Below are 57671 nucleotides of genomic sequence, written 5' to 3' on the forward strand. Positions count from 1 at the left end.
GATCCGGCATACCGAGGACCTGATCGGTTTCCCGCTTTTCGTTCGCGAGCGGGGCCGCCTGGTGCCGACCCGGGAAGCCCAGCATATCGCGCAGGAAGCGCAATATCTTTTCATGCAGCAGAAGCGGGTCGAAAACATCATAAACGAGCTGCGCGGGGGCACGGTCGGCCGGCTTCATCTGGTTGCCACACCATCGATCGGCCACGGAATCCTGCCGCGGGTGATTGCCGAGTTCGTCCGGAACAAGCCCAAACTGAAACTGTCCATCGAGCTCGGCAGCATCGACGAGATCATCGAGAAGCTGGTCAGCGGACGGGCCGATCTCGGGCTCTCCATCACCCAGCCACGCCACTCCTTGCTGTCCGTCCGCCCGGTCGCGGAAGGGCGGATGATGTGCGTTTGCCCGGCCGACCATGAAATGGCCCTGTCAGAACAGGTGAACGTTACCGACCTCAATCATGTGAAGCACATTTCCTATGCCGCGGACACGCCACTCGGCCAGATGATCGACACGGTTTTCTCGAAACAGGGACTGGAACGGCGTTATTTCTGTGAAGTCCGGCATACCGCGACGGCCCTGGAAATGGCAATTTCCGGCCTGGGAGTTGCCCTGGTCGACAGTTTTGCTCTGGTCGGGCGTGATTTGACAACGCTTGCGGCGCGCCCCACCCGTCCGGTCCTGCCGCTCAGCATTCACTGCATTTCCTGCAATCTCTTCCCGACCTCTAACATGGCACTCCAGTTCCAGGGATTCTTCAGCGACTTTCTGAAAAACCGTGACATTCCAGTGGGCCCGCCTACAGCTATAAACTGAGATTATATAACCTGGGCGATTTATTATTTTTGGGTTTTAGCCTCACATGATCTGCTCTGTCCCGACCTTGGCCGGACCACTTCCGGCCGCCCATACAGACGGGACGCCTGCACTCTATGAGCAATCCGATTCTTTCCATCCGAAACTCGGTCAAGCGCTACGGGCAGGTCCATGCTTTGGATCATGTTGATCTGGACGTTGCGGAGGGCGAGTTTCTGACCCTGCTGGGCCCATCGGGCTCGGGGAAGACAACGCTGCTGACGGCGATTGCCGGTTTCACTGACCTGACCGAAGGCACCGTTTCCCTGCGGGGGCGCGACATTACCAGCGAGCCGCCGGAACATCGCGACTTCGGCATGGTGTTTCAGGGCTATGCCCTGTTCCCGACCATGACCGTGCGGCAGAATGTCGGCTTCCCGCTGAAAGTGCGCAAACGGCCGGCGAGCGAGATCCGCGAGCGGGTCGATGAATGCCTCGAGCTGGTGCAGATGGGTGAGTATGCGGACCGCATGCCAAGCCAGCTCTCCGGCGGCCAGCAACAGCGTATCGCATTGGCCCGCGCCCTGTCCTTCAAGCCGCAGGTCCTGCTGCTGGACGAGCCACTCTCCGCGCTCGACAAGAAGCTGCGCGCGGACCTGCAGTGGGAACTGAAGGCCCTGCATGACCAGCTCGGCGTCACTTTCATCTATGTAACGCACGATCAGGACGAGGCACTTTCCATGTCCGACCGGATCGTCATCCTGAAAGAGGGAAAGATCCAGCAGGCTGGTATTCCGGGGGCGCTTTACAACAAGCCCCGGACCCGTTTCGTCGCGGATTTCCTCGGCAAATCCAATTTCTTCAGCGTCGGGGTGAAAAGCCGCGAGGGCGATCATCTGGAATGCATCGCCGGTGACGAAGCCTTCCCCGTGAACGCAACCGGCCATGCCGGACCGGTCGGCGACACCGCCGAAATCGCCTTGCGGCCAGAACGCATTCGGCTGGCCGAACCGGGCAAGGAATTCCTGACCGGCACGGTGAAACAGGTGAGCTATCTCGGCGAACGCTGCCAGGTGCTCCTGACCCATTCGGGTCTGGGCCAGATCCTCGTCTCCTGCCCGACCTGGAAATCCGGCATCGATCCCACTCCGGGCCATCAACTCAGCTTCGGCTGGGACACGGATGCCTGCGTCATTCTCGAGGCCGACTGAAAGAGCCTCGCAAAAGCAAGAAACAGGGTTTCATCACATGGAGAAAGACATGACCGAGATCAACGAAACAACCGACATCGAAGCCAAGGCCGATATCGTCGATATCGCCGTCGAGCGGTACCAGCAAGGTCTGCTGACCCGCCGTGGCTTCATCGCCGCGATGGGTGCGCTTGGCATCCTGCCGGCGCTCAGCGGCAAGACCATGGCCGCGACGACGGAAATCATCGTCGTGAACTGGGGCGGCAAGCCCAAGGAAATCCTCCAGCAAGTCATGTGCGATACCTACACCAAGGAAACCGGCATCAAGGTTACCGTCGACGGCTCCGGTCCCTCCGCCGGCAAGATCCGCGCGATGGTCGAGAGCGGCGCGGTGGTCTGGGACCTCTGCGACAGCGGTGCCGGCTCGGCGATCATCCTGGAGCAGCAGGGCATCACCCAGCCGATCGATTACAACATCGTCGACAAGTCCAAGGTTCTCGAGGGCGGTGTCTACAACAACGGCGTTGCAAACTACGTCTATTCCTACGTTCTCGCCTCGAACCCGAAACTGCTCGGCGGCAATGTCCCGCAGAGCTGGGAAGATGTCTGGAACGTCAAGGATTTCCCGGGCATGCGGACGTTCCGCAAGTCTGTCCGCGGCATGCTGGAAAGCGCGACGATGTCCATGGGCGTTGCCCCGAAAGACGTTTATGAAGCCCTCGGCACAGACGACGGCATCAAGGCTTCCGTCGACCGTTTCCGCCAGCTCCGCGAGCATATCATTGTCTGGGGTTCGGGCAGCGACAGTCAGAACCTGTTCCTGCAGGAAGAGGTCGCGATCGGCAATATCTGGTCGACCCGTGCTCATCTTCTGAAAGACCAGATGGACGAAGGCAGCTTCACCGTCACCTTCAATGGCGGCGTCGTCGCTCCGGGCATCTGGGTCGTCCCGAAGAACAACCCGGCCGGTTCGGAAGAAGTGATGAAATTCATCGCCCACGCCCAGAACCCGGAACTGCAAGCCGAATGGCTTCAGCTGGTCGGGTGCGGCCCGGCCAATCCGGCGGCAGCGGCCCTGGTGCCTGACGATTTCCAGAAATGGAACCCGTCAAGCCCGGCAAACCTGGCCACCCAGATCATGTACAACGACACCTGGTACGCAAAGAACCAGATCTCGGCCGAAGAACTCTACGTGGACGCGCTCATCAACTAGGCCGTCCGAGCGGGCGGGGCGGCTCCTCCCTCCAGGAGCCGCCCCGTTCCTTTTATTTCCTTATCCGCGACCGGAGCCGACATGCCGCGTCTGACCGACCAGACCCGCTATTGGATGCTAGTGCTGCCCGCCCTGGCCATCATGGTGATCTTCTACATCCTGCCCGTTCTCGGCATCTGGGAGATTTCCTTCACCGAGCCGGAAACCGGTTTCGGCAACTACGTCAAGATGACGGAGTCGAACGCGGTCAAGACCAGCTTCATCCTGACCTTCCGCGTCGCCGCCGTGACCACGGTCGGCTGCCTGCTGCTCGGTTATATCGTCGCCTACACGATCACGAATTTCGTCGGCCGCCTGACGCCCCTGATGATGGCCCTGGTGCTGCTGCCCTTCTGGGTCTCGGTGCTGATCCGGTCCTTCAGCTGGATCATACTGCTCGGCCGCTCCGGTCTGGTGAACGACACCCTGCGCGATCTCGACCTGATCACCAGCCCCCTGCGCCTGATGCACAATGAACTCGGCGTTGTGATCGCCATGATCCACGTCATGCTGCCCTTCGCGGTGCTGCCGATGCTGGCCAACATGCGCGGCATTTCCCGTTCCTACACGGACGCGGCCCGCGGCCTCGGCGCCAGCGAATGGACGGCTTTCCGTTCCGTCTATTTCCCGCAGACGCTGCCCGGCGTGTTTTCCGGCGCGCTGCTTGTCTTCGTGCTCTCGCTCGGCTTCTTCGTCACTCCGGCGCTGCTCGGCGGCGGCCGCGTGCTGATGATCTCCGAATACATCACCTACCAGATCCAGGAATTCCTGGCCTGGGGCCTCGGCTCGGCGCTTTCGGTGGCCCTGCTGGTCGCGACCGCGCTGGTCCTGCTCATCGCGGCGCGCTTCGTGAACCTGAAATCGGCCCTGCTGGAGCGCAACTGATGAAGACCTCGCCCTTCCGCATCTTCTTCAATACCGGGGCCTGGCTCGTCCTTGCATTCCTGCTGCTGCCGATGCTGGTGGTGATTCCGATCTCGCTGACCGACACCAGCTATATCGGCATGCCGAAGGAGCATCTCTCGCTGCAGCATTACGAGAACTATTTCAGCTCCGCGGAATGGCTCGGGGCGACCTGGACCAGTATCTGGATCGGTCTGGTGGTGGCATTTGCCGCGACCCTGCTCGGTACCGCCTTTTCCATCGGCTGCTGGCTGATTTCCAGCCGGGCCTCGACCATCGCCCGCTGGGTCCTGATCGTGCCGATCCTGGTGCCGCCGGTCGTCCAGTCCCTCGGCTTCTACCGGTTCTGGGTGAAGCTCGACCTGATCGACACCTATTTCGGCGTCATCCTCGCCCACACCCTGCTGGCCCTGCCCTACGTCTCGATTTCCGTCTTTGCCGCGCTCGCCAATCTCGACCACCGCATCACCCAGGCCGCCCGCAGTCTCGGCGCCTCGGTCTGGCAGACAGTGATCTCGGTCATCGTCCCGGCAATCCGTGCCGGCATGCTGACCGGCGGCATCTTCGCCTTCATCGTCAGCTTCGACGAAATCGTCGGCGTCCTGTTCCTCACCGTCCGCGCGGTGAACACCCTGCCGAAGCAGATCTGGGAAGGCATCCAGGAGAGTATCGACCCCACCATCGCGGCGGTCGCCACCTTCCTCGTGATCCTGTCCCTGATTGCCACCGCTGCCGTTTCCCTGCGCAAGAAGACCGCATGACATGACCCGATTGCTGCTGCGTGACGCCCGCTACGTCCATCATGGCGTGGATGGAATGCCGGAGATCCGCCGGGGCCATATCGCCATCGACGGCAGCCGCATCGCCGCCATCACCGAGAGCCTGAACGGCACCGACTTCGCGGATTTCGAACCGGTCGACATGAGCGACAAGCTGGTCTCTCCGGGCCTGATCAACGCCCACACCCATGCGGTGCTGCTGGTGCTCCGCGGCACGGTCGAGGATATCGAGGGCAATCTCGTCTACCAGTACATGGTCCCGGCCTCCTATCTGCTGGAGCCGGAAGAGCGCGCCGCCATCGCCCGCCTCGCCTGCGCCGAGGCGATCCGCTCCGGCACCACCACGATGGTCGACCCGCTGCGTCACGTGGCCGATTACGCGCCGGCAATGATTGATACCGGCCTGCGGCTCTGGCTTGCCGAAAGCTGCGCCGATGCCGTTACCACCGAAGTCGGCAACGGCACCTACCGGTTCGACCGGGAGTTCGGCGCGACCTTCCTCAGCCGCACCCGCGCCCTGATCGAGCGCTTCCACGGCACCGAGGACGACCGCGTCCGGGTGATGATCTCGGCCCATGCGCCGGACAATTGCAGTCCCTGGATGCTGGCGGAGCTGAAGAAGCTCGCCGGGCAGCACGGTCTGCGCCGCACCGTGCATCTCAGCCAGATCATCAGCGAGAAGAAACAGGTCGAGAGCCTGCATGGCTGCACCTCGACGGAATATCTGCAGCGCAACGATTTCCTTGGCGACGATCTGCTGACCGTGCACTGGACCTTCTGCACCGAGCAGGATGTCCGGATCCTGGCCGAGACCGGCACCCATTTCGCCCATTGCCCGGCATCCATGTCCGCCAAGGGCCCGCACAGCCTGCCGATCAAGGCGATCCTCGAATCCGGCGTGAACATCGCGCTCGGCACGGACAACATGACCGAGGACATGTTCCACGCCATGAAGCTCGGCCTCACCATACACCGGGGCGCCTATGGCCGCTCGGTCACCCCGACGCCGAACGACATCTTCAATTACGCCACGGTGAATGCCGCCCGCGCGCTGGACCATCCGGGCATCGGCCATATTGCCCCCGGCATGAAGGCCGATCTCGCCATGATCGACCTGATGACGCCGGCCATGACGCCGCGGCTTTCCGCGATCTCCAATCTGGTGCATTACGGACATCCGGGGCTGGTCACCGACACCATGGTCGACGGCCGCTTCCTGATGCGGGACCGGGAATTGCTGACCATCGACGAACGGGCGGCCGTGACGGACGCGCAAACCGCGACCGAGGCGATGTGGGAACGGTTTGAAACAGAAGACAGGGGCGTGCCGCTTCCGGCGACCGACCCCGCCTGAATAATAATCCTGCCCGGCAGGAACCAAGGGGGACTACATGACCTTTTCGATCATCGGCCGCTGCGAGCGCACGGGGTGCTATGGCGCCGCCATCACCACCTCCGACCTCGCCGTCGGGTCACGTTGCGTGCGCCTCTCCCACGGGCGCGGCGCCATGCTGTCCCAGCACCGCACGGACAGCCGCCTCGGCGATCTCGGTATCTCCCTGCTGGCCAAGGGCGTGGCCGCGAAAGCCGTGGTTTCTGAGGTTTGCGCCTCCACCGCCGATATCGAGTGGCGGCAGATCGGCGCGCTCGATTCCGAGGGCCATGCCGCCGTCTATCACGGCCGCCGGATGTATTCGATCTATGCCCACACGGTCGGCCGCAACTGCCTGGCACTCGGCAATATTCTCGCCAATCCGCAGGTCACCCAGAAGATGGCGGACGCCTTCACCCGCGATCCCTCCCTGCCGCTTGCCGAACGGCTGATGCTGGCCCTGGAGGCCGGGCGCGACAGCGGCGGCGAGATCCTCGGCCCCCTCCGCTCGGCGGCTTTGCGCGTCACCGGGGAGCACGGAATCGACACCTACAATCTCCGGATCGATGTCTCGCATACTGACGCCATTGCCGATCTGCGGGCATTGTACGAAGCCTACCAGGGTCGCGAAAACACCATCCGCCGTGTTGCGCTGGAGCCGGAAACCATGCCCATCATGCGCAACCTGTTCGAGGCAAGCATCGAACGGATCGCGGAACTCGGGCTTGAGGACCGCTTCCCCACCGCCAGACACCGGGACAGCTGGACCGTGAAGGACTAGAGAGCATGGCAAGCGACAGCATCTACTGGAACGAAAGCGCTGCCCCGGCCCATTTATCCGCCGGCAAGGCGCTGCCGGAGCGAATCGACGTCGCCATTGTCGGCGCCGGCTATACCGGGCTCGCCACCGCCATCCATCTGGCACGGGCGGGACGGTCCGTCGCCGTGTTCGACGCCGCCGAGATCGGCCATGGCTGCTCGTCCCGCAATGGCGGCATGGTCGGCCCCAGCTTCCACAAACTCGGCGTGGCCGGCCTTACCTCACAGTTTGGCGAAGAGAAAGCCAACGCCATCATGCAGGAGGGCATGAACGCGCTGGATTATTTCGAGCGCTTCGTCGCGGAGGAAAAGCTCGACTGCGACCTGCGGATGACGGGCCGTTTCCGGGGTGCCCGCAGCATTGCCGACTACGATGCGACGGCGCGGGAATGCGACCGGCTGCACAAGGCCGTCGGCCTGCCGTTCGAGATGATCGTGGAGCAGAACCAGCGCGCCGAGATCGGCACGGACTTTTTCAACGGCGGTGTGGTCTATCACCGCGACGGCGGTATCCATCCGCGCAAGCTGGCCAATGCCCTGGCGGCAAAGGCCGTCGAAGCCGGTGCCACATTGTTTCCGTCGACGCCCGTCAGGGGCCTGCGCCGCAACGGAACCGAGACGGAGCTGTTCTGCGGCGACCGCACCGTCACGGCGCGCGACGTCGTCGTCGCAACCAACGGCTATGCCGACAGCCGCACCGATGCCATGCATCAGCGGGTGGTGCAGATCAGGACCGGTGCCATCGCCACCGAGGAAATTCCGGCGGAGCTGATGGCGGAGCTGACGCCGAAAGGCCGCATGTTCGGCGAGTCAGCCCGCATCTTCATGTGGTTCCGGCCCACTCCGGACGGAAAACGCTTCATCTTCGGCGGCCGCATGGGGGAGCCGGGCTGCAGCCCGGAGGAACGCGCCGCGGCCATCCGGACCGCGGCCCTCAGGATCTTCCCGCAGCTGGACTCCATCGGCGTCGCCCATGTCTGGCACGGAGACGTCGCCTATACACCGGATCATTCCCCGCATCTCGGCTTCGAAGACGGTGTCTGGCTTGCCGGCGGCTATTGCGGATCGGGTGTCACCCGCAGCCTCTATTTCGCCATGAAGCTGTCCCGCCGGATCCTCGGCGAGACGGGAGCGGAGACCGCCTTCGACGACCTGCCCTTCAAGACAGTGCCCTTCAAGCCGTTCTCCCGTAAGCTGGCGGACCTGCTGTCCCGCTGGTGGGCCTGGCAGGACGAACGGGACCTGACAAAACGCGCCTGAGCGACATTCTCGCCGTGATCGTGACGGCGTGGCACAACGCTCTGCGCTTTCCGGCCAATGACCTGCCGCCCCGCCCCATGGTAATTCTTCTCCCATCTCATTCGGCGGAACTCTCCGTCGTGCGCAATCACGTGCATGAAGACCGGCAAGGCTGGAGCAGCCGCACGGTCTCGGCATCTTCTGGGAGGAAGAAAACAAATGAATGTCGGTTTTATCGGACTTGGCCGCATGGGACGCCCGATGGCTTCCAACCTTTGCCGCAAGGGCTTCCGGCTCGTCGTCAACGACATCAATCCGGATGCTGTGAAGGAGCTGGAACTGCTGCAGGCATCAAGCGCGGCAACAGTCGCCGAAGTCGCCAGCAAGTCCGAGGTGATCGTGACCATGCTGCCCGACTCGCCCGTTGTCCGTGAGGTTGTCGCCGGACCGGACGGGATCATCGCGAATGCTCCGAAGGGCGCCCTGATCCTCGACATGAGCACGGTCGATCCGGAGACCACGGACGAACTCGCGGCAGCCGCCAAGGCGCAGGGCCTGAGCTTCGTCGACGCCCCGGTCGGCCGTCTTGCCCAGCATGCGGACCGGGGAGAGTCCCTCTTCATGGTCGGCGCCGAGCCGGAGGATTTCGAGCGGGTGAAGCCGATGCTCGAAGCCATGGGGACCACGGTCTACCATTGCGGCGGTGTCGGCACCGGAACCCGTACGAAGCTCGTGAACAACTTCCTCGCCGTCGCCTCCTGCCAGTTCAATGCCGAGGCACTGGCCCTGTCGCAGGGCTTCGGGCTCGATCTGGAGCGGACGCTGGACGTGATCTACGGCACGACGGCGGTGAACGGCCAGCTCAAGGTGAACTGGCCGGACAAGGTGCTGAAGGGCGATACCGCGCCGGGCTTCACCATCGATCTCGCCCACAAGGACCTGTCGCTGATCATCCAGGCCGCGAACGCCGCGAAAGTGCCGATGCCGATGGCCGCCGCCGCACGGGAAATGTTCACAGCCGCCCGCGCCCGCGGGTTCGGCAAGCAGGATTTCTCCGCCATGGCGGACGCGCATTGCGATCTTGCGAATATCGAGAAGCCGCGCCTGAAAAAATAGACATCAGGACAGCCGCCGGATCGCTCCGGCGGCTGTCCTGATTGACCTTCAAGCCTTCGGATCAGCCCGCCGGCACCGCATAGCGGCCAAGCCGGCGCTGCAGCCTTCGCATCAGGAAGAAACCCGCCTGCAGGGTTAGCCCGAAACAGAGGATACCGATGGCGAAGAGAACCATCTTGTCCGCAAGCGATGTCATCGGGGCGGCGGCACGCAGGATCACCGAAATCCCCTCGGTCACACCGATGGCGGCGCCGGTGCTGGAAGACATCACAAGCACGAAGAAGGCCCGGGTGATGTTCGGCAGGAATAGCAAAGCCCCCAGCATCGAGCCCCGGCGCAGCTGCATCACAGCCTCGATGCCGTTATCCGCGACATAAGATGCTGAATACGGCACCAGCGAGAGGGCAACCGCCATCAGCGGCGACGGCGCCAGTCCGATGCTCAACTCCCCCAGCGTGATCGCGGTACCGCGCGGGATCGCGTTCAGCAGGAAGAACATGACGACGAAGGTCGGGGCAGCCCGCATCACCCCGACGAGCATGGCGACAATCGCCTTGAGAACGCCGCCGGACAGGCTGAGGAAACTGAGCAACCCGCCGAGGGCCAGGCCAAGAACCAACGCAATGAAGGCGATCTCGAAATTCACCACCATGCCGCCGAGCAGCTGCGGCAGGAACTGGGAAAGATCCGGGAATTGAGGCATCACGCGTGCCTCCTTTCGAGAACCACGCGCAACCGGCCGCAGAGCCAGACCACGATCATGACGACGAGGACATAGAACACGAGCAGGATCGTATAGGTCGTTGCCCGCCCGCTGGCGAAGGAGGTGATGTCGGTCAACGCGCTCAGCAGCTCCGGCGCACCGATGAAAGCGGCGACAGGCGTGCCCTTCGCCGCATTGATCAGAAAGGAGACGATCTGGGTCGCCGACCGGCTCACCGCACGGCCGAACAGCTGGGTTTCGGGCACATCCTTGCCTGCGTTTTCGGCATGCAGCGTGTGCATCGCCTCGGCGATGGCCTGCCCCGCGTTGCTGCCGTTCATCAGGCCAAGCGCCACGATGGCGGCACCGATCGCCACCACGGAGGAATAGGTAAAGACCTCCTGCGCCACCGCCGCTGCGATCACCACCGTCAGAACCACCGGTGAGGATTGCAGGATTACGGTCAGGGAATGGAAGACCCAGTACAGAAAACGGCTGCGCCCGCTCTGCAGGGCCCCGAGCAACAGGGCGAAGACCAGTGTTGCCACCAGCGCCCCGACCACCAGATACAGCGAGTTGAAGATCCCGCTCTGGAACAGGGTCCAGGCCGGCATGGTCTTGAACATCGGCAGGGACAAGGCGATGCCGGTCCTATCGGAAAACCACTGCTCGAAAGCCACGATCCTGCCAGCGAACGGCGTCGGCTCGAGCCCGGCATCAAGCGGCGGCAGGATGCAGGCCGGGTTGGTGCTGCCATCGGCCGTGTTGCATTCCGGCCGGTTCCAGACCTCCTGCTGCTGCACGAGAAATCCGGTCGCGATCTTGTTGTGGCGCCCGATTTCAAGGAAGCGTCCGTCGCGATGGAACATCTGGCTCATCAGGTCGAGGGCCCGGGCAAGCCGTTCGCTTCCGGTGCGGGAAACCCCGATCCCCCACGGCACCTGGGCAAAACCGAATTTCGGCTCAAACCGGCGGTCGAAATCCTCGTCGGTAAAATAGGAGGCAAAAAAGCTGTTGTCCTGAGCCGCCAGCTGACAGGTCTCGTCCACCAGCCGGGCCGGCAGCGCAGTTGCATCCTCGAACAGCATCAGGCGGGCATGGTGCGAAATCATCTGTGCGTTCGACCCATTGCCGATCGACACGCAGATACTGCGGCCGGCCACGTCCTTCCAGCCCGACACCGGGAGTTCCTTCGGCCCGACGATGACCGTTTCCGACTGGTAATAGTGTGGCCGGACGAACCTGGCCTGGCTGTCGCGCTGGGTATTGTGCCCCATGGTTGCCAGCACGATGTCGATCTTGTCCTCGTCGAGCAGGGCGATGCGGGTGGATGCCTTTACCCTCACGAATTCGACGCCAAGAGTCAGAAACGCCGCAATTGCACGCGCGCCGTCGACATCGTAGCCAAAACGCTCCGTCCCCGTCCTGGTACCGAACAGCGGGTATTTCTCCCGAATACCGGCCCTGATCGTCCCGGTGCAGAAAATCCGCACCAGACGATCAATGTCTCCCCGGGCGCACATGCCGGGCGCCGCGGCCTCGACCCGCGCCTCGGCAAGCAGCCGGGCCAGCGCCGCATCCGGTGTCTCTGCCGACGCCTGCCCCGTTATCCCGAGAGCGAGCAGCAGGATCAGCACTATCCGCGCGACGCTAGCAGGCACGGGTCCCTCGCGCGTCAGCAGTAACCTCGACAACATGCATATCCGCGAAAGCATAGGGGCCATATCGGTGAATGGATGTTCCCTCTTCCGCGGCCAGAACGGCAGGCGACATCAGGCCCAGTTTTTCCGGCCCGATCGGCACGAATACAGACTTTGTGACGTGAAGCGAAAGTCCGAAACCGGCGAGAATCGTCCGCGACGCTTCCAGGCCGACAAAACCGTTATGGGTCAGGATCGCGCGACCGCCATCTTCCAGATGCCCGTGCAAACCTCTCAGAAAGGGATCAAGCAGCCGCCGCCCGTTCGGCCCGCCGGCGCTCCAGGTCGTGTGGCGTCCGGGAACCTCATGATCTTCCATGGCGAAATGCGGTAAATTGGCGGCGATCAGATCGAAACGCCGGCCTTTGACCGGCTGCCACATGTCGCCCTTGTGGATCTGGCAGCGCGCTTCATGCCCGAGGTCACGCAGCAGCAGGGATCCCGCCAGGACTGCGTCGTCCTCGACATCGATCCCGCAGAGCGAGGCCGCCCCGAGGCCCGCCAGAACGGCCAGGACCACACCGCTGCCCGACCCCATTTCCAGAACATTGGCGCCACGGACACGCTCCGGCTCAAGATGCAGGGCATGAACCAGGGCCGCCGTATATTCACTCGGACGCAAAGCCGACGGGGCCAGGAGGGACTCTCCGCAATCAGTCATCGATCAATCCGGCTCGTGAGACGCTGTCTCGGTTTCCGGTTCCGCGGCCGCGAGCCGGCGCGCCATCACGGTCGCGACCGAATCATCCGGGTAATCGGCAAGGATCGCCCGGTACCGCGCGAGCGCCCCCGGCAGATCCTCCGCCACGAGCAGGTCATAAGCCTCCCGGGTCATTCGGCAAAGCCGTAGGGTTTTCTCGTCGGGCTCGAACTCGGGCGCCAGATCATAGGCGCCGAGCAGCTCATAGATCGGAATCTTGGTGCGCCGGCCCTTCACCGCGACCTCGTCGATCGGCCTGACACACAGACGGTCGCCCGCTTCCTTGAAGACGGTGTGGCTGATACAGATCCGCGTCCCGTAATCCTTGTTGATGCCTTCGAGACGGGCGGCAATATTCACCCCGTCTCCCATGACCGTGTAGTTCATCCGGTCGGTTGAACCGATATTGCCGACCAGGACGGCATCACTGTGAATACCGACGCGGATGTTCAACGGTGGCAGCTGCTGCGCCCGCCAGCCTGCGTTCAGAACATCCATGTCGTGTTTGATCCGGAGGGCGGCAAAGCAGGAATGCATTGCATGGTCGTCCAGCACCGCCGGTGCCCCCCAGAAAGCCATCACTCCGTCACCGATGAATTTGTCGACCGTGCCACGCTCGAGCTTGATAGCCTTGGTCACGGTCTCGAGATAGATCGACACCCGTTCCAGCAACTGCTTTGACGGCTGGGATTCCGAAAGCGTCGAGAAGCCCTCGATGTCGGAGAAGAATATCGTGAGAAACCGGTTGTGGCCGCCGAGCTCCATCTTCTGGTCGGTTTCCAGGAGCTGACGCACGAGACCGATCGGCACGAAGGAAGCGAAGGATTTCACCGTCGTATCGAGCGTATCGATGGCCCGTCCGAGCAGCGCCACCTCGCGGATCGGTGTCTGCAGGGACAGAGGACTTGCCACGTCCAGATCCTTGATCTTCATCACCTTGACCGCAAGTCTCTCGAGCGGCGCCGAGATCACGCCCGACAGGACATAGATAATGATGATCTGCGCCACTATGGCGATCAGGCCGAAAATGAAAAGTTGCCTGTTCTGTTCTTCCAGAGCACCGGTGAAGTCAGAGAGTGGCGTGACGACAAACAGTTGCCACGCCTTGCCGAAGGACGCCGGCAGGGTGGTCAGACTGGCAACATATTCCCTGCCTTCATGTTCGAATGAATACATCCCCTCGCGATCCCGCGGCCGGACGCCGAAGGCGATCGACGCCAGGGTGTTGTCCAGAGACGCGATGTGCTGGAGTTCCGGGCGGCCCGCCCGGCTGCCATAGGTTTTCTGCTGCTGCGAATTGGCAATCACACCGCCCTGGTGATCCAGGATGAAGGAGAGCGTCCCGGGGCTGATAACGCTTTCGGCCAGATAGTCGGACAGCCCGTCCAGGGTGATGTCCGCCGCCGCGACGCCGCGGACCGTGCCGTCACGTCCGTAAAACGGTGCTCCGACCGTGAAGCCGACCAGGTCCAGCACGGCGAAGACATCGACATCGCTTACAGAAAGCTCTCCGGACGCGAGGGCGGTTTCATACCAGAGCCGGCCGCGTGGATCGTAAGACGTTTCCGCTTCCGAGCGGCCGAGTTCACGACGCTCCGGATCGAGAAATTTGTAATGATCGACCGGAACGATCCCTGGTTCCCGCTCGATCCAGCGATCCGCGTAGCGCGTGCCCGCAGGCGGCAGATTGCCCTGAACCTGGACATCCGGATCGATCTGCCGGGCTTGCCGGAAGGTTCCGTTCTCCAGACCGATATAAGCGCTGATGATGACGTCGCTATGTTCCAGAATGCTGGACAGATAGGGAATCGACCGGTTGGAACTGTAGAAATCCGGTTCAACCGTGCCCAAGGCTGCCGCGCTCCGCACCAGTGATTTGATCGGCTCGAACAACTGCTCGATATTGTCGATCGCCTCGTTGTTGAACCTGACCAGCAGCCTCTCGGCATAGGAATGTGCCGCCTCCTGGTTGGAGACATAGTTCACCGCAACAATGGTCAGGAACACCGGCAAGGTCAGAACGACAAAGAGCGTCAGAATGACCGGACGCAAACGCAGATTCTTCGTCGAGAGACTCGTCATTATTCTCACACGGCGCCGAAATGCTGCGCCCTTACGCATGATTGCCGGGTGGTCTTCAGCACGGTCGACTATTCATGAATGGTTTACGAGCGTCAACGCACCTGCGGAAATCGGGCGCCAGCGACGGGATCACACCGGCGGCATGCCGGATCAACAAGACTGCGTCGTTCAGCAACTATGTTCGCCGGTCCGGAATCGCTCGCACGAACGGCTGCGTCTTGGGCTCCATGAACATCAAGGCGATTTCTGTATGCAGAAATTGGAAATGTGAGAAATTACCAATTGAATTTATTGAGTAAAAATTTCCTTTTTTGCCGTCCTGTATACAGGACGCATCAGCAGATATAATATCTGCTGCGAAATGCCACCGGGCGAGGAACAGGCCGCGATGACGAACGAGACTCTGGAGCGGACGCCCAGCCAGTCGGAGCGCGCGCTATCCGGGATCCGGGAATTGCTGTTTTCCGGTGTCTTCACCCCCGGCGCCCGGTTGAGTGAACCGGCGATTGCCGAGCGATTGCAGCTCTCCCGCACTCCGGTCCGCGCCGCCCTTGCCCGGCTGGAGCAGGAAGGGGCGGTGGATGCCATCCCGTCCGGCGGTTTCTCGGTCCGCAAATTCGCAACGGACGACATCCTCGACACGATTGAGCTGCGTGGCGTCCTCGAAGGTACGGCGGCACGCCTCGCCGCCGAACGGGGGATCGCGCCGGCCCACTCCATGGCTTTCCGGAAATTGCTGTCGAAGATCGATATGTTGCTCAAGGAAACGGGCGCAAAGCTTGATCACGACACCTATACCGCCTGCAATGCCGCCTTCCATGACCTCGTGAAGGAGAGCTGCGGCAGTTCGGTGATCGCCCGCGAAATCGACCGGCTGACAGCCTTGCCTTTCGCCAGTCCGAACGCCCTTCTCATGGTGCAGCGGGACCTGCCGGAATTTCACGGCTCTCTGGTTCTTGCCCAATCGCAGCACCGGGCGATCGTGGAGGCCATCGAGTTGCGCGAAGGCAGCCGGGCCGAAGCCCTCGCCCGCGAGCATGCCCGCCTCGCCCGGCGTAATCTCGACGTCGCCATGAACGACGACAGGATCAAGGCCCGCTTTCCCGCCCTCACCCTGGTGACGGCCTGAGCAAAGAAAACCAGAAACCACAAATTCGGGAAGAGACGAAGACATGAGTGAACGCTTTGACAAGGGCATGAAGATCCGCCGTTCGGTGCTGGGCGATGCCCATGTGGACCGGGCCGAAGCAGCGAAGACGGCGTTCGACGAGCCGTTCCAGAGCTTCATCACCGAAGGGGCCTGGGGCACGGTCTGGGCCAGCGACAAGCTGACCAAGCGCGAACGCTCGATGATCACCCTCGCCCTGCTGGCCGCGCTCGGCCAGTGGGACGAAGTTGCCATGCATGTCCGCGCCTCGGCCAATACCGGCGCCAGCCCGGAAGATCTCCGGGAAGCCATGATGCATGTCGCCGTCTATGCCGGTGTTCCGGCGGCGAACCACGCGCTGAAAATAATCAAGAAGACTTATGGAGAGATGGGAGTGGAGATATGAGCCTGACCAATCAGAGGCCGGCCGGCGGGTTCTTCGCCCGGGACCGGGGATGGCAGCCCCCGGGGCTGACACCGCAATACAAGACCTCGGTCGCGCGCGCGCCGAGCAGGGCGCTGCTGTCCATGCCGCAGACCCTCAGCGAAGTGACAGGGCCCGTGTTCGGCCGGAACATCATCGGCCCCTTGGACAACGACCTGATCCTGAATTTCGCAAAGCCGGGCGAGAGCGCCATCGGTCCGCGCATCATCGTCTATGGCCGCGTGCTCGACGAGAGCGGGCGTGGCGTCCCGAATGTGATGGTGGAGTTCTGGCAGGCAAATGCCGGCGGCCGATACCGGCATGCCAAGGAAGGCTATATCGCGCCGCTGGATCCGAATTTCGGCGGTTGCGGACGCACCATCACCGGCGAGGACGGCTCTTACGAGTTCCGCACCGTCCAGCCCGGCCCCTACCCCTGGCCAAACGGGGGCAATGACTGGCGTCCGGCGCATATTCACTTCTCGCTGTTCGGACAGGGTTTCGCCCAGCGGCTGATCACGCAGATGTATTTCGAGGGCGACCCGATGATCTGGAAATGCCCGATTGTCGATACGGTGCCGCACCGCGAGGGCATCGAAAGCCTGATCGCCCTGCTCGATATGGAAAACACGGTGCCGATGGATGCCCGTGCCTACAGGTTCGACATGGTGTTGCGCGGCAAGCGCGCGACCCTGTTCGAGAACAAGCTGGAGGGGAACTGATGCAGTCGCTCAACCGTCTGAAGGAAAGCCCAAGCCAGACCGCAGGGCCGTATGTCCATATCGGCTGCGTACCGAACTTCTGCGGAATCGAGGGCGTCTATAACGAAGATCTCGGCAGCGCCATGGTGAACGCGCAGACCCGGGGTGAGCGGATCACCGTCACCGGCATCGTCTATGACGGCACCGGCACACCGCTGAAGGACGCCATGGTCGAGATCTGGCAGGCCGATGCGGACGGGCTTTATCCCAGCCCGGAAGAGCATCGCGGCACGGCCGATCCGAACTTCACCGGCTGGGGCCGCAAGGCGGGTGACTATGCAACCGGCGAGTGGGTCTTCGAGACCGTGAAGCCCGGCGCCGTTCCCTTCCCGGACGGCCGCATGATGGCGCCGCATATCAGTGTCTGGATCGTCGCACGTGGCATCAATATCGGTCTGCTGACCCGGCTGTATTTCGAGGATGAGGCGGAGGCCAACGCGAAAGACCCCATCCTGACCAGGCTCGAGCACCAGAACCGGGTGCCCACCCTGATCGCCAAAAAGACCGGAGATGGCGCCTACAGGTTCGACATCTATCTGCAGGGCAAAAACGAGACCGTGTTCTTCGACATGTAGCCGGCAACACACCAAGACATGAAGGGGACGGGCTCTGTCTGCCCGTCCCCTTCATGTCGCAAACCGGATCATTCCGGTCAATAATCCATCGAAGACTGTCATTTCAGCGTCAGACTGAAAGCGGATAAATCTCCGGGAGAAACAATGCCAGGCTCGCGCGAAACCATGACCGCAGGCGGCGCCATCTTCACGCGGCTGAAGGCGCTCGGTATCGATTACGTGTTCTGCAATTCCGGTACCGACTTCCCGCCCATCATCGAAGGCCTCGCCGAAGCGAAGGCAAAGGACATCGCCCTGCCGCAGGCGCTGACGATCCCGCACGAGCATGCGGCCATGAGCATGGCGCACGGCTATTACCAGCTCTCCGGCAAATGCCCCGCCGTCATGCTGCACACCAATGTCGGCCTGTCGAACGGCGTGACCGGCGCCATCAACGCGGCCTGCGCCCATGTGCCGATGCTGCTGATGTCCGGCCGCACACCGATCACCGAGCACAGCCGGTTCGGCGCCCGCACCGTTCCCATCGGCTGGGGACAGGAAATGCGGGACCAGGCCGGCATGGTCAGGGAATGCTGCAAGTGGGACTTCGAGTTACGCTACCCGGAGCAGATCACCGAGCTGATGGACCGGGCCTACGCCATCTCGAACTCGACCCCGAAAGGCCCCGCCTATCTCTCCCTGCCCCGGGAGGTCCTGTGCGAGACGATATCCTCCGATGGCCTGACCGCCGACGGCGCGCTGGCGCCCGCCCGGATCATGCCCGAAGCCTCAAGCCTGCAGGCGGCCGCAATGGCTCTGGCCAACGCGGAGAGGCCGCTGATCATTGCGCAACGCGGCGCCGGGGATGCATCAAGCTTTGCGCGTTTCCAGCAGATGGTGTCCGACTGGGCCATCCCGGTCTGTTCCTACTGGGCCGTCGAGCTGGCACTGCCAACCGATCACGACTGCCATGTCGGCGCCAATCCATCACCCTGGATCGAGGACGCGGATGTCATCCTGATCCTGGACAGTCTCGCTCCCTGGCAGCCGGACATCCACAAGCCGCGCAGCGATGCCACCATCATCAATCTCGGCCCGGACCCGCTCTTCTCACGGTTCCCGGTGCGCACTTTCAGATCTGCCATAACCCTTGCCGGTGAGAACGCGGACACCATCCCGGCGCTCGCCGCCGCGCTCGACGCGCAACCGAAAAACCAGGCCCGAATCCGCGACCGCCGGGAGCTGGTCGCGACGGCATCCGCGGCCACGCGGACGGATATGGCGCGGATTGCGGAAGCCGGAAACAGCGGGCCGATGAGCAAGCAATGGGTCAGCCACTGCCTCGGCAAGGCGCTCGAGGGGCACATATCTACCGTCTATTCCGAGCTCGGTACCATGCTCGGCTTCCTCAGCCGCCGCGAGGTGAACTCCTTCTTTCAGGAACCCCATTCGGGCGGTCTCGGCTGGGGACTGCCCGCGGCCCTCGGGGCGCAGCTCGCCGATCCGGACCGGCTTGTGGTCGCCACCATGGGCGACGGCTCCTACATGTTCTCGAATCCGACGGTCTGCCATCAGATCGCCGAAGCACTGGAATTGCCGGTTATCACGCTGATTCTCAACAACCACGAATGGGGTGCGGTCCGGCAATCGGTCGTCGGCCTCTATCCGGACGGCTATGCCGCGAAATCGAACGAGGTCCCTCTGACGGCACTGACCCCGAGTCCGGATTTCCGGCAGACGGCCGGCGCCAGCAACGCCCATGTCGAAAGGGTCGAGAGAGGAAGCGATCTGCCTGCCGCTCTCGAGCGCGCCATTGCCGTCGCCACCAGGGAGCACCGGCAGGTTCTGCTCGATATCCAGGTCGCCGTTGGCTGAGCCGTTCGACGCGTTTTCTGCATCGGTCTTCTGGCAAGGCCAACTCTTGCCAGCCCTGCACAGGTCTTCTCGCGCGCGTCGGGGTTGTTAGAAACCCCTCTCGCCGTGTAGCCTTCGGTCATACGCACATCGGAAGAAAACGCTCCCGGCCAATGTGGTGGCGGATCAGGTGTGTGAAATGGGGAACGACGCTGGGAAAATCCTTATGACAGATATCCAATATGTAGCGCCATCGACACTGGATGATGCGATCGGCGCTTATGCTGCGGCAAGCGGAGCGGCCCGAATCCTGGCTGGCGGCACGGATCTGCTGGTGCAAATGCGCGCCGGCATGGTCAAGCCCGGCCTCATTGTCGACATCAAGAAGGTCGCCGAGTTGAACGCCATCGAGGAAACCGCCGATGGTGGCTTCCGAGTCGGCGCTGCCGTGTCCGGTGCGGTTCTTGCCGAACATCCGAAGTTCGGCAAGGTCTGGCCGGGTGTGCTTGAGGGGCTGAATCTGATCGGCTCCACCCAGGTGCAGGGCCGTGCTTCGGCCGGCGGCAATCTCTGCAACGGCTCGCCGGCTGCCGACGGGGTGCCCGGCCTGATTGCCGCGGAGGCGATCGCCACCATCCAGGGTCCGAACGGCCGCCGGGAGATTCCGGTTGAGCAGGTTCCTGCTGGTCCCGGCAAGACCACGCTGGCACCCGGAGAGATCCTGGTCAGCTTCACCCTGCCGCCCCGCCCCGCCCATTCCAGCGACGCCTATCTGCGGATGATCCCGCGCACGGAAATGGATATTGCCGTGGTCGGATGCGGCGTCAGCCTGACCATGGATGGTGATACCTGCACCGCAGCCCGGGTCGGGCTCGGCGCGGTCGCCCCGACCGTCCTGCTGGTCGAGGATGCCGCGAAGGCGCTGATCGGCTCCAAACTTGACGCCGCCGCGCTGGATGCGGCGGCCGCTGCCTGCAGCGCTGTCTGCCGTCCGATCGACGACAAGCGCGGCACCATCGTCTATCGCACCAAGGTCGCCGGCGTGCTGCTGAAACGCACCACCGCCATCGCCGCCGAACGCGCCAAGGGAGGCTGAGCACATGGCCAAGACGCACGTCACCACCACAATCAACGGCGAGCCGACGGAATTTCTCTGCGCGCCTTACGAAACCATGCTGGATGTTCTCCGGGACAATCTCGGCATGACCGGCTCCAAGGAAGGCTGCGGCTCCGGCGACTGCGGCGCCTGCAGCATCACCCTGGACGACCGGCTGGTCTGCTCCTGCCTGATGCTGGCCGTGGAAGCGGAAGGTCACGAGATCCGCACCATCGAGGGCATGTCCGAGGGCGAGAAACTGCACCCTCTGCAGCAGAAATTCCTCGAAATGGCCGCGCTGCAATGCGGCATCTGCACACCGGGTGTGCTGGTCGCGGCCGATGCCCTGCTGAAGCAGAACCCGAATCCGAGCGAAACCGAAGTGCGCTACTGGCTCGCCGGCAACCTCTGCCGTTGCACCGGCTATGACAAAATCGTTCGCGCGGTCCTGGAAACAGCGGCCGACATGCGCGGTGCCGCCGAGTAACCGCGACGTCACTTTCCGAACCGATCACATCGCCCCCACCGCCTATTTGCATTGCGGTGGGGGCGATGTCGTTTTGCGACGCAGCAATGTCGTTCCTGTGACTCAGCATGCCCCCGTCTCTGTGATCTGATTCGACTGTCCGGGATGTCAGCCTGGCGTCTTCCTCGGGAAGCGCCCGGAGCGCCGTTCCGGCCGCATACCAACAGGCGGATCGCAGATGGACGGTCACGGTGAATGAGCGGAAATTCAACAACCGGCTCGGCGCACCCCGCGATCATCTTTCCTGCCCCATCGGGCAAGATCCGCATCGCGAGGATGAGAGATGAGCGCGCGCAACTACATGCTGGCCTTGCTGAACCAGCGCCGGAGCGGCTACAGCCTGACCCAGCCGTTCTACCGGGATCCGGATATCTTCCGTCTCGACATGGAGACCATCTGGTATCGCGATTGGCTGTTCGCGATCCCGGCCTGCGAGCTGGCAAAGCCCGGCAGTTATGTCACCCACAAGGTTGGCGACTACCGCGTCATCATCGTGCGCGGCGCGGACAATGTGATCCGGGCCTTCCACAATACCTGCCGGCATCGCGGCTCTGTCATCTGCAAGGCCGCCAAGGGCAATGTACCAAAGCTGGTCTGCCCCTATCACCAATGGACCTACGAGCTCGACGGCACGCTGCTCTGGGCCCGCGACATGGGGCCGGATTTCGATGCGTCGCAGCACGGCCTGAAACCGGTGCATTGCCGCGAACTTGCCGGCCTCATCTATATTTGCCTGGCGGATGACGCCCCCGATTTCGATGCCTTCGCGACTCTGGTGCGGCCGTATCTCGAGCCGCACGACCTGGGCAATGCCAAGGTCGCTCACGAGAGCAGCATCGTGGAGAGCGGAAACTGGAAACTGGTCTGGGAAAACAACCGCGAGTGCTATCACTGCAGCGGCAACCATCCGAGCCTGTGCCGCACCTTTCCGGAAGACCCGTCTCTCTTCGGCGCCGACGGTAACTCGCTGCAGTTGCAGGCACATGTCGAGCGCATGGAGGCGCAGGGAATTCCATCCAGCTTCCAGATGTCGGCAGACACGCAATACAGAGTGACCCGCATGCCGCTGATCGAGGGCGCGGAAAGCTACACGATGAACGGCAAGGTCGCCGTCGACAAGTTCCTCGGCCGGATCGCCGACAAATCGGCCGGAACCTTGCTGAAATTTCACTATCCGACGACCTGGAACCATTTCCTCGCCGACCATTCCATCGTTTTCCGGGTCACCCCGATCGGACCGATGGAAACCGAAGTCACCACCAAATGGCTGGTGCACAAGGACGCCACCGAGGGCAAGGATTACGACCTGCAGCGCCTGACCGAGGTCTGGACCGCCACCAACGACGAGGACCGCCGGGTGGTGGAGGATAATCAGCTCGGCATCAATTCGCCGGCCTACGAACCCGGCCCCTATTCCCAGACACAGGAAGGCGGCGTGATCGGTTTCGTCGACTGGTACTGCAACACGCTGGGCAGACGCCTGCGCCCGACCTCGCTCGCCGCGGAGTAAGACATGGCTGCCTCACCGGTTCTCATGGGCGCTGGGATTTGGAACGACAGCGAGCCACTGGAATGTGTCTCCGTGCTGCCGGAAGCCCCGAACACCGCGACCTTTACCTTTCGTGCCCCCTCCGGCGCCCTGTTCGACTTTCAGCCGGGCCAATTCATGACACTGGAGATCCCGATCCCCGGCGGCCCGCTGCACCGGACCTACACGATCTCGTCCTCTCCGTCCCGGCCGCGCTCCCTGTCGATCACGGCAAAGGCCCAGGACAGCAGCATCGGCACCCGCTGGATGCTGGACAATCTGGCACCAGGCACCCGGATCAAGGCGATCGGCCCGGCCGGACTGTTTTCCATGTCCCAGCACCCGGCCGAGAAATATCTCTTTATCTCCGCCGGGTCGGGCATCACCCCGATGATGTCCATGGCGACCTACATGTTCGATCTCGGCACCGGTTCGGATCTGGTGCTGATCAATTGCGCCAGGCGTCCGTCGGAGATCATCTTCCGGGAACGGCTTGAACATATGGCAAGCCGGGATCCGGGCATCGATCTGAAATTCGTCGTCAAAGAGCCGGACAGGTACCGCCCCTGGACCGGTTACCAGGGCATGTTCAACCAGCTCATGCTCGGCCTGATGACTCCGGATTATCTCGAGCGCGAGGTTTTCTGCTGCGGTCCCGAATCCTTCATGCAGTCGGTACGCGACGCCCTCGCCGGCTTCGGCTTCGACATGGACCATTACCACCAGGAAAGCTTCCAGGCCCCGGTCGCCAAGGAAGAGGACATGCCGGAACTGGACGATACGGTTCCCGAGGAAGGCGCCAGGGCGGAGATCCTCTTCGCCACGTCCGGCGTCACCGGGCAGTGCGCCGAGACCGACACGGTGCTCGCCGCCGCCAAGGCTTCGGGGCTGAACATCCCGTCCGGCTGCACCTTCGGCGTCTGCGGCACCTGCAAGATCAGGAAACTCTCCGGCGAGGTACACATGGTGCACAATGGCGGCATCTCGGAAGACGATATCGAGGCCGGCTACATCCTCGCCTGCTGCTCGAACCCGATCGGCCGGATCGAGGTGGCCGTGTAACCCTGCCAGGGGTAACGCGCCGTCCTCCGGACGGTTTTCCAGTAATTGCGCAAATCGGCACATTCCCTTCGCGCTCCCGACCTTGTTCAGGAGCGTGAAGACCGTGTAGGCTTTCCCGAGCGAAGAATGAGTTGTGGCGGATCGCCTGCCGGCTAGCGGCCGGGCGGTCGCCAAAGCCGGTATGAACGGGGCAGCAGAAAGCCCCGGACCGCAGGGAGAGCCAGCATGAACGAGATTTCCAACAAGTGGATCGGCACGAGCACGATCCGTCCGGACGGCGCCGACAAGGTGACCGGCAAGGCTGCCTATGCGGCGGACACCAACATGCCGGGCATGATCTGGGGCAAGGTGCTGCGCAGCCCGCACCCCCATGCCGTGATCCGCTCCATCGATACCTCCAAGGCCGAGGCGCTGCCCGGCGTGAAGGCCGTCGTCACGTCCAAGGACATCGTCGATTTCTCTGTCCATACGCCAGTGCCGCTCGGCATTCAGGACATGCGCTGGATGTGCCGCAACGTCATGGCGCGGGAGAAAGCCCTGTTCCACGGGCATCCGGTCGCGGCCGTCGCCGCAACCTCCGGCGAGATCGCACAACAGGCCTGCGAGCTGATCGAGGTCGATTACGACGTGCTGCCCTGGGCCATCGAGATCGATGACGCCATCGCAGACGACGCCCCGATCCTGCATGACTTCATCGAATTCGACGGCAAGCCGTCGAACATCGCCGGCACGCTTGAGCATACGCTGGGCGATATCGAAGCCGGTTTCGAGGAAGCCGACGTGATCGTCGAGCGGAGCTTCGACACACGGCCGGTGCACCAGGGCTACATCGAGCCCCATGCCTGTCTCGTCAATGTCAGCGCCGATAACAAAACCACGATCTGGAGCTCCAGCCAGGGCCAGTTCATGGTCCGGGCCATGACCGCGTTCCTGACCGGCATCCCTCAGAGCGACATCCGGGCAATCCCGGCCGAGATCGGCGGCGGTTTCGGCGGCAAGACCATCATCTATCTGGAACCCGTCGCAGCCATGCTGTCGAAGAAATCCGGCCGTCCGGTGAAGATGGTGATGAGCCGCGAGGAGGTCATGCGGGCGTCAGGGCCGACTTCGGGCGCCAAGAGCATGGTCAAGATCGGCGCCAGGAAAGACGGCACCATCGTGGCCGGGCAGGCCGTCCACTACCTGCAGGCCGGTGCCTTCCCGGGCTCGCCGATTCGCGGTGCCTGCGGCTGCTGCTTCGCGCCGTACGATATCCCGAACGTGCATTCCTTCGGCTATGACGTGGTTTCCAACCGGTCCAAGGTTGCCGCCTATCGCGCCCCGGGCGCGCCTATCGGTGCCTATGCGGTCGAGAGCGTAATTGACGAGGTTGCCGAGAAACTCGGCATGGACCCGCTGGAGCTGCGTCTGAAGAACGCCGCCAAACAGGGAACCAAGGCCGCGCACGGCCCGGTCTACCCGGTCATGGGCTATGCCGAAACGGTGAAAGCCGCGCTTGCGCATGAGCATTACAAGGCACCCCTCGGCAAGTTCCAGGGCCGTGGCGTTGCCAGCGGTTACTGGTTCAATGCCGGCGGCGAATCCAGTGCCCAGGTGAACATCACCGAGGACGGCAATGTCGTGGTCACCACGGGTCATCCGGATATCGGCGGCTCCCGTGCCTCCATCGCCAACATCACCGCCGAGTTGCTCGGCATCGACTATCGCCGGGTCTCGGTTCTGATCGGCGACACGGCGACCATCGGCTACAGTAACCTGACCGGCGGCAGCCGCGTGCTGTTTGCCTCGGCCATGGTGGTCACACAGTCGACGGAAGAGGTGATCGAAAGGCTCCGGGGTCTTGCCGCGAAGATCTGGGGCATCCCGGCCGACGCGGTGACCTGGTCGGATGGCGCCGCCCGCCCGGCCGGCGACAATGCCGGCAAATTCGAGCCCCTGACGCTCAAGGATCTGGCGGCCCGGTCGAACGAGACCGGCGGGCCGATCGGTGCCGGCAAGCAGCTCAACACCGCCGGTGCCGAAGGCGGCTTCGCCACGCATATCTGCGACGTCGAGGTCGATACCGATCTCGGGATCGTCCGCGTGATCCGCTACACCTCGTTCCAGGATGTCGGGAAAGCGATCCATCCGGACTATGTCGAGGGCCAGATGCAGGGCGGTGCCGCTCAGGGCATCGGCTGGGCGCTGAATGAAGAGTACATCTACAACAAGGACGGCAAGGTCGATAATCCGGGCTTCCTCGACTATCGGATGCCGGTCTGCTCCGACCTGCCGATGCTGGACAATGTGATCATCGAGATCCCGAATCCGAAACACCCGCAGGGTGTCCGCGGGGTCGGCGAGGTCCCGCTGGTGCCGCCGCTGGCAGCCATCAGGAACGCGGTCTACAACGCCCTCGGCATCCGCTTCTACAGCCTGCCGATGTCCCCGCCGAAGGTGCTGGAAAAGCTGGACGCGACGAAACTGGCGGCGGAATAGAAGCACCGCTTTCACGCATGAAAGAAGCCCCGCGCCATTCGGCGCGGGGCTTCTTCTTTGTCCGGCTACCTCGTCTACGACTTTTGCTGCGCGTCCCGCACCAGTGCCGCCAGCCGGTAGAAGCCGTGCACCATCTTCGAATAGGGCGCCAGCAGGAAGAAGGTCAGCACCGCGCCGAGATGCAATGGCAGCAGGTTGGAGACAGCCGCCGTGCCGGTCGCGGCATAGAGGGCGAGACCGCTGCCGCCGGTGAAGCTCAGCAGCAGCACGAAGGCCATCTCGCCGCCCCAGAGCGCCGGCGCGCCAAGATCCTTCTCCCCGCGCGTCTTCAGGACCGCCATGCCGAGGCCGCCGAGGGTGAGCAGCAACCCGCCCGGGATGCCGAGCAGCTTGGGCAGGGAGAACAGGCCGTAAGGCGCCGGCATATCGAGCAGATAGTGCATCAGCGTGGCCGAGCCGGTCGAGGCGAAGCAGAGCAGGAAGCCGTACATCACCGCCTGGTGGTGCCAGCGCCGGACATTGGTGAAACGGTCGCCCTTCTCGAAATTGCAGCCTTCCGCCGCACCACCGGAAAGGTTCTTCAGCTTCGCTGCATCGGCGAAGGCCTCCTTTAGATGCGCAAGACTGACAGGTTTTCCGCCGACCGCCTTCCAGTAGGCGCGCAAGCCGATGACAATCGCCAGCAGCGGCAGCAGGAAAGCCGGTGTGAAGATCGACACCATGATGGTGTGGGACATGACCGCGTAAAAACCTTCCCCGCCGGCGGGTCGCAGAGCCTGCGCCGCCCAGAACAGTGCCGCCAGCCCGGCGACGAGCGCCAGAGCGATAGCGACACCGCTGCGCTGGAACGGGCCGGCAAGGAAGCCCGGCCAGGCAAACCGGTCCCAGCTTTCGGCGCGGGCCTCGGCCAGCACTTTCGGCAGGTTGATGGCGAATTCATGCGGCTCGGTATACTGGCAGGCGTAATAGCAGCCCCGGCAATTGTGGCAGAGATTGGCGAGCTGGGTGATGTCCCCATCTGCAAAGGCCCGCTGCCGGGTGATCGCCGGAAAGACCGAGCAATAGCCCTCGCAATAGCGGCAGGCATTGCAGATTTCGATCTGACGGCGCGCTTCGTCGGTCAAGGTGTCTGGTACCGGAGTATCTGAGGCCGGAGTCTGTGTCGCGTGATCAAGCGGCATTGCTGTTCACTCCCCGGATTGCGCCCTTGGCGGCTTCCTGCCCGGCAATCCGGCCGAACACAGTGCCGATGGTCATGCCGAAACCGGCGAGATAGCCCTCGCCCAGGATACTTCCGGCCATGATTTCCCCCGCAGCCCAGACATTTTCAAGTTTCTGTCCTTCCATGGTCACCCGCGCGGTCTCGTCCACCTTCAGCCCGAGATAGGTGAAGGTGACACCGGGGCGCAGGGAATAGCCGTAGAAAGGTGGCTCCGTGATCGGCCGGGCCCAGTTGGTCTTCTGCGGCTCGACACCTTCGGTCGCCAGACCGTCGAGCTCGGTAGGATGGAAAGTCCCCTCCCGGCAGGCCGCGTTGAAGGCATCCACCGTCTCCCGCAGCTTGGCGGCGGGCAGGCCCATCTGTTCCGCCAGCCCTTCCAGCGTGTCCGACTGCACCGCCGGAAAGACCGACGGCATGAACAGCGTGCTGCTCTTGGCATCGATGATCGAATAGGCCACCTGATCGGGCTGCGCCGCGACGAGCCGGCCCCAGATGGCATAGCGCTTCGGCCAGACATCCTCGCCCTCGTCATAGAAACGCTCGCCGTGCTTGTTCACGACGACGGAGAACGGCACACAATCCAGCCGCGTGACGATGCCGCCATCGAATTTCGGCGCCCGTCCGTCGATGGCAACGGCATGGCACTGGGTCGGGTCGCCAACGGAATCCGCGCCCTGATCCAGCATGTCCTTCAGAACGACGCCCCGGTTATAGGGCGTGCCCCGGATCAGGAAGTTCCGGGCCGCCGGGCCCCAGGCCCTCGCCAGCCAATCGATATCGCCCTGGAAGCCGCCGGAGGCGAGCACGATGGTGCGGCCTTCCACCCGGCAGGGCGCGGCGCCCGCGATCTCCACCTCGACCGCCTGGAACCGTCCCCCCTCGATTTCGACATGCGTCACCTGGGCCTCATAGACCACTTCGACACTGAGATCGGCCGCCGTATTGTAATAGGCATTCACCAGAGCCTTGCCGCCGCCGAGAAAGAACGCGTTGGTTCTCCCCAGCGACAGGGTGCCGGAGAGCGATGGCTGAAACCGGACGCCATGGGCTTCCATCCAGGGCAGGCAGGTCTCCGACGTGCGGATCGCCAGCCGGGCCAGTCCCTCGTCCGTATTGCCCTTGGTCACGCGCAGCAGATCGTCGAAATACTCATCCTCGGCGTACGTATCGGTCAGGACCGACAGCGGCCCCTGATGCATGCAGCGGAAATTCCGTGTGTGGCGCGAATTGCCGCCGCGATAGGTTTTCGGCGCGCCTTCGAGGATGATCACACGGCAGCCGGCTTCGGCCGCTTCGATGGCCGCGCACAGGGCCGCATTTCCGCCGCCGACAACAACGACATCCCACACTTTATCGGTAATTTCAGACAGGGCTTCTCTCCTTCGGCGGGCCGTTCGGCCAAGCATCAGGCGATGCCGGTCAGCAGCCTTCTTGGAAGGATTGTATACAATGTTTTTTCGTACAGTCAATCGGCCCGAGCGCGCATCGTCAGCACGCCCGGTCTACCGCTCATGCATGGCCGGTGCAGGCGCTCCGGAAACCGGACCCGTTCCCCTGGTCTCAGCGCTTCGCCGCGTAATAGGAGACCCGCCGCTCGAGATAGGAAAGGCATTCCGAAATCGTGAAGGCGAGGGCGAAGAGGACGATCAGGACGGCCCAGAAATGCGCCATCAGGAAGTTGTTCGCATAGAGCTCGAACAGCGCCCCAAAGCCGACGATGGAGATCAACAGCTGGCCGATGATCACGCCCTTGACCGCCCGGATCACACCGATCCGCACGCCGCCGAGGATTTCCGGTAGGGCGGCCCAGAAATAGATCTTGAAAAACGCCTCCAGCGGCGATGCCCCGAAAGAGCGGGCCATTTCCACCAGGGACCGGTTGATCTGCAACACGCCGGCGCGGGAATTCAGAATGATGATCCAGATCGCGAACAGCGTGGTGGTGATGATGATTGCCTTCATGCCGAAGCCGAAAAGGACCATCAGCACCGGCACCAATGCCGTCAACGGCGCGCTCAGGAACATGTTCACCCAGGGCAGCAGCAGTTCATCGAGCAGACGGCTCTTGCCCATCAGGATACCGGTCGGAATCCCGATGACGACGGCAAAGAAGACACCGGCCACGAAGGCATAGGCCGTCTCCGACAGGGCCTTCAGAAATGCCGGGGTCCCGATGACGGAAACCAGAGTGGTTACCACCTCGGAAAGCGGCGGCACGAAGAAGGTCACGTCGAGCCTGCCGACGATCTCCCAGAGCAATCCCCAGAGGACCAGAGACGACATGCCGGGAAGCGTATAGCCGAAAAGTTTCATCTCAGCCCCTATTCCACATAACTGCGCAGGGAAGCCCAGATCCGGTCGACGATATCGAGATATTCCGGATCGCGCCGAATGCTGTCGGCTCCCTTGCCTCGGATTCCCGACGGCCGGATGATTTCCGAGACCCGGCTTGGACGGGGCAGCAGGATCGCGATCTGATCGGAAACATAGACCGCCTCCTCAATCGAGTGGGTCACGAAGATGAAGGTCTTGTTCTCGTTCGCCACCAGGTTGAGCAGATCTTCCTGGAACTTCCGCCTCGTCTGCTCGTCGACAGCCGAGAACGGCTCGTCCATCAACAGGACCTCGGCATCAACGGAGAGCGCCCGTGCCAGGCCGACCCGCTGGCGCATGCCGCCGGAAAGTTCATGCGGATAGCTGTTCTCGAAACCGGCGAGACCGACATCCCGAATATAGCGTTCGGCGATCCCTTCCCGTTCCGACTTGGCAACCCCTCTGAGTTCGAGACCGAAGGCGACATTCCGGATCACGCTGGCCCAGGGCAGAAGGGCGAAGTCCTGGAAGACAAAGGCCCGGTCCGGTCCGGGTCCGTCAACCTGCTCGCCATTGACCAGGATCTCGCCGGATGACGGCTCCAGGAGCCCCGCGATGATCTTCAGCAGGGTTGTCTTGCCGCAGCCGGACGGGCCGAGCAGCGATGTCAGCTGACCGCGCGGAAAGTCGAGAGACAGGTCCCGCAGCGCTTCGACATCTCCGTAATTCTTCGAGACATTGCGCGCCGCAACCGCATTCTCCGGCGCCGGCTTTGAAGGGCTGTCGCTAATCTGAGGCATAGCCACGGTCGTTTCCTTTAAAGAGTATGTTTTCAAGCCGTTCAACCAGGTTCAGGAACAGCACGGCGAACAGGATGATCGAGAAGATGGCCGCATACATGCTGGGATAATCGGCAATCGAGCGGCTGTAGGTGATGATGTCGCCGACCCCGGTCGGCGTGATCTTCAGCTCCGCCAGGATGGCGCCGATGAAACCCGCCGAAATACCGAGACGCAGGCCCGAAAAGATGACCGGCGAGGCTGCCGGGATGATCACCTTCAGAAGGATCTGGTCTTCACGGGCAAGAAAGGAGCGCCCCATTTCCTGCAGGGAGGACGGCGTGTTGCGCACCGCGCCCCCTGTATTCAGCACGATCACGGGCATTGCCATGATGCAGACCACGAATACCTTCGAGGTCAGGCCAACGCCGTAGGCCATCACGAGCAAGGGAATTAGCGCCGCCAGGGGCGCCGCCTGCATGACGATAAAGATCGGCGAGAAGAGCCAGTCGAAGCGCGCGCTCAGCCCGACCCAAAGCCCGATACCGATACCGAACACGGCGGAAATCGAAATTCCGACCGCTAGCGGCTGAAGCGTCTCCACATAGGCACGGAACATGGTGCCGTCGATCGTCAGGGCAACCAGCGCCGACATGGTATCGAGGAATGTCGGGAAGGAATAGCTGACCGGGATTCGGCCGGCGATCTCCCAGGCGCCGAAGACAAGCACGGCGGACAGCAGTTTCAGAAACAGTGAGCGATAGCCGGTCATCGACCGCTCCAGATGATTTGAGCAAAAAACGCGGCCGCCGGAATGACTGCCCGGCGGCCGCAGGCAGAGGCTAGTTCGATGCGTCGTCGAGCGGCTTCAGATACCAGAAGTCCTCGATCTTCAGCGCTGCGAGATCACCGGTTAGCTGCCCCGCAGCCGAATACCATTCCATGTCCGCCTGTGCGGCCTTGCGCCCGCCGCCATTCGGGTCATAGAGACCGCCCGCCACGGCATCCGCGTAGAACCCGTCGAGACTGTCCAGAATCTCTTTCGGCAACTGTCCGATCGGCCCGTCGGGATTGGTTTCCCGGCTGATGATGGTGGGGTCCTTGTGCATGTCCCGCCAAACACTGAGCAGCGCCTTCACGAAGATATCGACGTCTTTCTCGTTCGCCTTGATCCAGTCGAGATTGCCGAACAGGGCCTCGTCACTGGCGTCGACCTCGAACATCGGCAGCACGTTGAACTTGTCGCCCTGCAGCTTCATCAGCTTGTTCTTGTTCGAGAGATCGACGATCGTCGCGTCCGTCTGGCCGGCGATCAGCGCCGCAATCCGGTTCGACGAGCCGGGAACGTAGGAGCGCTTGCCAAACTTGATGCTGAGCTTGTCCTCGATGACATTTGCGATCGAATCCGTTCCGCCACCGCGGGAATGCAGCATGATCGGCTCGCCATTCAGATCCTCAAGCTTGCTGTATTTCTTCGAGGTGACCGGGAAAAACTTCAACTTGGAGAGCTGGAAGACGATGCGGATCGGGGCCCGCGAACGCTGCATCGCCGCATAGGGCGTCCCGAAGCCGATATCCATCTGGCCGCTGAGAACGGCCTGAATCGCCAGCTCTTCATCCGAGAAGGCTGTCCATTCATAGTCGAGGCCATTTGCCTTGGCCCGGTCGAGAGCGACGAAGAACGCTGCAAGCTCATCCGAGGGTGTTTCGGCCAGGGCAATGCGGATCTTGTCCGCCTGGGCGGACGAGACCGTCATCATGGTGATGAATGGAACGGCGAGGCAAAAGGCGATCGCCGCTTTGAGAAATTTAGTCATTGTTTCCTCCCTTTGTTCACTTTCGGGCCTTTGGTCACTTTCGGACGCGGTTCCCATGGCCGGGGGTTTTCCCCTCTTTGCCGCAAACAGACGTTATTGTCTTAAGCCGTCAGTCCTCCCCGAAAAGGCGCGCGGAGACCGACGCGATATGCTGCCGCATCGCCGCTTCTGCACCAGACGGATCCCGCGACTCTATGGCCGCCGTAATCCGCTCATGCTCCGTAAAACTGGAATGGTTTTCAGGCGGACGCTCCGAGCCGCGCACGACATTGCCGAGCGCCACGGCCCGGCGCACCTGATTGAGCTGGTCGAATATGCCGATCAGCAGAGGGTTATCCGTACATTCCGCGATGGCCCGATGCAGATGATCGTCTTCCGCTTCGTAATCGGCCCAGTTTGACGCGTGCCGGGCCCGCTCCTTCGTTGCATTGATCGTCAGGATCGACTCTCGCGACGCATTGATTGCCGCCTCGCGGGCAATCGCCGGCTCGATACAGAGCCGGGCACGGATCATTTTCACAGGAGTCAGATGGCGCCCGAGTTCCAGAAGACTGCCGGGACCACCCGGGCCGCCCTGACTGGCGATGAAGGTACCCTTGCCGACATGACGCCAGATGGTCCCGTCACGTTCCAGCACGTCCAGGGCCTTGCGCAGCGTCGCGCGGCTGACATCCAGGCTGACGATGAGTTCACGCTCGGCCGGCAGCCGGTCACCGGGGACATAGCCGCCATCAGAGATGAAGGACCGCAGGACCGAAACCGGGTCTTCCCGCTCAATGGGCTCAACTCTTTTCAGCACGCCAACACCTCGTATTGGTTGACCAATTCACCTATATTGGTTCGAATATGGCAGATCAATCCAGAGGACGAAAGAAAAATAGTCTCTATTTCAAATTGGTTGAGATTGATTTTTTCGCCGAACCAGCTTAAGCCAGCATCTGGCCCGACAGCATAACGGAGGTTTGCGTGCCCGATTACGTCATAGAAACACCCCGGCAGGTTGCCATACCGGTCACCGGCTCAAGCGCGCTCTTCCCGGTGCGCCGCGTTTATTGCATTGGCCGGAATTATGCGGCCCACGCGGTCGAGATGGGCCACGACCCCGACCGCGAGCCGCCATTCTTTTTCCAGAAGAATCCGGACAATCTCGATCCTTCGGGCGAGTTCCCCTATCCGCCGGAATCATCCGACGTTCATCACGAGATGGAAATGCTCGTGGCCCTGAAATCGGGCGGCACGAACATCGCCCTCGAAGACGCGCTTGATCATGTCTATGGCTACGGCCTGTCCCTCGACATGACGCGCCGGGACCTGCAGGGCGAGCAGAAAAAGATGGGCCGTCCCTGGGAGATCGGCAAGGCATTCGAACGGTCCGCTCCGGTCGGCCCGGTCCATCCGGTGGAGAAGGTCGGGCACCTCGACCAGGGCCGTGTGGCACTGAGCATCAATGGCGAGCTGCGCCAGGAAGGCGACCTCAACCAGATGATCTGGAAGGTTCCCGAAATGATCTCCTACCTGTCGCGCTTCTTCGAACTCGCAGCCGGAGACGTCATCCTGTCCGGAACGCCGTCCGGCGTCGGCCCGGTTTCCAGGGGAGACGTGATGGAAGCGAGCGTCGACGGACTCGGCAGCATGACCGTCAAGGTCGTCTGACCAACCACGGAGCCGCGCCGATGGTGCGGCTCCGTTCCCTTCCTGCCTCTGCCCTCTCGGTAGAACGTCCCATCCTGCGCATCCCGATGGCACGTCCGGCGCCAGACGCGGAATAACCGCCTGGTGCGGCCTGCTTGACTGAATTGTATACAATTCAATATTGTTCAAACAACAGACCGAGACCCGCGCCCCTTCCATCGGCGCGATACTTGGCACACCATCATGACCGGCGCCGCCTGTCCGGGGGAAACAGACAAGATGACCGCGAAAAAGACCTACCAGATTCTGGCCGAAGCCTTTCGCCAGGAGGAGGTGGATACCTGTTTCGCCCTGCTCGGCGATGCGAACATGAACTGGGCCACCTATTTCGCGGAACTGGGCGCCAACTTCATCTATGTCCGGCATGAGCATTGCGCGGTCGCGGCGGCCATGTCCTATGCAAGGGCGCTGGACAAGGTCGGCGTGGCCAGCGTCACCTGCGGGCCGGGCCTGACCCAGATCATGACCGCCCTGCCCGCCGCCGTGCGCGCGCATATCCCGCTGGTCGTCTTCGCCGGCGAGTCGCCGCTGCGCAACAACTGGTACAACCAGGAGCTGGACCAGGCCCCCTTCGTCACCGCCTGCGGCGCGGCCTACCATGCCCTGCATCACCCGGACCGCATGCTGCGCCAGGTCCGCGATGCCTTTATCCAGGCCCGGACAGAAATGCGCCCGGTGGTGCTTGGCGTCCCGTTCGATTTGCAGAACAGGGACTGGACTGGCGCGACCGAACTGCCCGCCCCATCGCGCGATGTCCTGCCGAAACTGCGCCCGATGCCACCACACCCCGACGATGTGGCGGAAGCCGCCATGCTGATCGCCGGCGCAAGGAAACCGGTCATCATGGCCGGGCTTGGCGCCGTCCGCTCCACGGGTGCGGGCGCGGCCTGCCGGGCGCTTGCGGAGAAATGCGGCGGTCTGCTGGCAACCACACTGCCGGCGCGTGGCCTGTTCCACGACGATCCGTTCAATCTCAGCATTGCCGGCGGCTTTTCCAGCCAGGTGACCCGGGCCTGCCTGGCGGAAGCCGACCTGATCATCGCCGTCGGGGCCAGCCTTGCCCAGCATAATACAGACGGTGGCAAGCTTTACGGTCAGGCCAAGGTCCTGCAAATCGATACACACCCGGTTGCCCTGAGCCAGGGCCGGGTTCCCGCCGACACCCATCTGCGAGGCGATGCCGCCCTCACCGTCCAGGCGCTGGCCGATGCGCTGGAGCAACGCCCGGAAGGTGACGGAAACTGGCGCAGCCCAGATCTGGCCAAGCGCATCAAAGACACTCCGCCGGACAGCTCCAACTTCCAGGTCGAGCAGGGCCTGCTCGACCCACGTGACGTGGCCTCGGCCCTGGACGATGCCCTGCCGCGTGATTGGGAAGCCGTCAATTCCTCGGGTCATTGCTCCTATTTCGTCGCCCAGATGCCGAACCGGCCGGTCGAACGGTTCCACACCATTCGGGAGTTCGGCGCCATCGGGAACGGCATTTCCTTCGCCATCGGCGTTGCCGCCGCCCGGCCGGACGAGACGATCGTGATGTTCGACGGGGACGGCAGCCTGCTGATGCATATCCAGGAACTGGAGACGATCCGGCGCCACGGCTTGAAAGTGCTGATCTGTGTGTTGAATGACGGCGCCTACGGATCGGAGATTCACAAGCTGCGCTCGGAAGGATTGTCCGACGCCGGAGCCGTCTTCGGCCGCCCGGACCTGGCCGGGATCGCAAAAGGGTTTGGCCTGGACGGCAAGACGGTCACCGACCTGTCCAGCTTGCCGGATCTCGCCAGGAAATTCGCCGCATCAAACCGGGGCGCCGTCTGGGATTTCCCGATATCGGACCGGGTCCTTTCACCGGTGATGCAGAGGGCTCACCCTCCCGGCTGACCGGTTGGTTTAGTAAACCGATAAAATCATTTGATTTTAAATATAAATTTTCTTTATTTCCGCCAAAACGCCTCGTTTCTGCGGTTTTCCGGCGTCTTCGATTGCCCTGAGCGTCTGAATCAGTTAATATGCGTTTACCTTAGAGGTAGAAGAATCTACCGGCGTTCCCAGAAGGGAGCGATCAAAGGCGCGTCACTGCACAGAGCCAGAATGGGGATTAGTGATGAGCGACGGATCGTTGAGCAATTCAACTTCCTGTATGCAGACAAAGACAATGGCCGGAGATCCCGCCAAGGGCATCGGTCGAGGCAATTCAGACACCGACCTTCGAGACATTCCTCAGAAACACGATTTCGGCGCCACGATCAAAGCCCTGAAAGATCGTGCGAATGCGCCTTTCCGAATCAGCGAGCGCCGGGTGCAGCCATCCAATGCGGCACTGAAATCGGAGACCCTCGATACAATCGAATTCGAGATCTTCAAGATCACCGAGATGGCCCGGCGATGGATCGTCGAGAACGGGCTCTCACCCTACAAGCTGGCGCTGACGACAGGAACGTCTCCCAGCCAGGTCCATCGCATTATGGAACCGGGCTGGACCCCTTCGCTGAAGCTGGCACGCCGCATCGCCTCCACCTTGCCGGAAGACTGGGTCAACGACTTCGAACTCGACTGCAATGCCTGCCTGCCCCGCATCTTCCATCTGCATCACTCACCGGAGATTTCGTCGGATTCGTTCACCCAACTGCTCCGTGACATCGATGGCCGGGAGACCGGCCCGATTCTGGACAGCCTGATTGAAGGTCAATTCAGTATACGGCGCTACGCGTATCTGTCGCGGACGGAACTGGAGATCGTGACGGCGGATCACACGGGGACGGCACTGATTGATTCGGACTATTCGCCGCCGCCGCCACGCATGACCTGGTCACCAGATACCAAAGGGTCGCGAACGCCCGGCTGTGTCCTGCTGATTCACCGGATTCCGATCATGGTCAAAGACAGGATCAATCTCTATTCGATCCATATAGCGGAATATTCCGGGAAGAACTGGGCCACCCAGTTCTGGAAAATCGACACCAGCAAGGATCTGACCAGCATGCGGCAACTGGATATCCTGAAGGCCTATCTCGCAGAGAAAGCCTGACCCTGCTGCTGTTTTGCCGGACGGCCAGCGATATAGGTCTCCGCGACAGCACGATCGTCTCCGAGGGTCTGCAGGACAAAGAGCTCTTCCTGCAGGCTTTCCACCGTCTCCATCCGCAGGGCCATGACATCCGTCGCGCGGCTGTTCAGGACCGTGATATCGGCGTCAGTGCCCGGCTCCAGCGTGCCGATCCTCTCTTCCAGTTGCAGCGCCCGGGCATTGCCGAGGCTGGCCCAGTAGAAGCTGCGCAGCGGGTCGATATTCTGCCCGCGCAGTTGCAGCGCCTTGTAGCCCTCGTCTAGGGTCCGCAGCATGGAATAGTTCGTGCCGCCGCCGACATCCGTGGCGATGGCCCGCCGCACACCCGCTTTCTTCAACCCCACCTCGTCATAGAGACCGCTGCCGAGAAACAGGTTCGAGGTCGGGCAATAGACAGCGACCGAGCCGGTCTCCGCCATCCGGTCCCGCTCCCTGTGGGTCAGGTGAATGGCGTGGCCGAACAGGCTGCGCTCGCCGAGCAGGCCGTACTTCTCATAGACGTCGAAATAGTCCCGCGCGTCCGGGTAGAGTTCCCGGGTCAACTCGATCTCGGCCTTGTTCTCCGAGAGGTGGGTCTGCAGGTAACAGTCCGGGTTCTCGCGGACCAATGCTTCCGCCATCTCCATCTGCTCCGGTGTGGAGGTGATGGCGAAGCGTGGCGTGATAGCGTACTGCGCCCTGCCCTTGCCGTGCCATTTGCCGATCAGCGCCCGGGTATCGTCGTAAGAGGATTGCGGCGTGTCGCAGAGTGCGTCCGGCGCATGCCGGTCCATCATCACCTTGCCGGCGATCATCGCCATGTTGCGCTCTTCCGCCGCCGTGAAGAATGCCTCCGCCGATTGTGAATGCACGGTGCAATAGACCGCGGCCGTGGTCGTACCATGCGCCGTCAGCGTGTCGAGGAAGCGTCCGGCGATGCGCCGGCAATGTTCCGGATCGGAGAATTTGGTCTCTTCTGGAAAAGTATACTTTTCCAGCCAGTCCAGCAGTTTGGCGCCCCAGGAGGCGATCACCTGCATCTGCGGATAGTGGGCATGGGCATCGATGAAGCCGGGGACAATCAGGTGCGGACGATGATCGACAATCTCCGCCCCGTCCGTCTGCAATGCCGTGAAGTCCGCACATTCGGCGATCTCGCCGTCGCGGATGCGGATCCCGCCATCCTCGATATAACGGAAGGATGCGGTATCGTCATAGCCGGCCGGCTCATTCCTGAAGCTCAGGATCCGGCCTCTCAGGATACGGTCGGGCATCACTGCACCACCGCGCGGTTGCCTTCGAACCAGAGCACGATCTGCGCCCGCTCCGACGGTTCCATGTAGGAGACATTGGCGGGCGGCATGGCATGGCTGCGGCCTGCCTGCAGATAGATCTCCCGGGCATGGGCGGCGACCTGCGCTTCGGTCTCCAGCAGCACGCCTTTCGGCGCCACGGCGATACCGTCCCAGGCGGGCTCGCTTGCATGGCACATGGAGCAGCGGCCGAGAACAGCCTCATAGACCGGCTCGAAGTGCGGCGAGGCGGCAAGCCGGGTCGCCTCGGGCGTCATCACTTCGGCGGCCTCCTCGTCCGTCTGCCTCGGCCCCGCGGTCGAGAGCAGGACGATGGCGAGGAACAGCAGCACCGTAACGGCCCAGGTCCACCAGGGCTGGCCCTTGCGGGCATGCATGGAGTTGAAGAAATGCCGGATGGTGACGCCCATCAGGAACACCAGACTGGCGATCACCCAATTGTACTCCGTCGCGAAGGCCAGCGGATAATGGTTCGACAGCATCAGGAACAGGACCGGCAGGGTCAGGTAATTGTTGTGTGTCGAGCGCAGCTTGGCGATGGCGCCGTATTTCGCATCCGGCACCCTCCCCGCCTTGAGGTCGGCGACGACGATCTTCTGGTTCGGGATGATCACCATGAAGACATTGGCGGACATGATGGTCGCCGTGATCGCCCCCAGATGCAGGAAGGCGGCACGCCCCGTGAAGATCTGCGTGAAGCCCCAGGCCAGCGCCACCAGAGCGCAATAGAGCAGCACCATCAGCAAAGTCGGGCTCTTCGCCAGTGGGGACCTGCAGACAAGCGTATAGACCGTCCAGCCCAGCGCCATCGAGGCGACAGAGACCGCGATCGCCATCCAGGGCTCCGCGTCCCAGACCGCTGGATCGATCAGATAGAGATCAGCCGCACCGTAGTAAACGATGCACATCAGCGCGAAACCGGACACCCAGGTCCAATAGCTTTCCCACTTGAACCAGGTCAGGTGTTCCGGCAGGGCAGCAGGCGCCACCAGATATTTCTGGATGTGATAGAAGCCGCCGCCATGTACCTGCCATTCCTCGCCATGGGCGCCGTCCGGCAGGTCCGGCACCTTGCGCAGGCCGAGATCGAGGGCGATGAAATAGAAGGACGAGCCGATCCAGGCGATGGCGGTGATGACATGCAGCCAGCGCGCGGCAAAAGCCGCCCAGTCCCAGACAATCGCCGTGTTCGGCAACAATTCCAGCATGGCATCCCCCTTTGAGATCGACGAACTGCCACTCTGACAAATCCGCCAGCCTTTCAAAACCTCTATATCTCCTGTTTACTTTATAGGAATTATTGAAAATAAGAGGCTCTCATGCCCTATCTGGACAGCATCCGCGTCTTCGTCCGCACCGTGGAACTCGGCAGCATTACCGCTGGCGGACGGGACCTGCGGTTGACCCCGGCGGTGGCCAGCAATCGTATACGGGATCTTGAAAACCGGCTCGGCATCCGACTGTTCAACCGGACCACGCGAAAGATCGCGCCGACCGAGGCCGGGCGGCTCTACTACGACCATGCGAAGGAAATCATCGAGGCATTGGACCGGGCCGAAGCCGCCGTCGCGAACTATTCCCAGCATCCGCGCGGCGCGATCCGGGTACTCTCCCCCCTCGGCCTCGCCCGCCGGGTGGTGGCACCGCTGGTGCCGGAATTCAACGATCTCTATCCGGATCTCGCCATCCAGCTCCGGCTGTCCGACCGCAAGGTGGATATCTTCGATGAGCGGGTCGATGTCGCCATCGTGCTCGGCACGCCGGAGGATTCCAGTCTGAAGGCCCGCAAGATCATGGACTGCCCGCGTGTGCTCTGCGCTGCGCCTATCTATCTCGACCATTTCGGTACACCGCAGACACCGGAAGAGCTGACCGAGCAGAACCACCGCTGCCTGCTGCTGCGCTTCCCCGGCACGCAGGAATATTTCTGGACGCTGGAGACACCGAATGGCCCGGCCCGCTTCAACGTGAGCGGCCCCTATGACGCTGACGAAGGCGATGTGCTGACCGAATGGGCCCTGGCCGGACGCGGCATCGTCAACAAACCCTGGTTCGAAGTCGCGAGCCATATCCGGAGCGGCGCGCTGGTGCCCATCCTCGAAGAAACCCCGCCACCGCCCTCGTCCCTCGCCTGCCTCTACCCGCACCGCCGTTTGCTCGATCCGAAGATCCGGCTGTTCGTCGATTTCATGACGAAGAAATGCAAGGCCCGGGTCGAGGGGATGATGAGAGGGCTGCCCCGAACCGACCTTTCCGGATAAGAGCCCTAGTTTCGGACAGGAACCAGAGCGATCTGACGCCCTGTCGCCCTTGCATAGCGCGCCACCATCTCGAAGCTCGGCAAACGGCCACCATTCTCCATCCGGGCAATCACGGACTGTTGCGTTCCCATGCGCTTGGCCAGACTCGCCTGGGTGAGACCAGCGGCTTTCCGAGCCGAAATCAGCTGCCGAACCATCTCGTAAACCGGACCGAGCCGGTCATATTCCGCTCTGAGCTCCGAGTTCGCAGCCAATTGTTTATCACGCAGTGCCAGGGCGGATTTCATCAGTCCAGCTCCTTCGATCGTTTCTCCGCCAGCGCCAAAGCCGCCGCCGGTGTTTTTTGGCTCTTCTTGACGAATGCATGCAAGATGACAACGCGGCGCCCGGAAGCAGTCATGTAAAGTGCCCTGCCGATACCGTCGCGCCCGCTCAACCGCAGCTCCCAAAATTTTCCGCGCAAATGCCTGGCTCTTTTGCGCCCGATATTTTCCAGACCCACGGCGTGGATGAGTTCGACAAGACGGTAGAAGTCAGCCTGAATGTCATTGGGCAACGCGACAATTTCAGCCTCCACCAGATCATTGAGGATCACTACCAACCAACTCATGCACCCCGCCCCATAAATATATCCAAACGGTTATATTTATCAATACGGATAGCTTTCCTACTTACCGTTATGAAAGGAGGAGGCAGGTCTTTTCAGGGCAATGCTCTTGCGTGTGCTCATGTCTAGGCCGTTAGCTTGAGCCCAGACAGACACTTGCGATCCTGTCCGCAATCACCAAAAGGCCAGCCGATGCCCGCATCTCCAGCTTCCATCCGACCCCTGCTTCACGACGATTACGCGGATTGGGAAGATCTATGGGCGCAATACAATGCCTTCTACGGGCGTGAAGGTGACACAGCACTCAACGATGAGATTGTCGCCACCACCTGGACGCGCCTGATGTCCGATGAGGAACCGGTATACGGACTGGTCGCCGATCTCGGCGGCGAATTGCTGGGGCTGACCCATTTCGTCTTCCACCGAAACCTGATCCATATTGCGGACACTTGCTACATGCAGGATCTGTTCACGGCGGAAGCCGCGCGCGGCCACGGTGTTGGGCGAAAGCTCATCGACGGTGTCGCCGATGCCTGCCGGGCGCGTGGCGTCAAAGACATCTACTGGCACACCCAATCAGAAAACCAAACCGCACGAGGCCTCTACGACCGTCTCGCACGGAACACCGACTTTTTGGTGTATCGGACCGACGTGGCCTGAGCCGATCGACTAGGTCGACGGCTTGAACGGCTTCCCCAGACAGGCTGGCGCCTGCGCGCCGACGGATTTCCGCAGAGAGATCAGCGCCAGCACGACGATGGTGGCGAGGTACGGCATCGCCGCCAGGAATTCCGGCGGGACATATTCGAAGCCTGCCGCCTTGGCATGCAGCTCCAGCGTCATCACCACACCGAAGAGATAGGCGCCCGCCAGCAGCCGCATCGGACGCCAGGCGGCAAACACCACCAGCGCCAGCGCAATCCAGCCGCGCCCGGCTGTCAGCCGTTCCGCCCACATCGGGGTCAGGAACAGCGAGTAATAGCAGCCGCCGATGCCAGCCATGGCGCCGCCGAAGGCGACCGCCATGTAGCGCACGCCGATCACCGAATAGCCTATGGAATGGGCGGAGGCGTCGTTCTCGCCGACCGCGCGCAGGATCAGGCCTGCCCGGGTCCGGCGCAGGAACCAGGCGACGACGAGGGTCATGGCGAAGGAGAAATAGACCACCGGATCGTAGCCGAACAGGATGCGCAGATGCTCATGCTCGGCCAGTGCTGGCGGGAAAAGCGGGCCGAGCACGGTTACCGTCTGGCCGACGAACCCGGCGCCGATCAGCGAGGACAGGCCGACGCCGAAAATGGTGAGCGCGAGACCGGTTGCGACCTGATTGGCGGTCAGTGTCAGGGTGAGAAATCCGAAGATCATCGAGGCGGCAGCGCCCGCCAGTCCCGCCGCGACGATGCCGAGGAAGGTGGCGCCGGTTATGGTGGTGACGGCGAAACCGGTGACCGCGCCGACCAGCATCATGCCCTCGACCCCGAGATTGAGCACGCCCGCCTTCTCCACAACCAGCTCGCCGAGCCCGGCCAGCAGGATCGGCGTTGCCGCACCGACGACGGTGACGAGGATCGCTATCAGGATGGCTTCGTTCATGCCGCGCCCCCGCTCCGCACACCGCTGAAGCGGATGCGATAATTCACAAGAATGTCGGTCGCCAGCAGGAAGAACAGCATCATCGCCTGGAACAGACCGCTGGCCGCGTTCGGCAGGCCGATGGAGGATTGCGCGATCTCTCCGCCGACATAGGAGATGGCGAGAATGATGGCGGCCAGCATGATGCCGACCGGGTGCAGCCGGCCGAGAAAGGCGACGATGATCGCGGTGAAGCCGTAGCCGGTCGGGAATTGCGGCACCATCTGCCCGTAAGGCCCCGCCGCTTCCAGAATACCCGCGAATCCCGCGAGCCCCCCCGCCGTAAGCAGCGATGCCCAGATCGTCCGGGGCCGGCTGAAGCCGCCATAGCGTGCTGCATTCGGGGCCGCGCCGACCACCCGGATCTCGAACCCGAACACGGTCTTGGACAGGATGAACCAGGCCAGCAGCGCGACCAGAAAGGCGATCGGCACGCCGTAATGCACGAAGCTATTGCCGATCTCCGGCAGCATCTGGCTGTCTGTGAACATCCGGCTCTGCGGGAAGTTGAAGCCTTCCGGGTCCTTCCAGGGGCCGCGCATCAGGTAATAGAGCAACTGGACCGAGACATAGGTCAGCATCAGGCTGGTCAGGATCTCGTTGACGTTAAGCTTCGTCTTGAGGAATGCCGGGATCGCCGCATAGAGCATGCCCCCTGCCACACCGGCGAGACACATCAGCGGCAATATCCACCAGCCTTCCATCTGCCAGGTGGCAAGCGCCACGCCGGTGCCGGCAAGCCCGCCGATGACATACTGGCCCTCCGCCCCGATATTCCAGACATTGGCCCGGAAGCAGACCGAGAGGCCGATGGCGATCAGGATCAGTGGCGCCGCCTTGATGCCGAGATCCTGCCATTTATTAGGATCGAGCGCCGGCACGAAGAAGATGTTCCAGACCGCACCCGGCCCGTCATAGCCCAGCAGCGAGAAGATCGTCGCGCCAAAGACCATGGTCAACAGCACCGAGAAGACCGGTGTCAGATAGAGCATGGCGCGGCTTGGCTGTTTCCGTTTGACCAGCTCAAGCCGCATGGGACGCTCCCGTATAATCCGCCGTTGCTTCCGGGTCGCCATGCACCCCACCCATCAAGAGGCCGATCTCCTCGACCGAGGCCTCCCCGACCGCGAGCGTGCGCGAAAGCCGCCCCTCGTTCATCACCGCCATGGTGTCGGAAATCGCCATCAGCTCGTCCAGATCCTGGCTGATGACGACGATGGCCGAACCGCGTGCGGCCAGATCGACGATTTCCTGATGGATCGCCGCCGCCGCGCCCGCATCGACACCCCAGGTCGGTTGCGAGACCACCAGCACGTCCGGTGCCTGCATGATCTCCCGACCCATGATGAATTTCTGCAGATTCCCGCCGGAGAGAGAGCTTGCCGCCGCCTGCGCACCAGTTGTCTTGACGTCAAATCCGTCGATCACTTCGTTGGTGTAATTTTCCGCGAGGCCCGCATCGATGACGCCCATGCGCACCATGTTCTTCCGGGTCCGGGCCGTCAGGATCGCATTGTCTGACAGCGAGAAGACGGGTACGGCGCCATGGCCGTTGCGTTCCTCCGGCACGGCGCAGAGCCCGAACCGGCGGCGCTTTTCCGCATCCAGCGTGCCGACGGGATTGCCGTCGATGCCGATGGCATCGGCGTTTTCCACCGGACGCTCGCCGCTGAGGGCCAGCATCAGCTCGTTCTGTCCGTTGCCGGCGACACCGGCAACGCCGAAGATCTCGCCTGCCCGCACGGAAAAACCGATATCCTTCAGGGAAGTGCCGAAGGCGTCATCCGCCTCCAGGGACAGGCTGTCGACAATGAAGCGCTCCGCACCAAACTGCCGGTCAGCCGATTTCTCTATTTCCTTCAGGGAGCCGCCGATCATCATTTCGGCCATGCTGCGGGAGGATTCGGCCCGTGGATCACATTCCGCGACGACCCGGCCGCCGCGCAGGATCGTGGCCTTGTCGCAAAGCTCCACGATCTCGTGCAGCTTGTGGCTGATATAGAGGATGGAGCAGCCGCGCGCCGCCAATGCCCTGAGAGTGTCGAACAGCTGGGCCACTTCCTGCGGTGTCAGCACCGAGGTCGGCTCGTCCATGATCAGCAGCCGGGGCTCCAGCAACAGGGCGCGGACGATCTCGATGCGCTGGCGCTCGCCGACGCTGAGCGTGGCGACGATGCGGTGCGGATCGAGCGCGAGGTGATAGGTGGCGAGCACCTGCCGGATGCGGGCTTCGAGATCGGCATAGGAGATCGCCTCGTCCAGACCGAGGGCGATATTCTCCAGCACGGTCATCGGCTCGAACAGGGAAAAATGCTGGAACACCATGCCCACGCCCATGGCCCGGGCGGCTTTCGGACTGGCGACATGGACCAGCTCGCCGTCGAATCGGATCTCCCCGGCATCGGGCTGCATGATGCCGTAGATCATCTTCACCAGCGTGGACTTGCCCGCGCCATTCTCTCCGAGCAGCGCATGGATCTCGCCCGGTGCCACGGAAAAGCTGACATCGTCATTGGCAAGCACGCCCGGAAAGGCCTTGGTGATGCCTTTCAGGCCAAGCCGGCTCGTCGCCCCGTCACTCATGAAATTGCCCCCCGCTCCCCAGCAGCTCCAGTTGAGGGTCAACCGGACCACACGCCGGCGTCAATCGCGCGATCACCTCGGCGGCGACGAAGGCGGCAATCACCTCCGGCCGCTTGTCCCCGCTGCCCTGCGCCCCGATCGGGCAGACCAGCCGCTCCGTCCGGCCCACCGGCGCGCTGCTCTTGCGGCACCAGCGCTCGAATGAAGCCCGCTTCGTGTTTGATCCGATCATGCCGACATAGGCCGCGTCGCTGCGCATCAGGGCTTCCGCCGTGATGATGAAATCCAGCGCGTGATCATGGGTCAGGATTATAAAGGCACTGCCCGCAGGCGCCGCCCGCACTTCGGCTTCCGGCAGCGGCGTCAGGCAGTGCCGGACGGGGGCCCGGCACAGCGCCAGCTCGTCCTCCCGCTCATCCACCAGCGTCACCTGCACGGGCAGCAGCGCGAAACTGTCCGCCAGCGCACGGCCGACATGGCCGGAGCCGAAAATATAGACCGCGGGCTGCGTGCTACGTTCGGTTTCCCTGCGGGCCTCTTCCGCTCGCAATTCGATTGCATCCAGAAAGTCCATGGCGATGGCGACATAGCCGCCGCAGCATTGCCCGATCTCCGGGCCGAGCGGAACTTCAAGCCGCCGCTCGAATGATCCCGCCTTGAGCATGTCCCGCGCCGCCTCGATGGCGATGAATTCAAGCCGACCGCCGCCGATACTGCCCTCGATCCGCTCGGCGGAGACATACATCACCGTGCCCTCCTCGCGCGGAGCGGAGCCCCTCACCATGACCAGTTCCAGCCGGATCGCGGCCGGCGTGCTCGTGAAGAAAGAAATCGGATTATTCATGCCCCGGCTCCCCATGTGCCCGCAGACGCTCCACCGCCAGCAGCACCCGCTCCGGTGTCGCCGGTGTGTCGAGGCGCGGGCATTCCCGGTAATCGGCAACGCTCGCCACCGCCATGGAAATTGCCTCCAGCACGGAGATGCCGAGCATCAGCGGCGGCTCGCCCACCGCCTTGGAGCGGCGGATGGTACGTTCCCTGTTCTCAGACCATTCGGCCAGCGCGACATTGAAGATCCGGGGCCGGTCGGAGGCGAGCGGGATCTTGTAGGTCGAGGGCGCATGGGTCCGCAGCCGGCCCTTGTCGTCCCACCAGAGTTCCTCGGTCGTCAGCCAGCCGACGCCCTGCACGAACCCGCCCTCGACCTGCCCCTTGTCGATGGCCGGGTTCAGGGATTTTCCGACGTCATGCAGGATGTCAGTGCGCTCGACCCGGTATTCACCGGTCAGCGTATCGATGGAAACCTCGGAGACCGCCGCGCCATAGGCGAAGTAATAGAAAGGCCGGCCCTTGCCTGCCTCCCGGTCCCAATGGATGTCGGGGGTCTTGTAAAAACCGGCGGCGGACAGATGCACCCGCGCCATGTAGGCATCGGCGATCAGAGCATCAAACAGTATGGTTTCGGAACCAACGCGCACGCCGCCCGGGCCAAACGCCACCGCCTCCGGCGCAACCGACCATTTCTTGGAAGCAAAATCGACCAGCCGCTGCTTGATCTGCTCCGCCGCATCCTGCGCCGCCATGCCGTTCAGATCGGAGCCGGAAGAGGCCGCCGTCGCGGAGGTATTCGGCACTTTTTCGGTCGATGTCGCGCTGACCCGGATTCGGTCGAGATCCACCTGGAAACAGTCGGCGACCACTTGCGCAACCTTTGTGAAAAGCCCCTGCCCCATCTCCGTGCCGCCATGGTTCAGGTGGATCGAGCCGTCTTTGTAGACATGCAGCAGGGCTCCCGCCTGATTGAACCAGGTCGCGGTGAAGGAGATGCCGAACTTGACCGGCGTCAGGGCGATGCCCTTGCGGATCACCCCGCCCTGCCGGTTGAAATCGAGAATGGCCTGGCGCCGGGCCTGATAGTCGGAACTCGCCTCCAGCTCGCCCACCAGCCGGTCGAGGATCGAGTCCGTCACCGTCTGGTGATAGGGCGTCACGTCCCAGCCGAGCGGGCCGTAGAAATTCGCCTTGCGGATTTCCAGCGGGTCCTTGCCGAGCGCGTAGGCAATCTCCTCGACGATCCGTTCCGCGCCGAGCACGCCCTGCGGCCCGCCGAAGCCGCGAAAGGCCGTGTTGGAAACCGTGTTGGTCCGGAGCGGCAGGGATTTCAGCCGGACATGCGGGAAGTAATAGGCATTGTCGGCATGAAACAGCGCCCGGTCGGTCACCGGGCCGGAGAGATCCGCCGAAAAGCCGCAACGGGCGGCATAGGTGCCCTCGACGCCGAGAATCCGGCCCTCATCATCGAAACCGACATCGTAGGCGACCTTGAAATCATGCCGCTTGCCGGTGGCAATCATGTCGTCGTCCCGGTCCGGACGGATCTTCACCGAACGGTTCAGACGTTTCGCAGCCAGAGCGGCAACGGCTGCAAACAGAGCCGGCTGGGATTCCTTGCCGCCGAACCCGCCGCCCATCCGCCGGACCTGCACCGAGACCGCGTTCGCTGCCACACCCAACACCTGGGAGACGAGGCTTTGCCCCTCACTGGGATGCTGGGTCGAGGAATGGATGGTAACGGTCTCGTCTTCGCCCGGGATGGCGAAGGCGATATGGCCTTCCAGATAGAAATGATCCTGGCCGCCGATTTCCATGCTGCCGGTAATCCGGTGCGGCGCATCGGCCAGCGCCTTATCGACGGAGCCGCGTTCCAGCTTCAGCGGTTTGGTGACGAGCTCGGAGCCCGCAGCCAAGGCAGCGTCGATATCGATGGCAGCATCCAGCGGGCGATACTCGATCCGGGCCAGCGCTGCCGCGCGCCGGGCCGCATCCCGGCTCTCCGCGATTACGGCAAAGACCGGCTGTCCCCAGAACATCACCTTGTCTTTGGCGAAGACCGGGTCGTCATGGGCATGGACCGGGCTGACATCGTTCACGGCCGGGATATCCGCCGCCGTCAGCACATCCACAACGCCCGGCGCCGACCGCACGGCAGACAGGTCGATCGACACGATCTCCGCATGGGCGGCTTCCGAGAGGCCCAGATATGCGTGCAGGGTGCCGACAGGCTCCACCATGTCGTCGATATAATCCGCCGCGCCGGTGACATGCTTGTGCGCGGAGTCATGTCGCTCGGGGCTGTGGACGCCGCCCCGCACGTTCGTGCCCGCGCCGTGCCGTCCGCCATCCATCACGCGCTCAGCCGTGCCGGCTGGCTGCCGGTCGTCTCGAGGTAAAAACGCAGCAGCAGGTTCGCCGCCACCCGGCTGCGATAGTCTGCAGACGCGCGCCAGTCGGACAGTGGCGAGAAGTCATCACCCAAAGCCGCCATCGCCGCCCGGACACTTGCTTCGCTCCAGGGCTGGCCGGTCAACGCCGCCTCGGCGCCCGCCGCCCGCTTCGGTGTTGCGGCCATGCCGCCGAAGGCCAGCCGGGCGCGCGTCACCAGACCTTCTTCCACAGTGACGGAAAACGCCCCGCAAACCGCCGAGATATCCTCATCCCGGCGCTTGGAAATCTTGTAGGCGGCATTCAGCGATCCGGCAGCAGACAGCGGAATGTGCACCGCCTCGACAAACTCGTCCGGCGCCCGGTCCTGCTTGCCGTAATCGATGAAAAACTCTTCCAGCGGGATCCGTCGCCGCCCCTCTGCCCGGCGCAATGTCAATTCGGCGCCGAGCGCGATCAGCACCGGCGGCGTGTCGCCAATGGGGGAGCCGTTGGCGATATTGCCGCCGACCGTCCCCATATTGCGCACCTGCCAGCCGCCGATCCGGTTCCAGAATTCCGGCAGGTGCGGTAAATGCTCGGCGATGACCGGTGCCGCGTCGGAGTAACTGACACCGGCACCCAGTGTCACGACGCCCTCTTCCACCGCGATCCGCTTCAGCTCATCCAGATGGGCAATGAAGATTGCGGGAGAGATATTCCGCATATGCTTGGTCACCCAGAGCCCGACATCGGTGGACCCGGCGATGATGGTCGCGTCTTTATACTCGCCAAGAATGACTGCCAGATCGTCCGTGCTCGCGGGCAGGATGGCCCTACTTCCCTCCCGCGACACCATGACCCGCGCGCCGTCATTCATTGCCCCTAACCGGTTGAGCACCTGCGCCCGCTCGGCGATGAGAAAATCCCCGTCGGGTGCGGTCTTTCCGGCTGCGAGCGCCGCCCGGACGATCGGCTCGTAGCCTGTGCAGCGGCAGAGATTGCCCTGAAGTGCCGTTTCCACCGCCTCCACGGAGATGCAGCCGCTTTCCATCCAGAGCGCGTAGAGCGACATCACCACACCCGGCGTGCAAAAACCGCACTGGCTGCCGTGATGATCGACCATGGCCTGCTGCACTGCATGCAGCCCGCCTTCAGGGCCGCGCAGATATTCCACCGTCACCACATGACAGAGATCGACGGATGCAAGCAGCCGGATGCAGGCATTGACCGTCTCGTACCGGATCGTGCCGCCGGAAAGCCGGCCGACCAGCACGGTGCAGGCGCCGCAATCGCCCTCGGCGCAGCCTTCCTTGGTCCCGCGCAGGCGTTGATCGAGACGCAGATGGTCCAGCAGGGTGTCACCGGCCCCGACCGCCCCGAGACAGATCTCTCGGTCGTTCAGCAGAAACCGGATTTCGCCCCGCGCCATCGTCACAAGTCAGCTCCCCCTGTAGGTCGTGTAGCCGTAAGGGGAAAGCAGCAGCGGCACGTGGAAATGCTGGTCCGCATCGGCAATACCGAAGCGCAGCGGGATGGTGTCGAGGAACAGGATGCCGTCACTGACATGGCCCGCCGCTTTCAGATAGTCGCCCGCATGAAACAGCAGTTCGTAGGTGCCGGGCGTGAAGCTCTCGCCATGCGCCATCGGACCGTCCGTGCGTCCGTCAAGATTGGTCACCGCGCTGGAGATGAGCTGCGACGTGCCGCCGGTCAGCCGGAAAAGCTCGATCTTCAGCTCCGCCGCCGGTTTCCCTGCCGCCTGATCAAGCACGTGAGTCGTCAATCGTCCTGACGCCATAACAAATCTGCCCCTGTTCGCCGGGCCCCGCTCTTTCAGGTTGCCCGGCTGCGTCCGTTGTCCGGTCGCATTGTTTGACTGAATTAGAGTCTCAGGAAATTGTATATGAAAGGGGGCTTGTCATAAGAGTCTTTCAAAATTTTGTTGAATGTCCGCCGGCCGGTTCTCTGAAACCATGACGCCCGCAGGCATGAGAGGAAGAGATATGGGGACCTATCCGCGCGACCTGGAAGGCTACGGCCAGACCGTCCCGAACGCCGCCTGGCCGGGCGGTGCGAAGATCGCGGTGCAGTTCGTCCTGAATTACGAGGAAGGCGGCGAGAACAACCTGCTGCACGGGGACGACGCCTCCGAAGCCTTTCTGTCGGAGATCGTCGGCGCCGCCGCCTGGCCGGGCCAGCGGCACTGGAACATGGAATCGATTTATGAATATGGCGCCCGGGCCGGGTTCTGGCGGCTGCACCGGCTGTTCACCGACGCCGGCATTCCGCTCACCGTCTATGGCGTTGCCACGGCGCTTGCCCGCAGTCCGTCGCAGGTGAAGGCGATGCAGCAGGCCGGCTGGGAGATTGCCTCGCACGGGCTCAAATGGATCGAGCACAAGGATATGAGCGAGGCGGAAGAGCTGGCCCAGATCGTGGAAGCGATCCGTCTGCATGCCGAAGTCACCGGCGCCGCACCGCGCGGCTGGTATACCGGCCGCTGCTCCATGAACACGGTCGGGCTGGTCGCGGCGCGGGGCGATTTCGACTATATCTCCGACAGTTATGCCGACGACCTGCCCTACTGGATGGAAGCGGCCGAGCACGACCAGCTGATCATCCCCTACACGCTCGACGCCAACGACATGCGGTTCGCGACGCCGCAGGGCTTCAATACCGGCGAGCAGTTCTTCCAGTATCTGAAAGACAGTTTCGACGGTCTCTACGCGGAAGGCGCGGCCGGGCGCCCGGCCATGATGTCCGTCGGCCTGCATTGCCGTCTTACCGGGCGGCCGGGGCGGGCGGCAGGATTAAAGCGCTTCATCGAATACGCACAGTCCCATAGCGATGTCTGGTTCGCCCGCCGGATCGAGATCGCCGAGCACTGGAAAGCCCATTTCCCGCACAAACGCTGGGAGCGGCCCGGTGTCATGACCCGCGAGCGGTTCGTGGCATGCTTCGGCGGCATCTTCGAGAACTCACCCTGGATCGCCGAGCAGGCTTTCAATCTCGAACGCGGACCGGCGCACGATACGGCGACCGGCCTGCACAGCGTCCTTACCCGGATTTTCCGCTCGGCCAGCGAGGCGGAGCGGCTTGGGGTTCTGAATGCCCACCCGGATCTTGCCGGCAAGCTGGCGCAGGCGAAACGTCTCACGGACAATTCCACCGCGGAGCAGGCCAGCGCCGGGCTTGATGCCCTGACCGACGCGGAACGGTCCAGCTTCGAGGATCTGAACGGGCAGTATGTATCGAAGCACGGCTTCCCGTTCATCATTGCCGTTCGCGATCATGACAAGTCCGGTATCCTCGCCGCTTTCCAGCGCCGCATCGGCAATGACCGGGAGACGGAAATGGCCGAGGCCTGCCGCCAGGTCGAACGCATCACCGAACTCAGACTGAAGGATCTGCTGCCATGAGCACCGGGAAAAAGGACGGCGGATCATACTTCGCCATCGAGGGCGGCCTGCCGGGCCAGCGCGAGTTGATGACGGGCCGGGCGGTCTTCACAGATGCCTATGCGGTGATCCCGAAAGGCGTGATGACCGATATCGTCGCCAGCCGGTTCCCCTTCTGGGAAAAGGCGCGCGGCTGGATCATCGCCCGGCCGCTCTCCGGCTTCAGCGAAACCTTCTCCCATTATGTGATGGAAGTCGCTCCCGGCGGCGGGTCGGACAGGCCGGAGCCGGAAGCGGGTGCCGAAGGCGCGCTGTTCGTTGTTTCCGGATCGGTTACCGTAACGATCGGCGGGGCTGAGCATGTTCTGGAGCCGGGCGGTTTCGGCTTCCTGCCGCCGTCATCGGGCTGGACACTGCGGAACAATGGCAGCGAAACGGCGAAGTTTCACTGGATCCGCAAGATATACGAGGCGGTGGACGGCATCGACACGCCCGAGCCGCTGTTCGCGAATGATCGCGACGTCACCCCCAATGCCATGCCGGATACGGAAGGACGCTGGGCGACGAGCCGGTTCGTCGATCCGGAAGACCTGCGGCACGACATGCATATCACCGTCGTCACTTTCCAGCCGGGCGGCACCATTCCGTTCGAGGAAACCCACGTCATGGAGCACGGCCTCTACGTGCTGCAGGGCAAGGGCGTCTACAAGCTGAACCAGGATTGGGTGGAGGTCGAGGCGGGCGATTACATGTGGCTGCGCGCCTTCTGCCCGCAGGCCTGCTACGCGGCCGGGCCGGAGCCGTTCCGCTATCTGCTCTACAAGGACATGCACCGGCATCCGAAACTGACCGGTGTCGGCGGGTTCGGGCGATGAGCCGGACCATCCGGGCGGAGCCTCTGACGGCGGAGGATTTCGCGCCGTTCGGCACCGTGATCGAGGCGGCGGGCAGTCCCAGCTTCATGATCAATGCCGGGCTCTGCGGCCGCTACCACGATCTCGCCAGACCAGAAACCGATACGGACGGCACTGTCAGTCTGAGCGTCGGCCGCAGCGAGGCCGTCACCCTGCCGCTGTCGCTCACCATGATGGAACGGCACCCCTTTGGCAGCCAGGCCTTCGTCCCCATGGCGGGCGACCGGTTCCTGGTCATCGTCGCCGAAGACCGGGACGGCGCGCCCGGCACGCCGCGTGCGTTCCTGACAAACGGACACCAGGGCATCCAGTACAGGATGAATTGTTGGCACGGGGTCCTGGCGCCGGTGACAGGGCCGGCCAATTTCCTGATCGTGGACCGGGTCGGCCCCGGGGACAATCTGGAAGAGCATCACCTGGCCGCGCCCTACACGATCGTTCTGGACTGATCCGATGAATGACGGCGGCGTCCCGACTCTTCTGATCAAGAACGCCGATGTGCTTGTCACCATGGATGACGGGCGGCGGGAGCTGAAAGGCGCAAGTCTGCTGATCGAAGGCGGAGTCATCCGGTCCATCGGTGATATCAGTGAGCCCGCCGACGAAGTGGTGGATGCGCGCGGTTGCGTTGTCACGCCGGGACTTGTCAACACACATCATCATCTTTTTCAGACTCTCACCCGTGCCGTCGGCCCAGGCCAGAACGCTTTGCTGTTCGACTGGCTGAAAGCGCTCTACCCGATCTGGGCTCGCTATACGCCGGAGGACATGTTCGTCTCGGCTCAACTTGGTCTTGCCGAGCTGGCGCTTTCGGGCTGCAGCATGAGTTCGGATCATCTCTATCTTTACCCGAATGGGTGCCGCCTTGAAGACACCATCGAGGCTGCCGGGAGCCTGGGCATTCGCTTTCATGCCACCCGCGGCGCCATGAGTGTCGGCGAGAGCAGTGGCGGCCTGCCGCCGGACAGCCTGGTCGAACAGGAAGACGCCATTCTGGAAGACTGCATCCGGGTCGTGGATGCCTTCCATGACCCGGCGGCAGGCGCCATGGTGCGCATCGGGATCGCGCCCTGCTCTCCGTTCTCAGTCAGCCGGGAGCTGATGCGGGATGCAGCCTTTCTGGCCCGGGACAAGGGCGTGATGCTGCATACGCACCTTGCAGAAAATGACGAGGACATCGCCTATTCACTGGAGAAATTCGGCTGCCGTCCTGGCCAGTATGCCGCCGATCTGGGATGGGTTGGTGATGATGTCTGGCATGCCCACTGCGTGAAACTGGACAGCACGGAGATCGATCTGTTCGCTCACACCAAAACCGGCGTCGCCCATTGTCCCTGCTCCAACTGCCGGCTCGGGTCCGGGATCGCCCCGGTCCGGCAGATGCGGGATCGCGGTGTTCCGGTCGCACTCGGGGTCGACGGTTCCGCAAGCAACGACAGCGGGCACCTGCTTTCCGAAGCGCGCCAGGCGATGCTGCTGCAGCGGGTCCGGAATGGCGCAGATGCAATGGGTGCGCGCGAAGCTCTGGAAATTGCCACCCGGGGCGGGGCCGCGGTGCTCGGCCGGCTAACAGAACTCGGATCGCTGGAAGTCGGGAAACGCGCGGATGTCGCGATCTGGGACATCTCCGGACTGGAAGCCGCCGGCGCCTGGGATCCGGTCGCGTCACTGATCCTGTGCGGTCCGTTCAAAGCCCGCGATCTTCTGGTCGATGGTCATGGAGTGGTCCGGAACGGAATGCTCCGAACCGTTGATCAGAAGATCTTGCTCAGCAGGACACAGGACCGCGTCAAATATCTTCGAAACTAGGTCGCTGCCATGGATCACGTGGTCCGTTATTCCACTCCCGGCAGACTGACAAACTACATTCAACGTGAAAGTCATCCCTAACCGACTGTTCATGCTCTTCAGGTTTTCATACTATAATATGCGAGCAGCGGATGGTGCGATGAGACACAGTATTTTTTTCCGGGCATTTGTCTTTGTCGGTTTTTCATTTGGTTTGGCGGCGTTCCTCATTTCGGTCGAAGCCTATGAGGCTGTCTTTGAATTCACCCGCACCCATGAAAACTGGGAACTGGACGAACTCATCCTTGTCGCTATCGCGGCATTCATCTCCGGTACTCTGTGGCTGGTCGCTGAAGTCTACATGAAGATATTGGAGGTTCGCAGCACGGCACGGGAGATGCAGGAAAAAGACCGCGAACTTGAACTTGTCAAACGCCAACGTGCCATGAACACGCTTGCCGGCGGGCTCGCACATTCCGGCAACAACATGCTTCAACCAATCCTGACCCTTTCCAGAATTAGCCTGAAACAACTCGACGACGATCATCCGGTTCGGTCCAATCTGACAAGAGTCATTGCCGTGGCCGAACAAGCGGCAGAACTGTTCCGTAACGTCGACAGTTTCAGCCGTGAACATGTTGAATCAATTGATCAAACAGATATCGCCAAAATTCTTAACAGCAACATGAATGTCGTCTCTCTGTCCGTCCCGCCGTCGGCCGACCTGGATATCAAAGTAAATTGCGAAACCGCAAAAACCGCTCTGAATTTGCCCGAAATTACTGATATTTTGCTGGTTTTGCTGTCAAATGCGGTGGACAGTCTGGAAGGGCATGCGGGACAGATTTCTATCGAACTTGATGCGGATCCCGACCGCATCACACTCACAGTTTCCGACACAGGTCATGGCATGACAGCGGACGTTCTCGAGCATATTACGGAGCCGTTTTTCACGACCAAGCAACCTGGCGCCGGGACCGGCCTCGGGCTGTATATCATCCGGTCTCTGGTTGATCGCGTCGGCGGCGACATCTCTGTGGAAAGCGAATTGGGCCTGGGCTCGAAATTCACTCTGCGCTTTCCGCATTTAACCTGACGAGGAATCCGGAGAACCATGTCGAAAATCAACGTTCTTCTGGTCGAGGATGATAAGTTCGTTCAGCATGCGTTCTGTCTGGCATTCGAGATGCATGGCATGAATGTTCGTACGGCCGACAACGGGCTCAACTTGGCGACTGTCGAGAACCTTCGGGAAGTCGATGTCGTGGTCACCGACATCGTTATGCCGGAGGTTGAAGGGCTAGACCTTATCCAGCGCATTCGCGCGCTCTCCAAGTCCATCCCGATTATCGCAATTTCTGGCGGCGGCCGTAAAAAGGACGATGCCTATTTATTGAATGCCAGGCGCTTCGGAGCGGACGCCGCTTTCCAGAAACCCGTCAACGAGGAAGAATTAGTCGATAAAATCAAAATGCTCGTTCTTTGAGCATGCAGGCAGCCGATCCGGAACTCCTCAGCCGCCTGCATGCTCCAACAGCCCAACAGGGCAAGAGCGAATACAAAGCCCCAGGACGGACAGACTACTCGTCCTGAGAAGTGCCTGAAAGTTCGGACATTGTCCGCACCAAGTCGACGATCCGGGTCCGGGCATGTTCGGGCAAATCGCACCAGAGACGAACCAGTTCATTCGCCTGACGGCGTGCCAGGGGCGAGTCCATCTCGACATCATGTGTACTGGCCATCGGCGGTGCCATGCCTTCCGCGCCCATCAGCCGGGCCGGCGACTGGGCGATCGTCTGCTCATCCATCTCGTCGAAGAAAAACGAGACCGGCGTGTTCAGGACGGAGGCGACATCAAACAGGCGTGAGGCGCTGATCCGGTTGTCCCCGCGCTCATATTTCATGTACTGCTGTGAGGTGACGCCGATCTTCTGCGCAACGATGCGCTGGGTCATGCCCATTTCTTTTCGGCGGCGGCGCAGGCGTGCACCAACAAACACGTCAACCGGATTATTCGAAGTGGTCTTGCCGCGATCTGCTTCTATTCTATCCGTTGCCACTGCCGAGTCATCATGCATATCGTCGATCAGACGATTGGCTGCGTTCTTCATGTCTTCACCCCCAAGCCGCTTTAATGTCCCTGAATCGAAAGTGTCTGCGTCTCCGTGATTCCAAAGAAAAGAAACTCCTTTCTAAGGTTTCACCGCGACTTCCGAAAGCATTCTGCTGCACCTGATTCGGCGCCGCCCAAATACGTATCGCGCTGCCTGGGCTTTGCGTCGCTGCCTCTCTTGATCTGGGCAAATGGCGTTCAGATATTTGATCATACAATGTTGCGTCGAAACATTCAATTTCTACTTAGTTGTCTTAGGTGAATTTTGATCACGGTGCGGCTTGTTGCATTTGGTTGCGAAAGTGGCTCTGAGAGCCACTTTCGAGCCGAGGGAACATACGTCTCCTTTACTGTTCTCCGTGAAGAATCAACCATTAGGAGAACACGAAACCCAAGCGGCGAACGCTTGCGAATTACTGTTGATAGGCCGAGACTGCCCGGTGTCAGAAAGGAACTGCCATGCTTGTCGACATAGCCGTTATCGGGAACGGCCCGACCGCCCGTCTCGCGGCATTTGCTCTTCTTGGGTGTGGATCGAATGTGCTGATGATTGGCCCGGAAGCGGACCGTGCGGGAGATCCACGCACCACGGCGCTGATGCCGTCAAGCGTCGATTCCCTGGACCAATTGGGTATCGATGTGCGCGAAAAGGCGACCCCGTTGCTGGACCTGCGCATCGAAACGACAGGTCCCTTTGGCATTGTGTCGGAAGTATTCACGGCGACGGATGCCGGCGAGGACTTTCTGGCCCAGAACCTGTTCATCCGGGATCTGATGGCTGTCATGCCCGAGATTCAGATGCACAAGGCCACGGTCACGCGCATCCGGCCCGCAGAAGACCATGTCAGCATCGAAACGGACGACGGCAGGACTATCCGGGCGCGGCTGGTTGTTGCCGCTGACGGCCTGCA

At 62.4% G+C, this 57671-nt stretch carries 54 protein-coding genes (2 of these 54 only partly in view); 31 read left to right on the forward strand and 23 right to left on the reverse strand.

The genetic code is table 11. The annotated features are described in order from the left end of the window. The 9 genes from RH950_RS19025 to RH950_RS19065 all read left to right on the forward strand — a co-directional run. On the forward strand, window positions 1-814 hold the 3' portion of the coding sequence (locus tag RH950_RS19025; RefSeq protein ID WP_350059326.1) for a LysR family transcriptional regulator. It extends 107 nt beyond the left edge of the window; 814 of the gene's 921 nt are visible here — the last part of the coding sequence; its start codon lies beyond the left edge, outside the window; its stop codon occupies window positions 812-814. A 116-nt stretch (window positions 815-930) separates the two neighbouring features. Further along, entirely contained in the window at window positions 931-2004 is a 1074-nt protein-coding gene (locus tag RH950_RS19030) for an ABC transporter ATP-binding protein (protein ID WP_350059327.1), read from the forward strand. Between the two features lie 49 nt (window positions 2005-2053). Further along, on the forward strand, window positions 2054-3196 hold the full coding sequence (locus RH950_RS19035; protein WP_350059328.1) for an extracellular solute-binding protein: 1143 nt from the start codon (window positions 2054-2056) through the stop codon (window positions 3194-3196). An 81-nt stretch (window positions 3197-3277) separates the two neighbouring features. Further along, window positions 3278-4120, forward strand: coding sequence for an ABC transporter permease (locus RH950_RS19040; RefSeq protein WP_350059329.1), 843 nt, complete (start codon window positions 3278-3280; stop codon window positions 4118-4120). Next, window positions 4120-4899 carry an ABC transporter permease gene (locus tag RH950_RS19045; RefSeq protein ID WP_350059330.1) on the forward strand — a complete coding sequence of 260 codons (780 nt, stop codon included), beginning with the start codon at window positions 4120-4122 and terminating at the stop codon, window positions 4897-4899. The genes RH950_RS19040 and RH950_RS19045 overlap by 1 nt, the downstream gene beginning before the upstream one ends. 1 nt (window position 4900) lies before the next feature. Further along, window positions 4901-6271: an amidohydrolase family protein gene (locus RH950_RS19050; protein WP_350059331.1), complete on the forward strand. Its 1371-nt coding sequence runs from the start codon at window positions 4901-4903 to the stop codon at window positions 6269-6271. A 37-nt stretch (window positions 6272-6308) separates the two neighbouring features. Beyond that, window positions 6309-7070, forward strand: a complete 762-nt coding sequence (locus RH950_RS19055; protein ID WP_350059332.1) for a DUF1028 domain-containing protein — start codon at window positions 6309-6311, stop codon at window positions 7068-7070. Between the two features lie 5 nt (window positions 7071-7075). Beyond that, the gene (locus RH950_RS19060) at window positions 7076-8368 is read left to right on the forward strand and encodes an NAD(P)/FAD-dependent oxidoreductase (RefSeq protein WP_350059333.1); all 1293 of its coding nucleotides are present in this window, start codon (window positions 7076-7078) and stop codon (window positions 8366-8368) included. 135 nt (window positions 8369-8503) lie between these two features. Next, a complete protein-coding gene (locus RH950_RS19065) occupies window positions 8504-9463 on the forward strand; it encodes an NAD(P)-dependent oxidoreductase (protein WP_350059334.1) in 960 nt (319 codons plus the stop codon). Window positions 9464-9524: 61 nt separating this feature from the next. On the opposite strand, the gene RH950_RS19070 is transcribed toward RH950_RS19065, so the two are convergent. Genes RH950_RS19070 through RH950_RS19085 form a run of 4 tightly spaced genes read right to left on the reverse strand, consistent with a single transcriptional unit; the run spans window position 9525 to window position 14648 of the window. Beyond that, window positions 9525-10166, reverse strand: a complete 642-nt coding sequence (locus RH950_RS19070; protein WP_350059335.1) for a hypothetical protein — start codon at window positions 10164-10166, stop codon at window positions 9525-9527. Continuing rightward, window positions 10166-11827 carry a transporter substrate-binding domain-containing protein gene (locus RH950_RS19075; RefSeq protein WP_350059336.1) on the reverse strand — a complete coding sequence of 554 codons (1662 nt, stop codon included), beginning with the start codon at window positions 11825-11827 and terminating at the stop codon, window positions 10166-10168. Before RH950_RS19075 ends, RH950_RS19070 begins: the two co-directional genes overlap by 1 nt. Next, complete coding sequence (locus RH950_RS19080) at window positions 11817-12527, reverse strand: methyltransferase domain-containing protein (protein ID WP_350059337.1); 711 nt, start codon at window positions 12525-12527, stop codon at window positions 11817-11819. Before RH950_RS19080 ends, RH950_RS19075 begins: the two co-directional genes overlap by 11 nt. Before the next feature lie 3 nt (window positions 12528-12530). Then, window positions 12531-14648, reverse strand: a complete 2118-nt coding sequence (locus RH950_RS19085) for an adenylate/guanylate cyclase domain-containing protein (protein ID WP_350059338.1) — start codon at window positions 14646-14648, stop codon at window positions 12531-12533. A gap of 388 nt (window positions 14649-15036) precedes the next feature. Here RH950_RS19085 and RH950_RS19090 point away from each other — a divergent pair, with 388 nt between their 5' ends. The 10 genes from RH950_RS19090 to RH950_RS19135 all read left to right on the forward strand — a co-directional run bounded on the left by RH950_RS19090 (window position 15037) and on the right by RH950_RS19135 (window position 26078). Continuing rightward, window positions 15037-15777 (forward strand): GntR family transcriptional regulator, encoded by a 741-nt coding sequence (locus RH950_RS19090; RefSeq protein ID WP_350059339.1) that lies wholly within the window; start codon window positions 15037-15039, stop codon window positions 15775-15777. Window positions 15778-15820: 43 nt separating this feature from the next. Then, window positions 15821-16201 (forward strand): 4-carboxymuconolactone decarboxylase, encoded by a 381-nt coding sequence (gene pcaC, locus RH950_RS19095; RefSeq protein ID WP_350059340.1) that lies wholly within the window; start codon window positions 15821-15823, stop codon window positions 16199-16201. Continuing rightward, window positions 16198-16941 carry a protocatechuate 3,4-dioxygenase subunit beta gene (pcaH, locus tag RH950_RS19100; RefSeq protein ID WP_350059341.1) on the forward strand — a complete coding sequence of 248 codons (744 nt, stop codon included), beginning with the start codon at window positions 16198-16200 and terminating at the stop codon, window positions 16939-16941. The genes pcaC and pcaH overlap by 4 nt, the downstream gene beginning before the upstream one ends. Further along, entirely contained in the window at window positions 16941-17555 is a 615-nt protein-coding gene (gene pcaG, locus RH950_RS19105; protein WP_350059342.1) for a protocatechuate 3,4-dioxygenase subunit alpha, read from the forward strand. Before pcaH ends, pcaG begins: the two co-directional genes overlap by 1 nt. 144 nt (window positions 17556-17699) lie before the next feature. Further along, complete coding sequence (locus RH950_RS19110; RefSeq protein WP_350059343.1) at window positions 17700-19409, forward strand: thiamine pyrophosphate-requiring protein; 1710 nt, start codon at window positions 17700-17702, stop codon at window positions 19407-19409. A gap of 205 nt (window positions 19410-19614) precedes the next feature. After that, a complete protein-coding gene (locus RH950_RS19115; RefSeq protein WP_350059344.1) occupies window positions 19615-20484 on the forward strand; it encodes an FAD binding domain-containing protein in 870 nt (289 codons plus the stop codon). A gap of 4 nt (window positions 20485-20488) precedes the next feature. Continuing rightward, complete coding sequence (locus RH950_RS19120) at window positions 20489-20971, forward strand: (2Fe-2S)-binding protein (RefSeq protein ID WP_350059345.1); 483 nt, start codon at window positions 20489-20491, stop codon at window positions 20969-20971. A gap of 322 nt (window positions 20972-21293) precedes the next feature. Then, a complete protein-coding gene (locus RH950_RS19125) occupies window positions 21294-22520 on the forward strand; it encodes an aromatic ring-hydroxylating oxygenase subunit alpha (protein WP_350059346.1) in 1227 nt (408 codons plus the stop codon). A 3-nt stretch (window positions 22521-22523) separates the two neighbouring features. Next, window positions 22524-23600 carry an FAD-binding oxidoreductase gene (locus tag RH950_RS19130; protein WP_350059347.1) on the forward strand — a complete coding sequence of 359 codons (1077 nt, stop codon included), beginning with the start codon at window positions 22524-22526 and terminating at the stop codon, window positions 23598-23600. Window positions 23601-23825: 225 nt separating this feature from the next. Beyond that, entirely contained in the window at window positions 23826-26078 is a 2253-nt protein-coding gene (locus tag RH950_RS19135) for a xanthine dehydrogenase family protein molybdopterin-binding subunit (RefSeq protein WP_350059348.1), read from the forward strand. 74 nt (window positions 26079-26152) lie between these two features. Here the strand turns inward: RH950_RS19135 and tcuB are convergent, their stop codons facing one another. The 7 genes from tcuB to RH950_RS19170 all read right to left on the reverse strand — a co-directional run bounded on the left by tcuB (window position 26153) and on the right by RH950_RS19170 (window position 33008). Next, entirely contained in the window at window positions 26153-27259 is a 1107-nt protein-coding gene (gene tcuB / locus RH950_RS19140) for a tricarballylate utilization 4Fe-4S protein TcuB (RefSeq protein ID WP_350059349.1), read from the reverse strand. Next, window positions 27249-28649 (reverse strand): FAD-dependent tricarballylate dehydrogenase TcuA, encoded by a 1401-nt coding sequence (gene tcuA, locus RH950_RS19145; RefSeq protein ID WP_350059350.1) that lies wholly within the window; start codon window positions 28647-28649, stop codon window positions 27249-27251. The genes tcuB and tcuA overlap by 11 nt, the downstream gene beginning before the upstream one ends. 211 nt (window positions 28650-28860) lie before the next feature. Beyond that, window positions 28861-29613 (reverse strand): ABC transporter permease, encoded by a 753-nt coding sequence (locus tag RH950_RS19150; protein WP_350059351.1) that lies wholly within the window; start codon window positions 29611-29613, stop codon window positions 28861-28863. 8 nt (window positions 29614-29621) lie between these two features. Next, window positions 29622-30413 (reverse strand): ABC transporter ATP-binding protein, encoded by a 792-nt coding sequence (locus RH950_RS19155; protein WP_350059710.1) that lies wholly within the window; start codon window positions 30411-30413, stop codon window positions 29622-29624. Further along, entirely contained in the window at window positions 30400-31164 is a 765-nt protein-coding gene (locus tag RH950_RS19160) for an ABC transporter permease (protein WP_350059352.1), read from the reverse strand. The genes RH950_RS19155 and RH950_RS19160 overlap by 14 nt, the downstream gene beginning before the upstream one ends. Window positions 31165-31234: 70 nt before the next feature. After that, window positions 31235-32209, reverse strand: a complete 975-nt coding sequence (locus tag RH950_RS19165) for an ABC transporter substrate-binding protein (RefSeq protein WP_350059353.1) — start codon at window positions 32207-32209, stop codon at window positions 31235-31237. Window positions 32210-32318: 109 nt separating this feature from the next. Next, complete coding sequence (locus RH950_RS19170) at window positions 32319-33008, reverse strand: FadR/GntR family transcriptional regulator (RefSeq protein WP_350059354.1); 690 nt, start codon at window positions 33006-33008, stop codon at window positions 32319-32321. 167 nt (window positions 33009-33175) lie between these two features. Between RH950_RS19170 and RH950_RS19175 the strand changes: the two genes are divergently transcribed. The 3 genes from RH950_RS19175 to RH950_RS19185 all read left to right on the forward strand — a co-directional run bounded on the left by RH950_RS19175 (window position 33176) and on the right by RH950_RS19185 (window position 36929). Further along, complete coding sequence (locus tag RH950_RS19175) at window positions 33176-33862, forward strand: fumarylacetoacetate hydrolase family protein (protein ID WP_350059355.1); 687 nt, start codon at window positions 33176-33178, stop codon at window positions 33860-33862. A gap of 258 nt (window positions 33863-34120) precedes the next feature. Further along, window positions 34121-35782 (forward strand): thiamine pyrophosphate-binding protein, encoded by a 1662-nt coding sequence (locus RH950_RS19180; RefSeq protein ID WP_350059356.1) that lies wholly within the window; start codon window positions 34121-34123, stop codon window positions 35780-35782. Between the two features lie 274 nt (window positions 35783-36056). Beyond that, the gene (locus tag RH950_RS19185) at window positions 36057-36929 is read left to right on the forward strand and encodes a hypothetical protein (RefSeq protein ID WP_350059357.1); all 873 of its coding nucleotides are present in this window, start codon (window positions 36057-36059) and stop codon (window positions 36927-36929) included. Here the strand turns inward: RH950_RS19185 and guaD are convergent. Both guaD and RH950_RS19195 read right to left on the reverse strand, forming a co-directional pair. Further along, the gene (gene guaD, locus RH950_RS19190; protein WP_350059358.1) at window positions 36908-38221 is read right to left on the reverse strand and encodes a guanine deaminase; all 1314 of its coding nucleotides are present in this window, start codon (window positions 38219-38221) and stop codon (window positions 36908-36910) included. The genes RH950_RS19185 and guaD overlap by 22 nt on opposite strands. Then, entirely contained in the window at window positions 38221-39468 is a 1248-nt protein-coding gene (locus RH950_RS19195) for a urate hydroxylase PuuD (RefSeq protein ID WP_350059359.1), read from the reverse strand. The genes guaD and RH950_RS19195 overlap by 1 nt, the downstream gene beginning before the upstream one ends. 111 nt (window positions 39469-39579) lie before the next feature. Between RH950_RS19195 and RH950_RS19200 the strand changes: the two genes are divergently transcribed. After that, the gene (locus RH950_RS19200) at window positions 39580-40521 is read left to right on the forward strand and encodes a LysR family transcriptional regulator (protein WP_350059360.1); all 942 of its coding nucleotides are present in this window, start codon (window positions 39580-39582) and stop codon (window positions 40519-40521) included. A gap of 5 nt (window positions 40522-40526) precedes the next feature. Here RH950_RS19200 and RH950_RS19205 read toward each other — a convergent pair whose 3' ends face one another. Both RH950_RS19205 and RH950_RS19210 read right to left on the reverse strand, forming a co-directional pair. Continuing rightward, entirely contained in the window at window positions 40527-40808 is a 282-nt protein-coding gene (locus tag RH950_RS19205; protein ID WP_350059361.1) for a helix-turn-helix domain-containing protein, read from the reverse strand. After that, window positions 40808-41131, reverse strand: coding sequence for a type II toxin-antitoxin system RelE/ParE family toxin (locus RH950_RS19210; RefSeq protein WP_350059362.1), 324 nt, complete (start codon window positions 41129-41131; stop codon window positions 40808-40810). The genes RH950_RS19205 and RH950_RS19210 overlap by 1 nt, the downstream gene beginning before the upstream one ends. A 189-nt stretch (window positions 41132-41320) precedes the next feature. Here RH950_RS19210 and RH950_RS19215 point away from each other — a divergent pair, with 189 nt between their 5' ends. Continuing rightward, window positions 41321-41788, forward strand: a complete 468-nt coding sequence (locus RH950_RS19215) for a GNAT family N-acetyltransferase (RefSeq protein WP_350059363.1) — start codon at window positions 41321-41323, stop codon at window positions 41786-41788. Between the two features lie 9 nt (window positions 41789-41797). Here RH950_RS19215 and RH950_RS19220 read toward each other — a convergent pair whose 3' ends face one another. The 7 genes from RH950_RS19220 to uraH are packed head-to-tail and all read right to left on the reverse strand — an operon-like array spanning window position 41798 to window position 50345. Then, window positions 41798-42721, reverse strand: a complete 924-nt coding sequence (locus tag RH950_RS19220; RefSeq protein ID WP_350059364.1) for an ABC transporter permease — start codon at window positions 42719-42721, stop codon at window positions 41798-41800. Continuing rightward, window positions 42718-43794 (reverse strand): ABC transporter permease, encoded by a 1077-nt coding sequence (locus RH950_RS19225; protein ID WP_350059365.1) that lies wholly within the window; start codon window positions 43792-43794, stop codon window positions 42718-42720. The genes RH950_RS19220 and RH950_RS19225 overlap by 4 nt, the downstream gene beginning before the upstream one ends. Then, a complete protein-coding gene (locus tag RH950_RS19230) occupies window positions 43784-45343 on the reverse strand; it encodes an ABC transporter ATP-binding protein (protein ID WP_350059366.1) in 1560 nt (519 codons plus the stop codon). Before RH950_RS19230 ends, RH950_RS19225 begins: the two co-directional genes overlap by 11 nt. Further along, window positions 45336-46187 (reverse strand): xanthine dehydrogenase accessory protein XdhC, encoded by an 852-nt coding sequence (gene xdhC, locus RH950_RS19235; RefSeq protein WP_350059367.1) that lies wholly within the window; start codon window positions 46185-46187, stop codon window positions 45336-45338. The genes RH950_RS19230 and xdhC overlap by 8 nt, the downstream gene beginning before the upstream one ends. Continuing rightward, complete coding sequence (gene xdhB / locus RH950_RS19240) at window positions 46180-48528, reverse strand: xanthine dehydrogenase molybdopterin binding subunit (protein ID WP_350059368.1); 2349 nt, start codon at window positions 48526-48528, stop codon at window positions 46180-46182. Before xdhB ends, xdhC begins: the two co-directional genes overlap by 8 nt. Further along, window positions 48528-49976, reverse strand: coding sequence for a xanthine dehydrogenase small subunit (xdhA, locus tag RH950_RS19245; RefSeq protein ID WP_350059711.1), 1449 nt, complete (start codon window positions 49974-49976; stop codon window positions 48528-48530). Before xdhA ends, xdhB begins: the two co-directional genes overlap by 1 nt. 9 nt (window positions 49977-49985) lie before the next feature. Next, complete coding sequence (gene uraH / locus RH950_RS19250; RefSeq protein WP_350059369.1) at window positions 49986-50345, reverse strand: hydroxyisourate hydrolase; 360 nt, start codon at window positions 50343-50345, stop codon at window positions 49986-49988. Window positions 50346-50550: 205 nt separating this feature from the next. On the opposite strand from uraH, the gene puuE reads away from it, so the two are divergent. The 6 genes from puuE to RH950_RS19285 all read left to right on the forward strand — a co-directional run bounded on the left by puuE (window position 50551) and on the right by RH950_RS19285 (window position 56133). Beyond that, window positions 50551-51966 (forward strand): allantoinase PuuE, encoded by a 1416-nt coding sequence (gene puuE, locus RH950_RS21010; RefSeq protein ID WP_502889818.1) that lies wholly within the window; start codon window positions 50551-50553, stop codon window positions 51964-51966. Next, window positions 51963-52820 carry a bifunctional allantoicase/(S)-ureidoglycine aminohydrolase gene (locus RH950_RS19265; RefSeq protein ID WP_350059370.1) on the forward strand — a complete coding sequence of 286 codons (858 nt, stop codon included), beginning with the start codon at window positions 51963-51965 and terminating at the stop codon, window positions 52818-52820. The genes puuE and RH950_RS19265 overlap by 4 nt, the downstream gene beginning before the upstream one ends. Next, entirely contained in the window at window positions 52817-53308 is a 492-nt protein-coding gene (locus RH950_RS19270) for an ureidoglycolate lyase (RefSeq protein WP_350059371.1), read from the forward strand. The genes RH950_RS19265 and RH950_RS19270 overlap by 4 nt, the downstream gene beginning before the upstream one ends. A 4-nt stretch (window positions 53309-53312) precedes the next feature. Next, window positions 53313-54668 carry an 8-oxoguanine deaminase gene (locus tag RH950_RS19275; RefSeq protein ID WP_350059372.1) on the forward strand — a complete coding sequence of 452 codons (1356 nt, stop codon included), beginning with the start codon at window positions 53313-53315 and terminating at the stop codon, window positions 54666-54668. Window positions 54669-54807: 139 nt separating this feature from the next. Next, on the forward strand, window positions 54808-55743 hold the full coding sequence (locus RH950_RS19280) for a sensor histidine kinase (protein ID WP_350059373.1): 936 nt from the start codon (window positions 54808-54810) through the stop codon (window positions 55741-55743). A gap of 18 nt (window positions 55744-55761) precedes the next feature. Next, window positions 55762-56133: a response regulator gene (locus RH950_RS19285; RefSeq protein ID WP_350059374.1), complete on the forward strand. Its 372-nt coding sequence runs from the start codon at window positions 55762-55764 to the stop codon at window positions 56131-56133. 94 nt (window positions 56134-56227) lie between these two features. Here RH950_RS19285 and RH950_RS19290 read toward each other — a convergent pair whose 3' ends face one another. Then, window positions 56228-56758: a helix-turn-helix domain-containing protein gene (locus RH950_RS19290; RefSeq protein WP_350059375.1), complete on the reverse strand. Its 531-nt coding sequence runs from the start codon at window positions 56756-56758 to the stop codon at window positions 56228-56230. Window positions 56759-57219: 461 nt separating this feature from the next. Between RH950_RS19290 and RH950_RS19295 the strand changes: the two genes are divergently transcribed. Continuing rightward, window positions 57220-57671, forward strand: partial view of an FAD-dependent monooxygenase gene (locus RH950_RS19295; RefSeq protein ID WP_350059376.1) — the 5' portion only. Its footprint extends 670 nt past the window's final position; 452 of the gene's 1122 nt are visible here — the first part of the coding sequence; it begins with the start codon at window positions 57220-57222; the stop codon falls past the right edge of the window.

The organism is Nisaea sp., from assembly GCF_040217065.1.
In the GTDB taxonomy this organism is placed as follows: domain Bacteria; phylum Pseudomonadota; class Alphaproteobacteria; order Thalassobaculales; family Thalassobaculaceae; genus Nisaea.

Coding starts and splice junctions, on each gene's coding strand:
- RH950_RS19030 (WP_350059327.1), top strand. CDS start 931: ATGAGCAATCCGATTCTTTCCATCCGAAACTCGGTCAAGCGCTACGGG.
- RH950_RS19035 (WP_350059328.1), top strand. CDS start 2,054: ATGACCGAGATCAACGAAACAACCGACATCGAAGCCAAGGCCGATATC.
- RH950_RS19040 (WP_350059329.1), top strand. CDS start 3,278: ATGCCGCGTCTGACCGACCAGACCCGCTATTGGATGCTAGTGCTGCCC.
- RH950_RS19045 (WP_350059330.1), top strand. CDS start 4,120: ATGAAGACCTCGCCCTTCCGCATCTTCTTCAATACCGGGGCCTGGCTC.
- RH950_RS19050 (WP_350059331.1), top strand. CDS start 4,901: ATGACCCGATTGCTGCTGCGTGACGCCCGCTACGTCCATCATGGCGTG.
- RH950_RS19055 (WP_350059332.1), top strand. CDS start 6,309: ATGACCTTTTCGATCATCGGCCGCTGCGAGCGCACGGGGTGCTATGGC.
- RH950_RS19060 (WP_350059333.1), top strand. CDS start 7,076: ATGGCAAGCGACAGCATCTACTGGAACGAAAGCGCTGCCCCGGCCCAT.
- RH950_RS19065 (WP_350059334.1), top strand. CDS start 8,504: ATGAAGACCGGCAAGGCTGGAGCAGCCGCACGGTCTCGGCATCTTCTG.
- RH950_RS19070 (WP_350059335.1), bottom strand. CDS start 10,166: ATGCCTCAATTCCCGGATCTTTCCCAGTTCCTGCCGCAGCTGCTCGGC.
- RH950_RS19080 (WP_350059337.1), bottom strand. CDS start 12,527: ATGACTGATTGCGGAGAGTCCCTCCTGGCCCCGTCGGCTTTGCGTCCG.
- RH950_RS19085 (WP_350059338.1), bottom strand. CDS start 14,648: ATGACGAGTCTCTCGACGAAGAATCTGCGTTTGCGTCCGGTCATTCTG.
- RH950_RS19090 (WP_350059339.1), top strand. CDS start 15,037: ATGACGAACGAGACTCTGGAGCGGACGCCCAGCCAGTCGGAGCGCGCG.
- pcaC (WP_350059340.1), top strand. CDS start 15,821: ATGAGTGAACGCTTTGACAAGGGCATGAAGATCCGCCGTTCGGTGCTG.
- pcaH (WP_350059341.1), top strand. CDS start 16,198: ATGAGCCTGACCAATCAGAGGCCGGCCGGCGGGTTCTTCGCCCGGGAC.
- pcaG (WP_350059342.1), top strand. CDS start 16,941: ATGCAGTCGCTCAACCGTCTGAAGGAAAGCCCAAGCCAGACCGCAGGG.
- RH950_RS19110 (WP_350059343.1), top strand. CDS start 17,700: ATGCCAGGCTCGCGCGAAACCATGACCGCAGGCGGCGCCATCTTCACG.
- RH950_RS19115 (WP_350059344.1), top strand. CDS start 19,615: ATGACAGATATCCAATATGTAGCGCCATCGACACTGGATGATGCGATC.
- RH950_RS19120 (WP_350059345.1), top strand. CDS start 20,489: ATGGCCAAGACGCACGTCACCACCACAATCAACGGCGAGCCGACGGAA.
- RH950_RS19125 (WP_350059346.1), top strand. CDS start 21,294: ATGAGCGCGCGCAACTACATGCTGGCCTTGCTGAACCAGCGCCGGAGC.
- RH950_RS19130 (WP_350059347.1), top strand. CDS start 22,524: ATGGCTGCCTCACCGGTTCTCATGGGCGCTGGGATTTGGAACGACAGC.
- RH950_RS19135 (WP_350059348.1), top strand. CDS start 23,826: ATGAACGAGATTTCCAACAAGTGGATCGGCACGAGCACGATCCGTCCG.
- tcuB (WP_350059349.1), bottom strand. CDS start 27,259: ATGCCGCTTGATCACGCGACACAGACTCCGGCCTCAGATACTCCGGTA.
- RH950_RS19150 (WP_350059351.1), bottom strand. CDS start 29,613: ATGAAACTTTTCGGCTATACGCTTCCCGGCATGTCGTCTCTGGTCCTC.
- RH950_RS19155 (WP_350059710.1), bottom strand. CDS start 30,413: ATGCCTCAGATTAGCGACAGCCCTTCAAAGCCGGCGCCGGAGAATGCG.
- RH950_RS19160 (WP_350059352.1), bottom strand. CDS start 31,164: ATGACCGGCTATCGCTCACTGTTTCTGAAACTGCTGTCCGCCGTGCTT.
- RH950_RS19165 (WP_350059353.1), bottom strand. CDS start 32,209: ATGACTAAATTTCTCAAAGCGGCGATCGCCTTTTGCCTCGCCGTTCCA.
- RH950_RS19180 (WP_350059356.1), top strand. CDS start 34,121: ATGACCGCGAAAAAGACCTACCAGATTCTGGCCGAAGCCTTTCGCCAG.
- RH950_RS19185 (WP_350059357.1), top strand. CDS start 36,057: ATGGCCGGAGATCCCGCCAAGGGCATCGGTCGAGGCAATTCAGACACC.
- guaD (WP_350059358.1), bottom strand. CDS start 38,221: ATGCCCGACCGTATCCTGAGAGGCCGGATCCTGAGCTTCAGGAATGAG.
- RH950_RS19195 (WP_350059359.1), bottom strand. CDS start 39,468: ATGCTGGAATTGTTGCCGAACACGGCGATTGTCTGGGACTGGGCGGCT.
- RH950_RS19200 (WP_350059360.1), top strand. CDS start 39,580: ATGCCCTATCTGGACAGCATCCGCGTCTTCGTCCGCACCGTGGAACTC.
- RH950_RS19205 (WP_350059361.1), bottom strand. CDS start 40,808: ATGAAATCCGCCCTGGCACTGCGTGATAAACAATTGGCTGCGAACTCG.
- RH950_RS19210 (WP_350059362.1), bottom strand. CDS start 41,131: ATGAGTTGGTTGGTAGTGATCCTCAATGATCTGGTGGAGGCTGAAATT.
- RH950_RS19215 (WP_350059363.1), top strand. CDS start 41,321: ATGCCCGCATCTCCAGCTTCCATCCGACCCCTGCTTCACGACGATTAC.
- RH950_RS19220 (WP_350059364.1), bottom strand. CDS start 42,721: ATGAACGAAGCCATCCTGATAGCGATCCTCGTCACCGTCGTCGGTGCG.
- RH950_RS19225 (WP_350059365.1), bottom strand. CDS start 43,794: ATGCGGCTTGAGCTGGTCAAACGGAAACAGCCAAGCCGCGCCATGCTC.
- RH950_RS19230 (WP_350059366.1), bottom strand. CDS start 45,343: ATGAGTGACGGGGCGACGAGCCGGCTTGGCCTGAAAGGCATCACCAAG.
- xdhC (WP_350059367.1), bottom strand. CDS start 46,187: ATGAATAATCCGATTTCTTTCTTCACGAGCACGCCGGCCGCGATCCGG.
- xdhB (WP_350059368.1), bottom strand. CDS start 48,528: ATGGATGGCGGACGGCACGGCGCGGGCACGAACGTGCGGGGCGGCGTC.
- xdhA (WP_350059711.1), bottom strand. CDS start 49,976: ATGGCGCGGGGCGAAATCCGGTTTCTGCTGAACGACCGAGAGATCTGT.
- uraH (WP_350059369.1), bottom strand. CDS start 50,345: ATGGCGTCAGGACGATTGACGACTCACGTGCTTGATCAGGCGGCAGGG.
- puuE (WP_502889818.1), top strand. CDS start 50,551: ATGGGGACCTATCCGCGCGACCTGGAAGGCTACGGCCAGACCGTCCCG.
- RH950_RS19265 (WP_350059370.1), top strand. CDS start 51,963: ATGAGCACCGGGAAAAAGGACGGCGGATCATACTTCGCCATCGAGGGC.
- RH950_RS19270 (WP_350059371.1), top strand. CDS start 52,817: ATGAGCCGGACCATCCGGGCGGAGCCTCTGACGGCGGAGGATTTCGCG.
- RH950_RS19275 (WP_350059372.1), top strand. CDS start 53,313: ATGAATGACGGCGGCGTCCCGACTCTTCTGATCAAGAACGCCGATGTG.
- RH950_RS19280 (WP_350059373.1), top strand. CDS start 54,808: ATGAGACACAGTATTTTTTTCCGGGCATTTGTCTTTGTCGGTTTTTCA.
- RH950_RS19285 (WP_350059374.1), top strand. CDS start 55,762: ATGTCGAAAATCAACGTTCTTCTGGTCGAGGATGATAAGTTCGTTCAG.
- RH950_RS19290 (WP_350059375.1), bottom strand. CDS start 56,758: ATGAAGAACGCAGCCAATCGTCTGATCGACGATATGCATGATGACTCG.